Annotated in this window: 57 protein-coding genes and 1 riboswitch (1 of these 58 cut by a window edge); of the genes, 46 read left to right on the forward strand and 11 right to left on the reverse strand. The window is 30.6% G+C overall.

The window, feature by feature from the left end; all coding sequences use genetic code 11:
- Positions 1–137: 137 nt before the first annotated feature.
- Genes bsdtw1_RS08050 through bsdtw1_RS08065 form a run of 4 tightly spaced genes read left to right on the forward strand, consistent with a single transcriptional unit; the run spans position 138 to position 2,873 of the window.
- Positions 138–878, forward strand: coding sequence for an energy-coupling factor ABC transporter permease (locus bsdtw1_RS08050; RefSeq protein ID WP_183277072.1), 741 nt, complete (start codon positions 138–140; stop codon positions 876–878).
- Positions 878–1,186 carry an energy-coupling factor ABC transporter substrate-binding protein gene (locus bsdtw1_RS08055; RefSeq protein ID WP_183279759.1) on the forward strand — a complete coding sequence of 103 codons (309 nt, stop codon included), beginning with the start codon at positions 878–880 and terminating at the stop codon, positions 1,184–1,186. Before bsdtw1_RS08050 ends, bsdtw1_RS08055 begins: the two co-directional genes overlap by 1 nt.
- A 2-nt stretch (positions 1,187–1,188) precedes the next feature.
- Complete coding sequence (gene cbiQ, locus bsdtw1_RS08060; RefSeq protein WP_183277073.1) at positions 1,189–1,977, forward strand: cobalt ECF transporter T component CbiQ; 789 nt, start codon at positions 1,189–1,191, stop codon at positions 1,975–1,977.
- A gap of 50 nt (positions 1,978–2,027) precedes the next feature.
- Positions 2,028–2,873, forward strand: coding sequence for an energy-coupling factor ABC transporter ATP-binding protein (locus bsdtw1_RS08065; RefSeq protein ID WP_183277074.1), 846 nt, complete (start codon positions 2,028–2,030; stop codon positions 2,871–2,873).
- 240 nt (positions 2,874–3,113) lie between these two features.
- On the opposite strand, the gene bsdtw1_RS08070 is transcribed toward bsdtw1_RS08065, so the two are convergent.
- Positions 3,114–3,953: a helix-turn-helix domain-containing protein gene (locus tag bsdtw1_RS08070; protein ID WP_183277075.1), complete on the reverse strand. Its 840-nt coding sequence runs from the start codon at positions 3,951–3,953 to the stop codon at positions 3,114–3,116.
- A 149-nt stretch (positions 3,954–4,102) separates the two neighbouring features.
- Here bsdtw1_RS08070 and bsdtw1_RS08075 point away from each other — a divergent pair, with 149 nt between their 5' ends.
- The 7 genes from bsdtw1_RS08075 to bsdtw1_RS08105 all read left to right on the forward strand — a co-directional run bounded on the left by bsdtw1_RS08075 (position 4,103) and on the right by bsdtw1_RS08105 (position 11,027).
- The gene (locus tag bsdtw1_RS08075; RefSeq protein ID WP_183277076.1) at positions 4,103–5,143 is read left to right on the forward strand and encodes an FtsZ/tubulin family protein; all 1,041 of its coding nucleotides are present in this window, start codon (positions 4,103–4,105) and stop codon (positions 5,141–5,143) included.
- A 242-nt stretch (positions 5,144–5,385) separates the two neighbouring features.
- The gene (locus tag bsdtw1_RS08080) at positions 5,386–6,093 is read left to right on the forward strand and encodes a cupin domain-containing protein (RefSeq protein ID WP_183277077.1); all 708 of its coding nucleotides are present in this window, start codon (positions 5,386–5,388) and stop codon (positions 6,091–6,093) included.
- Positions 6,094–6,276: 183 nt separating this feature from the next.
- Positions 6,277–6,388, forward strand: a riboswitch (TPP riboswitch).
- 290 nt (positions 6,389–6,678) lie between these two features.
- On the forward strand, positions 6,679–7,515 hold the full coding sequence (gene thiM / locus bsdtw1_RS08085; RefSeq protein ID WP_183277078.1) for a hydroxyethylthiazole kinase: 837 nt from the start codon (positions 6,679–6,681) through the stop codon (positions 7,513–7,515).
- Entirely contained in the window at positions 7,505–8,125 is a 621-nt protein-coding gene (gene thiE / locus bsdtw1_RS08090) for a thiamine phosphate synthase (RefSeq protein ID WP_183277079.1), read from the forward strand. The genes thiM and thiE overlap by 11 nt, the downstream gene beginning before the upstream one ends.
- A gap of 593 nt (positions 8,126–8,718) precedes the next feature.
- On the forward strand, positions 8,719–9,228 hold the full coding sequence (locus bsdtw1_RS08095; RefSeq protein WP_183277080.1) for an RNA polymerase sigma factor: 510 nt from the start codon (positions 8,719–8,721) through the stop codon (positions 9,226–9,228).
- Entirely contained in the window at positions 9,218–10,225 is a 1,008-nt protein-coding gene (locus tag bsdtw1_RS08100) for an anti sigma factor C-terminal domain-containing protein (protein ID WP_244638130.1), read from the forward strand. The genes bsdtw1_RS08095 and bsdtw1_RS08100 overlap by 11 nt, the downstream gene beginning before the upstream one ends.
- Before the next feature lie 13 nt (positions 10,226–10,238).
- The gene (locus bsdtw1_RS08105) at positions 10,239–11,027 is read left to right on the forward strand and encodes a hypothetical protein (RefSeq protein WP_183277081.1); all 789 of its coding nucleotides are present in this window, start codon (positions 10,239–10,241) and stop codon (positions 11,025–11,027) included.
- Positions 11,028–11,195: 168 nt separating this feature from the next.
- Here bsdtw1_RS08105 and bsdtw1_RS08110 read toward each other — a convergent pair whose 3' ends face one another.
- Positions 11,196–11,735: a TetR/AcrR family transcriptional regulator gene (locus tag bsdtw1_RS08110; RefSeq protein WP_183277082.1), complete on the reverse strand. Its 540-nt coding sequence runs from the start codon at positions 11,733–11,735 to the stop codon at positions 11,196–11,198.
- 119 nt (positions 11,736–11,854) lie between these two features.
- Between bsdtw1_RS08110 and bsdtw1_RS08115 the strand changes: the two genes are divergently transcribed.
- On the forward strand, positions 11,855–12,601 hold the full coding sequence (locus bsdtw1_RS08115) for an EFR1 family ferrodoxin (RefSeq protein WP_183277083.1): 747 nt from the start codon (positions 11,855–11,857) through the stop codon (positions 12,599–12,601).
- 160 nt (positions 12,602–12,761) lie between these two features.
- Here bsdtw1_RS08115 and bsdtw1_RS08120 read toward each other — a convergent pair whose 3' ends face one another.
- A complete protein-coding gene (locus bsdtw1_RS08120; RefSeq protein ID WP_183277084.1) occupies positions 12,762–13,154 on the reverse strand; it encodes a winged helix-turn-helix transcriptional regulator in 393 nt (130 codons plus the stop codon).
- Between the two features lie 128 nt (positions 13,155–13,282).
- Between bsdtw1_RS08120 and bsdtw1_RS08125 the strand changes: the two genes are divergently transcribed.
- Entirely contained in the window at positions 13,283–13,684 is a 402-nt protein-coding gene (locus bsdtw1_RS08125; protein WP_183277085.1) for a pyridoxamine 5'-phosphate oxidase family protein, read from the forward strand.
- A gap of 173 nt (positions 13,685–13,857) precedes the next feature.
- Here the strand turns inward: bsdtw1_RS08125 and bsdtw1_RS08130 are convergent, their stop codons facing one another.
- Positions 13,858–14,562, reverse strand: coding sequence for an FTR1 family protein (locus tag bsdtw1_RS08130; protein ID WP_183277086.1), 705 nt, complete (start codon positions 14,560–14,562; stop codon positions 13,858–13,860).
- A 366-nt stretch (positions 14,563–14,928) separates the two neighbouring features.
- Between bsdtw1_RS08130 and bsdtw1_RS08135 the strand changes: the two genes are divergently transcribed.
- Entirely contained in the window at positions 14,929–16,284 is a 1,356-nt protein-coding gene (locus bsdtw1_RS08135; protein ID WP_183277087.1) for a tetratricopeptide repeat protein, read from the forward strand.
- A gap of 93 nt (positions 16,285–16,377) precedes the next feature.
- Here bsdtw1_RS08135 and bsdtw1_RS08140 read toward each other — a convergent pair whose 3' ends face one another.
- A complete protein-coding gene (locus bsdtw1_RS08140) occupies positions 16,378–17,076 on the reverse strand; it encodes a hypothetical protein (RefSeq protein WP_183277088.1) in 699 nt (232 codons plus the stop codon).
- A gap of 326 nt (positions 17,077–17,402) precedes the next feature.
- Between bsdtw1_RS08140 and bsdtw1_RS08145 the strand changes: the two genes are divergently transcribed.
- From bsdtw1_RS08145 to bsdtw1_RS08175, 7 genes are all read left to right on the forward strand, one after another.
- On the forward strand, positions 17,403–18,128 hold the full coding sequence (locus bsdtw1_RS08145; protein WP_183277089.1) for a FadR/GntR family transcriptional regulator: 726 nt from the start codon (positions 17,403–17,405) through the stop codon (positions 18,126–18,128).
- 217 nt (positions 18,129–18,345) lie between these two features.
- Positions 18,346–20,061, forward strand: a complete 1,716-nt coding sequence (gene ilvD / locus bsdtw1_RS08150) for a dihydroxy-acid dehydratase (RefSeq protein ID WP_183277090.1) — start codon at positions 18,346–18,348, stop codon at positions 20,059–20,061.
- Positions 20,062–20,371: 310 nt separating this feature from the next.
- Positions 20,372–21,016, forward strand: a complete 645-nt coding sequence (locus bsdtw1_RS08155) for a bifunctional 4-hydroxy-2-oxoglutarate aldolase/2-dehydro-3-deoxy-phosphogluconate aldolase (protein ID WP_183277091.1) — start codon at positions 20,372–20,374, stop codon at positions 21,014–21,016.
- A 4-nt stretch (positions 21,017–21,020) separates the two neighbouring features.
- Positions 21,021–22,025 carry a sugar kinase gene (locus bsdtw1_RS08160; protein WP_183277092.1) on the forward strand — a complete coding sequence of 335 codons (1,005 nt, stop codon included), beginning with the start codon at positions 21,021–21,023 and terminating at the stop codon, positions 22,023–22,025.
- Between the two features lie 429 nt (positions 22,026–22,454).
- The gene (locus bsdtw1_RS08165; RefSeq protein WP_183277093.1) at positions 22,455–23,357 is read left to right on the forward strand and encodes a glycyl-radical enzyme activating protein; all 903 of its coding nucleotides are present in this window, start codon (positions 22,455–22,457) and stop codon (positions 23,355–23,357) included.
- Positions 23,358–23,362: 5 nt separating this feature from the next.
- Positions 23,363–25,768, forward strand: coding sequence for a glycyl radical protein (locus tag bsdtw1_RS08170; protein WP_183277094.1), 2,406 nt, complete (start codon positions 23,363–23,365; stop codon positions 25,766–25,768).
- A 269-nt stretch (positions 25,769–26,037) separates the two neighbouring features.
- Entirely contained in the window at positions 26,038–26,715 is a 678-nt protein-coding gene (locus tag bsdtw1_RS08175) for a fructose-6-phosphate aldolase (protein ID WP_183277095.1), read from the forward strand.
- A 137-nt stretch (positions 26,716–26,852) separates the two neighbouring features.
- Here bsdtw1_RS08175 and bsdtw1_RS08180 read toward each other — a convergent pair whose 3' ends face one another.
- The gene (locus bsdtw1_RS08180; RefSeq protein WP_183277096.1) at positions 26,853–27,917 is read right to left on the reverse strand and encodes an oxidoreductase; all 1,065 of its coding nucleotides are present in this window, start codon (positions 27,915–27,917) and stop codon (positions 26,853–26,855) included.
- 128 nt (positions 27,918–28,045) lie between these two features.
- Between bsdtw1_RS08180 and bsdtw1_RS08185 the strand changes: the two genes are divergently transcribed.
- Positions 28,046–28,435 carry a winged helix-turn-helix transcriptional regulator gene (locus bsdtw1_RS08185; protein ID WP_183277097.1) on the forward strand — a complete coding sequence of 130 codons (390 nt, stop codon included), beginning with the start codon at positions 28,046–28,048 and terminating at the stop codon, positions 28,433–28,435.
- A 48-nt stretch (positions 28,436–28,483) separates the two neighbouring features.
- On the opposite strand, the gene bsdtw1_RS08190 is transcribed toward bsdtw1_RS08185, so the two are convergent.
- Positions 28,484–29,335, reverse strand: a complete 852-nt coding sequence (locus bsdtw1_RS08190) for a CPBP family intramembrane glutamic endopeptidase (RefSeq protein WP_183277098.1) — start codon at positions 29,333–29,335, stop codon at positions 28,484–28,486.
- 790 nt (positions 29,336–30,125) lie between these two features.
- Here bsdtw1_RS08190 and bsdtw1_RS08195 point away from each other — a divergent pair.
- The 4 genes from bsdtw1_RS08195 to bsdtw1_RS08210 all read left to right on the forward strand — a co-directional run bounded on the left by bsdtw1_RS08195 (position 30,126) and on the right by bsdtw1_RS08210 (position 32,956).
- Positions 30,126–30,824 (forward strand): flavodoxin family protein, encoded by a 699-nt coding sequence (locus bsdtw1_RS08195; RefSeq protein WP_183277099.1) that lies wholly within the window; start codon positions 30,126–30,128, stop codon positions 30,822–30,824.
- Positions 30,825–30,853: 29 nt separating this feature from the next.
- Complete coding sequence (locus bsdtw1_RS08200; protein ID WP_183277100.1) at positions 30,854–31,282, forward strand: pyridoxamine 5'-phosphate oxidase family protein; 429 nt, start codon at positions 30,854–30,856, stop codon at positions 31,280–31,282.
- Positions 31,283–31,361: 79 nt separating this feature from the next.
- Entirely contained in the window at positions 31,362–31,787 is a 426-nt protein-coding gene (locus bsdtw1_RS08205; RefSeq protein WP_183277101.1) for a hypothetical protein, read from the forward strand.
- Between the two features lie 635 nt (positions 31,788–32,422).
- Positions 32,423–32,956 (forward strand): GNAT family N-acetyltransferase, encoded by a 534-nt coding sequence (locus bsdtw1_RS08210; RefSeq protein WP_183277102.1) that lies wholly within the window; start codon positions 32,423–32,425, stop codon positions 32,954–32,956.
- Between the two features lie 389 nt (positions 32,957–33,345).
- On the opposite strand, the gene bsdtw1_RS08215 is transcribed toward bsdtw1_RS08210, so the two are convergent.
- On the reverse strand, positions 33,346–33,627 hold the full coding sequence (locus bsdtw1_RS08215) for a YmaF family protein (protein ID WP_183277103.1): 282 nt from the start codon (positions 33,625–33,627) through the stop codon (positions 33,346–33,348).
- Positions 33,628–33,888: 261 nt separating this feature from the next.
- On the opposite strand from bsdtw1_RS08215, the gene bsdtw1_RS08220 reads away from it, so the two are divergent.
- From bsdtw1_RS08220 to bsdtw1_RS08260, 9 genes are all read left to right on the forward strand, one after another.
- Complete coding sequence (locus bsdtw1_RS08220; RefSeq protein ID WP_183277104.1) at positions 33,889–34,086, forward strand: transcription initiation factor TFIIIB; 198 nt, start codon at positions 33,889–33,891, stop codon at positions 34,084–34,086.
- A 45-nt stretch (positions 34,087–34,131) separates the two neighbouring features.
- Complete coding sequence (locus bsdtw1_RS08225; RefSeq protein ID WP_183277105.1) at positions 34,132–35,205, forward strand: tetratricopeptide repeat protein; 1,074 nt, start codon at positions 34,132–34,134, stop codon at positions 35,203–35,205.
- A 244-nt stretch (positions 35,206–35,449) separates the two neighbouring features.
- Complete coding sequence (locus bsdtw1_RS08230; RefSeq protein ID WP_183277106.1) at positions 35,450–36,514, forward strand: ROK family protein; 1,065 nt, start codon at positions 35,450–35,452, stop codon at positions 36,512–36,514.
- 155 nt (positions 36,515–36,669) lie between these two features.
- Complete coding sequence (locus tag bsdtw1_RS08235) at positions 36,670–37,707, forward strand: S66 family peptidase (RefSeq protein ID WP_183279761.1); 1,038 nt, start codon at positions 36,670–36,672, stop codon at positions 37,705–37,707.
- Positions 37,708–37,772: 65 nt separating this feature from the next.
- Positions 37,773–38,672 (forward strand): acetamidase/formamidase family protein, encoded by a 900-nt coding sequence (locus bsdtw1_RS08240; RefSeq protein ID WP_183277107.1) that lies wholly within the window; start codon positions 37,773–37,775, stop codon positions 38,670–38,672.
- Positions 38,673–39,021: 349 nt separating this feature from the next.
- Positions 39,022–39,789 (forward strand): prolipoprotein diacylglyceryl transferase, encoded by a 768-nt coding sequence (locus tag bsdtw1_RS08245; RefSeq protein WP_183277108.1) that lies wholly within the window; start codon positions 39,022–39,024, stop codon positions 39,787–39,789.
- A 204-nt stretch (positions 39,790–39,993) separates the two neighbouring features.
- Positions 39,994–40,920: a serine hydrolase domain-containing protein gene (locus bsdtw1_RS08250; RefSeq protein ID WP_183277109.1), complete on the forward strand. Its 927-nt coding sequence runs from the start codon at positions 39,994–39,996 to the stop codon at positions 40,918–40,920.
- Between the two features lie 44 nt (positions 40,921–40,964).
- Positions 40,965–41,552, forward strand: a complete 588-nt coding sequence (locus tag bsdtw1_RS08255) for a hypothetical protein (RefSeq protein WP_183277110.1) — start codon at positions 40,965–40,967, stop codon at positions 41,550–41,552.
- Between the two features lie 68 nt (positions 41,553–41,620).
- Entirely contained in the window at positions 41,621–42,067 is a 447-nt protein-coding gene (locus tag bsdtw1_RS08260) for a GNAT family N-acetyltransferase (protein ID WP_183277111.1), read from the forward strand.
- Between the two features lie 154 nt (positions 42,068–42,221).
- Here the strand turns inward: bsdtw1_RS08260 and bsdtw1_RS08265 are convergent, their stop codons facing one another.
- Positions 42,222–42,701 carry an NUDIX domain-containing protein gene (locus tag bsdtw1_RS08265; protein WP_183277112.1) on the reverse strand — a complete coding sequence of 160 codons (480 nt, stop codon included), beginning with the start codon at positions 42,699–42,701 and terminating at the stop codon, positions 42,222–42,224.
- A gap of 499 nt (positions 42,702–43,200) precedes the next feature.
- On the opposite strand from bsdtw1_RS08265, the gene bsdtw1_RS08270 reads away from it, so the two are divergent.
- The 6 genes from bsdtw1_RS08270 to bsdtw1_RS08295 all read left to right on the forward strand — a co-directional run bounded on the left by bsdtw1_RS08270 (position 43,201) and on the right by bsdtw1_RS08295 (position 48,621).
- Positions 43,201–43,467: a CD3324 family protein gene (locus bsdtw1_RS08270; protein ID WP_183277113.1), complete on the forward strand. Its 267-nt coding sequence runs from the start codon at positions 43,201–43,203 to the stop codon at positions 43,465–43,467.
- A gap of 173 nt (positions 43,468–43,640) precedes the next feature.
- Complete coding sequence (locus bsdtw1_RS08275; protein WP_183277114.1) at positions 43,641–44,495, forward strand: Hsp33 family molecular chaperone HslO; 855 nt, start codon at positions 43,641–43,643, stop codon at positions 44,493–44,495.
- Between the two features lie 51 nt (positions 44,496–44,546).
- Positions 44,547–45,278: a MerR family transcriptional regulator gene (locus bsdtw1_RS08280; protein WP_183277115.1), complete on the forward strand. Its 732-nt coding sequence runs from the start codon at positions 44,547–44,549 to the stop codon at positions 45,276–45,278.
- 110 nt (positions 45,279–45,388) lie between these two features.
- On the forward strand, positions 45,389–45,649 hold the full coding sequence (locus bsdtw1_RS08285) for a YkuS family protein (protein ID WP_183277116.1): 261 nt from the start codon (positions 45,389–45,391) through the stop codon (positions 45,647–45,649).
- 291 nt (positions 45,650–45,940) lie between these two features.
- Positions 45,941–47,221, forward strand: a complete 1,281-nt coding sequence (locus bsdtw1_RS08290) for an MFS transporter (RefSeq protein ID WP_183277117.1) — start codon at positions 45,941–45,943, stop codon at positions 47,219–47,221.
- Positions 47,222–47,244: 23 nt separating this feature from the next.
- Complete coding sequence (locus bsdtw1_RS08295) at positions 47,245–48,621, forward strand: bifunctional metallophosphatase/5'-nucleotidase (protein ID WP_183277118.1); 1,377 nt, start codon at positions 47,245–47,247, stop codon at positions 48,619–48,621.
- A gap of 173 nt (positions 48,622–48,794) precedes the next feature.
- Here bsdtw1_RS08295 and bsdtw1_RS08300 read toward each other — a convergent pair whose 3' ends face one another.
- Together bsdtw1_RS08300 and bsdtw1_RS08305 are read right to left on the reverse strand one after the other, a co-directional pair.
- Positions 48,795–49,424: a hypothetical protein gene (locus bsdtw1_RS08300; protein WP_183277119.1), complete on the reverse strand. Its 630-nt coding sequence runs from the start codon at positions 49,422–49,424 to the stop codon at positions 48,795–48,797.
- 274 nt (positions 49,425–49,698) lie between these two features.
- Positions 49,699–50,436, reverse strand: coding sequence for an AraC family transcriptional regulator (locus bsdtw1_RS08305; protein ID WP_183277120.1), 738 nt, complete (start codon positions 50,434–50,436; stop codon positions 49,699–49,701).
- A gap of 375 nt (positions 50,437–50,811) precedes the next feature.
- Between bsdtw1_RS08305 and bsdtw1_RS08310 the strand changes: the two genes are divergently transcribed.
- From bsdtw1_RS08310 to bsdtw1_RS08330, 5 genes are all read left to right on the forward strand, one after another.
- A complete protein-coding gene (locus bsdtw1_RS08310) occupies positions 50,812–52,080 on the forward strand; it encodes an ABC transporter substrate-binding protein (protein ID WP_183277121.1) in 1,269 nt (422 codons plus the stop codon).
- 254 nt (positions 52,081–52,334) lie between these two features.
- Entirely contained in the window at positions 52,335–53,213 is an 879-nt protein-coding gene (locus tag bsdtw1_RS08315) for a carbohydrate ABC transporter permease (RefSeq protein ID WP_183277122.1), read from the forward strand.
- On the forward strand, positions 53,213–54,058 hold the full coding sequence (locus bsdtw1_RS08320) for a carbohydrate ABC transporter permease (protein ID WP_183279762.1): 846 nt from the start codon (positions 53,213–53,215) through the stop codon (positions 54,056–54,058). The genes bsdtw1_RS08315 and bsdtw1_RS08320 overlap by 1 nt, the downstream gene beginning before the upstream one ends.
- 94 nt (positions 54,059–54,152) lie before the next feature.
- On the forward strand, positions 54,153–56,432 hold the full coding sequence (locus bsdtw1_RS08325; RefSeq protein WP_183277123.1) for a glycoside hydrolase family 65 protein: 2,280 nt from the start codon (positions 54,153–54,155) through the stop codon (positions 56,430–56,432).
- Between the two features lie 508 nt (positions 56,433–56,940).
- On the forward strand, positions 56,941–57,671 hold the 5' portion of the coding sequence (locus bsdtw1_RS08330; protein ID WP_183277124.1) for a BglG family transcription antiterminator. It continues 1,348 nt past the right edge of the window; the window shows 731 of its 2,079 coding nt (coding positions 1–731); the start codon lies at positions 56,941–56,943; the stop codon falls past the right edge of the window.

The raw sequence follows: 57,671 nt of genomic DNA on the forward strand, positions 1-57,671 counted from the left end.
AAGTATGTTTTGTTACTATGTCCTTTTAACATTTTAGTTAAGAGGACTTTTTTACTGTTTAGAAGACTATAGAATTTTAGTACAAGAACAAAGTGGTTTTAAACAAACATTAAAGTCTATAAAATAGGAGTGTTTATATGAAAAAGAAATATCAAATTGCATTAGGTATTTTTATTGCGTTATTATTTATCCCTAGAACAGCATATGCAATGCATATAATGGAGGGATTCTTACCAGCAAAATGGTGTATTGCTTGGGGAGTTTTAGCAATTCCATTTGTAGTGGTTGGCTTTTTTACAATAAGAGAAAAAGTAAATGAAAATCCTAGAACTAAAATGCTTATAGCTATGGTAGGAGCTTTTGCCTTTGTATTGTCAGCGTTAAAAATACCTTCAGTTACTGGGAGTTGTTCACATCCTACAGGTGTGGGACTAGGCGCCATACTTTTTGGACCAACTATAATGAGTGCTTTAGGAGTAATTGTGTTAATATTTCAGGCTTTGCTTTTAGCGCATGGAGGAATTACAACCTTAGGTGCTAATACTTTTTCTATGGCTATAGCAGGACCTTTTGTTTCATATTTTTTGTACAAGATTTTGAAGACACTTAAAGTTTCACAAAGCATATCTGTATTTTTATCTGCAATGATTGGAGATTTAATGACATATGTTATAACAGCAATACAGCTTTCATTGGCTTTTCCGGATCAAAGTGGTGGAGTTTTAGCTTCTGCAGCTAAGTTTTTAGGAATCTTTGCGGTTACTCAAATTCCTCTTGCAATAAGTGAAGGGATATTAACAGTAATTATATTTAATTTGTTAAAGAACTATAATAAGCAGGAATTAATAGAACTTAAAGTAATATCGAAGGAGGAATAATAGCTGTGAAGTTGAAAAATAAGAGTCTTCTAATAAAAAATTTTATATTAGCTTTGCTAGTTATAATAATAGCTGTGGCTCCACTTGTATTTATTAAAAATGGTGAATTTTCTGGTTCTGATGATCAAGCAAAAAAGGCTATAACAGACATAAATAAGGAATATAAACCTTGGTTTTCACCTATATGGCAACCACCTAGTGGGGAAATAGAAAGCTTACTTTTTGCATTACAAGCTGCAATAGGGACAGGTATTGTATGTTATTATTTTGGATACCAAAAGGGAAAGTCTAGAAAGGCAGAGAAATAAATATGTTTTCGATTGATAAATTAGCATATATATCTGAACTAAGAAGGGTAAATCCAACGGAAAAATTTATTTTTGCTATCTTTACTATGTTTATTTGTATTGCTTTAAATAGTACTGTAATTTCAGTGATAGTATTACTTCTCATGTCAGGAATAACTGTTTTTAAAGGAAAAATTCCCTTAGGAACTTACGTGAAATTAATGTCATTACCACTATCATTCTTGATAGTTGGAATAATCACTATAGCGATAAATATAGTTCATAGTGCTGATAACTTAATATTTGGATTTAATATATTAAACATTAAGCTAGGGTGTACTTCAGAGAGTTTTGAGACAGCTACGAGTCTGTTTTTTAAGTCTTTGGCATCAGTTTCATGCTTATACTTTCTAACACTGAGTACGCCATTGTTTGAGGTTTTATCTGTACTAAAAAAACTAAGAGTACCAAAATTATTTGTTGAATTAATGGGGCTTATATATAGATTTATTTTTGTATTGTTAGACACGGTAAATATGATATATACATCTCAAAATTCAAGGCTTGGGTATTCAACACTTAGACTTAGCTACAATTCATTAGCTAAATTAATCTCATCCTTATTTATAAGTTCCTATAAGCGATCACAGGACATTTACACAGCTATGGAATCAAGATGCTATGACGGTGATATAGACTTGCTTGAAGAAAACTATCCAAGTTTATTTAAAAATATCTTACTAATTGCTTTTACGGAAGCAGCCTTATTAATTATAGCTTTTAGTGAATATCTTATCAGGGGGAAGATATAAGGTTTAACACTTTAACTTAGGATTACATTTAAATTATTGGAGGAAATATAGTGAGTGAATACATACTTGAAACTAAAAATTTAAGCTTTAAATATCAGGATGGGACTAAGGCTTTGAATAATATAAATTTAAAAATAGAAAAAGGAAAGAAAATATCTTTTCTAGGTGTCAATGGTTCAGGTAAGTCCACATTGTTTTTGAATTTTAATGGTGTATTAAAGCCCACGGAAGGAAAGTTAATATACGACAAAAAAGAGGTTAAATATAACAGAAATTCCTTGATGGAACTAAGAAAAAATGTAGGAATTGTGTTTCAAGATCCTGAGAATCAACTTTTTTCAGCAAATGTATATCAAGAAGTTTCCTTTGGCGCTATGAACTTAAAACTTGATACAGTAGAAGTAAAGAGTAGAGTGGATAAAGCTCTAAAAAATGTTGAGCTGTATAGTTATAAGGATAAGGCTGTTCATTTTCTAAGCTATGGGCAGAAAAAAAGGGTATCCATTGCAGATATACTTGTGATGGAGCCAGAAATAATAGTTTTTGATGAACCAACTTCAAGCCTTGACCCTAAACATTCAAAACAGATTGTGAAAATATTTGATGAATTAAACGAAAGAGGAATAACAGTTATTTTATCTACTCATGATGTGGAACTTGCATATACTTGGTCAGATTATATTTTTGTAATGAAGGATGGAGAGATAGTCAAAGAAGGCAATCCAACTGAGATTTTCTCAGATGATAATTTAATTGATGAATGTTATTTGGAAAAGCCAATGATTTTCGAAATTTATCAAAATTTATGCAAGACAGGACAGGTGAATTCTACCGAAGACATACCTAGAAATAAGCAGGAACTTTATAAATTAATAAGTTCCATAGGACAAAAATAGAAAAACGATGAAAAGTAAATATAAGATTTACGGTGCAACCATCAAATTAGCTCCTACTAAAGATATTAAAGAGTTCCTAACTCAACTATTAATTTATACATGCCCAAAAATCCCCAGAAGCCGGGATTTTCAAACAAGTATAAATTAAGTTTCGATATATGAACTCTTTAGTAGTAGCTAATTCTAATTTTGTTAAGCTTATATTTTTTAAACATGAGTATTAAATTATTTTTTAAGATTTCATTTAGCTTTAATTGATTGAAGTAATTTTCCTAAAAAACCAGTTTCATTATTAGTACTCATTTCAATTTCATATTGAGTATAGTAGGCATCTTGCATTACTCGTTTGAAATCTTTTACTTCTTTTATTAAACTCTCATTACCATCCGAAGAGGACTTGGAGAATTTATCAAAGTTGCTTTGCAAATGAAGTTTTAACTCATTATTTTTAAGGTGAATTTTTTCAGAAATAACATCTGAAATATTTGTCAGAAGATTGTCGTGTAACCCTTTGTTAATTTCATTAAAATCTTCGAGTTTTGAGTGAAGATATTGTTCAATCTGCGTTTGAAGGGTTTGTTTAAATTCATTAAGACTTTTATTTTGGGCCTCGATGATTGATGAAGTAATATTTTGAAGTATTAGTGAATTGGCATTTTGTATATCTTTAATGAATTCAGTCTTAAAATTATCAAGTTGAATTTGTTGCTCTTGCTTAATTGATACAATAAGATCTTCTACTGATAAGAGATTACTTTCTGAATACTCAACTTCAGTTTCATCTAAAGGTAGCTTACTATAATAATCTTCAATTTCTTTAAGAGTCATACCTCTATTCTTAAGTTTTATGAGTAGCTCTAATTTGTCAACATCTTTATTGGTATAGCGTAATTCTTTATGAACTATTTCTATTTTAAGAAGATCATCAAATATATTTGTATAATATTTAATATTGCTAATGTCTTCTTTTAACAAATCAGCAACCTGATCAATAGAATAGTATAATATTTCGCCTCTTTTTTTATTTTGAATTTTATAATCAATTTTTTGTCCATCTATATATTTATCTTTATTATCCATAATAATCAATCCCCCTTATTATTTTTCGAGCACATGACTGATAAGCTTAAGTGAAAATTATAATTATTTTAAAAAAATAATTAAATATGTAATGTTGGAGTGATTTTCTCCGATAATATATGTATAGAACATGGTAAGGGAGAGTTATTATGGAAAAAGGAAAAATGTTATTAGTGTCATTAGGACAAGGTGCAGGAAATATAGTTGATGGATTGTTAAGTAGGAATTCTAGATATAATGGATTGTTTTTAAATAGCAGCTTGTTTGATGTTAAGCCATTAAAAAATGCTGATATGGCAAAGAACGTATATGTTTATCCAGGAACCGATGGTTCAGGAAGAGATAGAAATAAATCAAAGGAAATGATTAAAGATAATATTAATCCAATAGGAACACTACTAAGTAAGTATCCTCTGACAGAAGTAGTTGTAGTATTTACTACAATGGCTGGGGGAACAGGTTCTGGTGCAATAAAAACCTTTATACAAATAGCGAAAAAGGTATTACCAAATGCTAAAGTGAATGTAGTAGCAATCTTACCTAGCTTAAAGGAAGATGAGTTAGCATTTAAAAACACTATAGAATGTTGGAATGACATAAATAGTATAATGGATTTGATAAATGACGTTAAGTTTGTAGATAACAATAAGAGAAATACATATAAAGAAATTAATAATGAAGTTATTGAAAGTTTAGATTTATCATACAACATAATAGGTATTCATGCTGATGGAAGTATAGACAACAAAGATTCCTTTAGGATAAATACTGCAGAGGGATCTGGGTTAGTATTAAAACTATATGATGGTTTGAAGGATGCTAAAACTGCTGTTGATTTAGCTATACAAAATAGCGTATTTGTTCAACCAGATACGTATGACTGTGATTACCTAGGAATCAACCTGAAAATTGACGGATACGATCCGTATGAAGTTTCTAAATTATTTGAAGTTTACAGAAGCACATATATAACGTACAATAACAAGAATAACATAATAGTACTTGGAGGCTGTGAAACTCCAACAGAATCAATAAAATTAATAAAGATGGCTTTAGAAGATAAGAACAAAAGAAAACTTACAAGAAATAGAAAAAGAAGTGTTATCATTGATTTGGATACAGATAGTGAAGAAAACAAAGAAGAAATTGATGGCCTTAGCGATTTGTTTGAGGATAATTATGCTTTTTAAAAAGAGCTTGGAAATTTTAGTAATAGAATAGTTGAATTATAAAATAAGAAGAATCCTACGACGTTTGGGTTCTTCTTTTTATTACATAGGATAGAATTTTAGTGACAACAAAATTTATTAATTTTAAGTATAATAAAGCCTATTAAAGGTTTTATAAAAACTTTTATTTGAAGTGTATACATGCACATATTCAGAATTATAACATAATATAATTCTGTAAAATTATATAAAGAAGGAATAACATGTATAATAATTATTGGGGTTACCCAAATCCTTATTTTAATAACATGGCCATGTATAATCCATACAATATGTACTATGGCTATTACATTTATCCTTTTAATCATCTCTATAATACACCAATGTATCATCATCAACATTATAATCAATACCAAAATCAGTACCATAATCCATACCATAATCAGGAGAATAGAGATTTTGATTCATATTATGTTCCTTTCAATGATGAAGAGGTATATGGATTTAGAGCTGATGCACCACAACCAACTGCTGTTGGCGGTGGAAGTCCAGTTACCCTAAAAGACTATGGTCCACAACCTTATACTGTTAATATTAATGAAGCCACAAAACAGAATAATACTTTCCGTACTGCTCTGTGGACAGGTAGACATCTTCAAGTTACTTTAATGAGCATTGATATCGGAGATAGTATAGGACTTGAAATTCACCCTAATGTTGATCAATTTTTAAGAATTGAACAAGGACAAGGGATTGTTAGGATGGGAAAAACTAAAGAGAAAATGGATTTTCAAGCAAATGTGGCAGATGAATTTGCAATCATGGTTCCAGCTGGTACATGGCATAATGTAATTAATACAGGGAATGTACCTCTTAAACTATATTCCATTTATGCACCTCCTCAACATCCACATGGCACTGTTCATGTTACAAAAGCAAATGCAGAAGCTGCTGAAGCAAAGAAACGTTAATTAGTAATAATAATCTTAATGTTTTCATCAATTACTTGAAGGAAATATATTGATATGTTATGATGATTTTATAAAACTTAATAAATACTTAGAGATATATTACTTTCATTGGAGTTTAATTTTTGAAAGAGTATGACATAAAACTACGTGCTTTGAAAATGATTTTCCGATTGAAGTAGTACATCCTTAACACAGGGGTGTTGGATTTGGCCAACTGAGATTAAGAACCGCAATTCTTTGACCCTAAAACCTGAACTGGGTAATGCCAGCGTAGGAAGTTGTTTATTTGAAATGTTAATTTAAGCACAAATCCTATGGGTTTGTGCTTTTTTACTGTATAGGAAATTATAGAACCTTAAAGCTAGCTAAACCTATAGCTTTCAATGATCTTGTAATTTTTTATGGCTATACAATAAAAATTAAAACTTATTCGTCTGCCAGGTTTTTCTCATATATATTCTGGAAGGCAGATGCATAAGAAACTGTAAATGCATTGATTTTGGACAAGTATAAGGGCTAATGTAAAGAAGTCCTAGATGAATAATTGCTAAATAAAATAATATTAACCTGGAGGTAGATTAACAAATGGGAATAAATAAAAAGGTTTCAGAAGCATTAAACAACGTAAGGGAGAAAACTCCTTTAGTACATCATATAACAAACTATGTAACTGTAAATGATTGTGCTAATATAACTTTAGCAATAGGTGGATCACCAGTAATGGCTGATGATATCAACGAAGTACGTGACATGGTATCACTTGCTTCAGCTTTCGTTATAAATATTGGAACTTTAAATAGCAGAACTGTGGAAGCAATGCTTGAAGGCGGAAAAAGAGCTAACGAGTTAAATATTCCTGTTGTCTTAGATCCAGTTGGTGCTGGTGCAACAGCTTATAGAACAGAAGTAGCAAAGAGAATATTAAATGAAGTAAAGTTATCAGTTGTAAGAGGAAACCTTTCAGAAATAAAGACTTTATACGGTATAGAAACTCAAACTAAAGGAGTAGACTCAGGAGAAACTATAGACGAAAATGCTGATGAGTTTACAATAGCAAAAGAAGTGGCGAAAAACTTTGCAAAGAAGTTAAATACAGTAGTTGCAATAACTGGAGCAGTGGATATCATAACAGATGGAAATACACTATATACAGCACATAATGGACATAAGATTATGGCTAAAATTACAGGGACTGGTTGTATGTGTACGTCACTAATTGGTTCATACTTGGGGGCAACAGACAGTGCTCTTATAGCAGCTCTTGCAGGTATTACTTCTATGAGCATTGCAGGAGAAGTAGCATACGAAAATCTAGATAAGAATAATGAAAGTACGGGTACATTAAAATCAAGAATAATAGATGGCATATACAATCTAAATGAGGATGTAATAATTGAAAGAGGAAGAATAAATGAAGAGTAATATAGATTACAAGCTTTATCTAGTTACGGATAGAGGAATATTAAAAGGAAGAGATATAGCTGTTGCTGTTGAAGATGCAATAAGGGGTGGCGCAACTCTAGTTCAGCTTAGAGAGAAAGATATAACTACTTCTGATTTTTATAAGGTAGCCTTAAAGGTTAAAGAAGTTACAAGCAGTTACGGGGTCCCTCTTATAATAAATGATAGAATCGATATTGCATTAGCAGTTGACGCTGAAGGAATTCATGTAGGACAAAGTGATATGCCTTGTGAAGTAGTGAGAAAAATAGTTGGAAAGGATAAGATAGTTGGTGTGTCTACTTCAACTATTGAAGAAGCTAAAAAGGCGGAAAAAGATGGAGCTGATTACATAGGTGTAGGAGCTGTATTTCCAACAAGTTCAAAGGATGATGCAAAGTCAGTATCTATAGAATTACTTAAAGCAATAAAGGAAAGTGTATCTATTCCGGTTGTAGCTATTGGAGGTATTTCATCAAAAAATGTAGCACTTCTTAAACCTGCAAATATCGAAGGGGTAGCTGTAATATCGGATATTTTAGGTAAAGATGAAATAACTTTAGCTGCGAAGGAATTGAAGGAATTGATATAACTTTGGCTTGTTTGTAAGCTTATTAATAAATAAAGAGTTGCTGTTTAAGGAAAAGTGTATATAATCCTCAATGTATGGATATATTTTCCAGGAAATAGTGAGCGAAAATCAATTAAATTAGAAGGATAATAAGGAAATATAATTTTTATTTCTTTATTATCCTTTTTTCGGTATAAGAAAATATAGAATTTTCAAGCTAGCAAAAATGGGGAGTTTCAATGTTTTTAGGAGCTTTTTATGGCTATACAGTAAAAAAAATAAAACTTATTCGCCTGCCTATTTTCCTCATATACATTCAGAAAGGCAGATGCACAAAAAAACTCGCTGATAAAAGTTCGCTTCAGCAAATTTTTCATGTAAAATAATTGTATACATATTTGAACATAGAACGTCTTAGTAATAGATACCTAAATTAAAACCATAAGGGTGAGTTGTAAAAATCTAACTTTTTATAAGATTATTGTTTGTATTTGGGTATAAGTATTACTTAATGAAGCGCTTCAAATTAAAGGAAATAAAATTATGGCTATATTTAGACAGGGTGATAATTTTAAATTTTACCGAAAATATTTACTTTATAGAGGGAGGAAAGAATGAGCTATGGATTAATTAACGAGATGTTTGAGCAAAAAATGAAGCTCATTCATAAGTATTTGATAAAGCTGGGTTGCAGCCAAGACAATGCTGAAGATATAGTACAAGATACCTTCTATAAAGCACTAAAGTACATTGATGGAATACAATCTGATAAGATGTCTTCATGGCTTTTTAAGGTTGCAATTAATAAATATTATGATTTGTGTAGGAAGAACAATAGACATATTCATATGAGCATAGACGAAGATATTTTTAAAGAAACCTTACATGACAGCAAACTAGTTGAGGACTTTATATTAGATTTAGAACAAAAGGAAGAAATTCTTAAAGCTTTAAATTCTATTAGTGATATTCATAAAAATCTATTGGTGTTTAAGTATGAAATGGGATTATCTTATAGAGAAATCGCAGAGCTTTTGGACATAAATGAGAATACTGTTAAGACTTATTTGTTTAGAGCCAGAGAGCAGTTTAAAAAGGTTTGGAGGGATAGATTTGAAAAGTGATGATGAAAAATTAAAAGAGTTATTTGGAGAAAAAGAAAAGCCTGTTTTTAGTAAAGTTATAAAAAAGGCTAAAATTTTTTCTGTATTAAGAACAATTATATTGAGTCTAATGATAGTAATTATTTTAAGTTTTGTAGTACTGATATCTAACGCAAAAATTTTGAATAATATGGGAGAACAGAAACAGATGGATTTGAGCACTTGGTATAATATAAGTATGCCGAATGCTTATATAGGGAATATTCAGTTTGATGATAGGATTTTTACAGGGGAAATAGATTTTGTAAGATATAGATTCTTAGGTAATAAACCTATAACCGATGGAAGCTATAAGGAGGGATATGGATTTCCTTTAATTAATGGAATATATGGTGATTTAGGATTTACCTTGTTTGGTGGTAGTAATATAAATGAAATGACAAGTTATAACAAAGCTGGAAAGCGCATTATGAAATTTTATCATCCTTCTGTAAAATATGATAATTATATAAATAATTTAGATGTTATCGATAAGATTGGTGCAAATAAGCTAGCAGAGATGTCATTATCTTTTGATAAAGCATATACCATAGACGAAGTAAGACAAATGCTTCCTAAGGAAATTACTTTAAATTGGTATTGGGTAGATACTTATAATGAAAAGGATCTAAGTATGACAGGTATGTCTGATAAAAATGAAAAGAGCAATAAAGATAGCGTAGTTTTTGAAGAAAATTATGTGTATGGTATAAAAGCTTTAGACTTACTAGGAAATAAGATTGACAATCCAGAAGAAATGTTCATTGGTGCAATTACTATGGGAAGTAAAGATAAAATGGTCGCGTCAATATATAAAAATATATTTAACAAATTGAGCCAAGGTAAAGGCGAGGTTAAAAAAGATGATCTAAAGATAATAGGAGTAGTTGTAAGTGGAGATATAGATTCTCTAAAGAAGTTGAAAAATCAAAATTATATAAAAGCGGCTACTTTAGGGGCCGTTGCAGATAAATATTAAAGGGGGGATATCGGTGAAAACATATTTCAAACTTGAACTAAAAAAAGCAATATTTTCGTGGAGAACTATGCTTTCGATACTAATAGTTCTAACAAGTTTAGCTATACCATTTTTGGAAGAACTAAGGTTTCCTTATCCAGGTTTAGATGGAGTAGATTATTATATAAGAATATCCTACTTTTCATATATAGGTTATATAGGACCTGTAGTAACAGCGTTAATTTATTCAACCTCTATAATCAGAGATAAAGATAAAGGTTTTATAAATAAGCTTATGGAAATTATAGATCTAAAAACATATTACAAGGTCAAAGTAGCAGTGAATAGTTTGGTAACCTTTATTGTATTTGCGGTATGTCACGGGTTTATGATAGTGTGGCTTATTATAATGCATGGAGTAAAGGCTCCATCAGCCGAAAGATTAAATAGTGGAGCATTTACAAGTCTTTATGATCATTCAAAGATCCTATATATTGTTGTAATACTGCTAATAGTATCTTTATCATCAGTAGCGTTCTCTACTTTCATCTTTGGGATTGCAACTGCTACTGAAAGTAGATTAGCAGCATATATAGTACCTACCTTTTATGTAATATTAACAGGTGTGTTTTTTTCAGCATTATCATTAAATACTATAATTAATTTTAATATAATATATTTATTTAATTTGATAATCGGTAACGGGGCAAAAGGATATAGTGTAATAATTTATGATCTAGTGCTAACGACGCTTGGAGTAGCACTGCTATATAAATTCGGGTATAAAAAAAGTTTAAGGTTATATGAGGAAAGACAAGTTTAAATATCCTAGATTTATACTATGTTTAACACGGTGACTTAACAATGTATATATTCATAGTAATAAATTATAATATGTAAAAAAAGTCTGTAGAAGCAATGATGGTTCTGCAGACTTTTTTGCATAAGTATGTATCTCTGAAAGTTTTTTAAAGATTTAAGATTGTTAAGCTCAATCATTTATAAACTCAGTCACAATCTTAGCCATATCCTCATCACTTTGCTTCATTCCATCTTTCGTCCATCTAATTAACACATTAAATAGCCCACCTGCCATATATTCAATCCAGAACTTCTGCTTCTCTTCTGGATAGTCCTTATTGCAGTTAACAGATTTGGATAATGCATGAAGGAACTCAATACACTTTTCTAGAAGCATGTTAATCAAATCGGATCGGATAAGATTAGAGATTAATTTTTCATGTTCTCTGAAGTAAGAAAAATACAGACGCATATTTTCATAAAGATCTTCTTTTCCTCTATTTAATATTTCATTAGAGTAATTCATCAGAAGTTCATCGATGTAGGTAATAATTATATCCTCTTTGAAATTATAATTTCTATAAAACGCCATCCTTGATACACCAGCTTTTGAGGTTATCTCGGTGATTGAAATATCTTTAAAATTCTTTTGCTCCATTAAGAACATAAGTGCAGTAAAAATGCTTTCTTTTGTAAGTTGATTTTGTGAATCATTATATTTATTCGCCATAAACATTATCCTCTCTTTTGTAACGTCTAGCCTTTATTCTATTGAAATCATATTTTACTTACATTATACTTTATTTATCTAGATGTTACAAATGAAACATCTGAATAGAGGGGGATATTATGAAAGTATTATATTTTACGGCAACAGGAAACAGCTTATATATTGCAAAGAGCTTTGGCGGAGAACAGTATTCCATCCCTAAGCTAATTAAAGAAGGTAAGTTTGATTTTGAAGATGAAAAGATAGGGATAGTATTTCCAAGTTATAACACTGGAGTTCCGAAGTTAGTTGAGGAATTTTTAGATAAAGTAAAGCTTAATAGTAAATATATTTTTGGTATAGTAACTTATGGAATGTATGCAGGAGCTACTACAAAGCATCTTGTAGAAATAGGAAAAAGAAATGGAATTGAATTTTCTTACGTTAATGAAATAGTTATGGTAGATAATTTTCTTCCAGGCTTTGATATGGATAAACAGTTAGAAAAATTACCTAAGAAGAAAATAGAAGAAAATTTAATTTCAATAGTAAAGGATATTAAAGGAAGTAAAAGGTATTTAAAGAAGCACTCTTTTATTTCTAGTGGTATCAGAGTACTAGGGGAAAAGTTCTTTTCTCATGAAAATTTTCAAGAGAACTTTATTGTAGAAAACAGTTGTAATGGCTGCAAGACCTGTGAAAAGGTATGCCCTGTAAATAACATAAAGGTAGATAAAAATCCAACCTTTATGAATAACTGTCAAAGTTGTTTAGCTTGTACGCAGAACTGTCCTAAGAATGCGATAAGACTTAAAAATGAAAAGAGTAGAACTAGATTTAAAAATGAAAATATTACTTTAAAGGAAATAATAGACGCAAATAATTAGTTTCGAGTGTTTATTCTTACAATATATATAAAACTGCATATTAGCTTAGATAATAATATTAAACGTGGTCAAATAAATGCTTAGAATCGATTGGTTCTAAGCATTTATTTATTGTTGTGAAGTTAAAAAGTTTAATCAACCAATATGTTGAGTGGTATAGTTAATCTGTTTTAAGCATTTCATGGCATTTGCTGCAAGGAAAATTATTTTTTAGGCATACATCAATGTCACAGGAAGAGGTTTTTTTGATATAGCCAACACCCCATTCCATAATTTGAGACATTACTGGGATAAAGCTTACTCCAATTTCGGTCAAAGAATACTCAACCTTTGGAGGTACCTCCCTATATACTTCTCTATTTACAAGTCCATCATGTTCAAGTTCTCTTAATTGTTGAGTGAGAACTCCGCGTGAAATAGATGGCATTAGTCTTTGAAGCTCATTAAACCTGCGAGTTTTATTATGAAGAATCCATAAAATAGATAGCTTCCATTTTCCCATTAACACATTTTGAGTAACATTAACAGGACAAAGTTGCGAAGAGTTATCCATAGAAATTTTATCCTTTCAATAGTCACTTACACATGACTATGTAATATAAAAATGCGTACTTGTATGATGCTTAATTGCACCTTATTATTATACTTATAATAAATAATCAAATCAACGAGGTAATAAAAGTGGAAGAATTATTAAAGCTATTAAAAGAAAATCCAAATGGAGTTCTCGCAACAGTAGATAACGGAAAGCCTAGAGTTAGACCTTTCGGCTTTATCTTAGAGGAAGAAGGAAGGTTCTATTTTTGCACTAACAGTTTGAAAGAAGTTTATAAACAATTAATTAAGGTTCCGTATATTGAGTATGCTGTTACTACAAAGGATATGGTAACTGTAAGAATAAGTGGAGAGATAGAGTTCAGTGATGACATAGCAACAAAAGAAAAAGTTCTAAATATATATGAACCTGTAAAACTCGGTTATAAATCTGCAGATAATCCTATATTCAAAGTATTTTATATGGAACATGAAACTGCAACAATATCAGATTTTTCACGAAAACAACCTAAGAAGATAGAGTTTTAATAGTAAGGCTTGAAGCATAATTAATATTCAACAGTCTAGAGTGCTTTTATATATTGACTTAATATAGGAAATTTCGATTCAATCAATATATACCAAGTAAGGTGTACAATTAAAAAGTCCCGTATTTCTAACCTTTTTAACCAAAATTAAAATATAAAAATACGGGATAAAATTTATTTGATTTTATTAGAATTTAAATACCTTTTCAAATCATTCTTTAGCATTAAGAAGTAGCTAGGTATTGCATATAACAATATACCTATTATGAAAATCTGAGGTACATAAGTGCTAAATAATACCTTTAGTCCATCACCGAAGTAGTAGGCGCCAAGTCCCACTAAAAATAGATTTAGTATATAAAATACTACATTTATATTTAGCTTAGAGAAACCTTTAGCTACTACATAAACGATTAAGGCTGCGCACACTAAACCTAAAAGAGCGGACCCAGAAACTAATAACGGAGAATCTGTTGAACTAGTTAGAATAAATAGAACAGATTCTAAGAATTCTCTGAAAAATGTTATAGCTGCAACAATGAAAACGCCTTTCTTACTTAAAGAAATAAATCGTTGATCTGGAGTAGTAGTTAATGATTTGTTTTTTCTTAAAAGCACCACACTGTATAATACTAATACTGCTAATATTATACCTAGTATACCGTCAAATAACTCTCCGGCAGAGCCTTCTAATAAGGCAGCTTGAGAAAATATTATTGAGCCAAGTATAGTTGCTAGAATAGCTCCAACAGCTCCACCTTGATATACGCTCTTACTCATTTCATACATTTTGTTTTTGTTAAAGTAGATTGCTAGAGGGATAATAACCAAGAAGATTTCAATTCCTTCTCTTAAGCATATTAAAAATGGTGCAAGCATGGCTTTTCACCTCCTACTTGCTAAGTTTAGTTTATATATGTAATGTAATATATGCTAAAAGGGAATAAAGTGTTTCAACATTTATATACAAATTTTAACATATAGTTTTCACAAACTTTTTATTTAAATTAGTATCAAATTAATTTAATTAGCTCGAATTATGAAGATTATATATATGAAGTGAGCAGTTTCTGTAGATTTACATGGAAATATACAATTTAAATAATAAAAGTAAACATGGTATACTGTTTCAAAGACGAATAATGATGACGTATTTAAAGCTACAAATAATGTTTAGAAGTGAACATTTTAACCTAAAATACTTTCAGTATATTCGACAAAGTGGCTGTACAAGCGGAATATGAGGTGGTTTATATTTTAAAAAATTCAATTGCAGCTATATTAATAGTAATTGCTGGTATAGCAATAAGGTTATTAGCGCATCGACTTGACAAGAAACTTTCTTCTGTAATAAGAAGAAAGAAGGTTGCGTGGCTTGAAAAGTTAAAAGAAAGTGGTTCTTATGATGAAATAGCTAATAGATACAGAAAAATGGCAAGTAAACAAAATAAAGAATATGAAAAAAATAATTTAATGGGGCTAGCGGCATTGTATGAACATGACTCAGAAACTGCAATAAAGTATTTTCAAGAAGCTAATCAATTTGCAACAGGAAATTATATCAATATGGTTGAAGGAAATCTAGCTATCGCCTATCTACAAAATAGATGGTATCATGAAGCTCTAGAGATGTTTGATTATCAATGTGAAAATGGTAGTGTTGCCATATTTCCATATATTTTAGCGCTTATAATGAATGATGAAGAAGAGGAAGCAAAGAAGTTTTATAAGTTAAATATCAAAGAATTAAAAGATACAGAAAAGGAATTTATAGATTTAATATTAAGTTTTTCACCAACTAAAAAAGACATATTAGAAAAAGTTAAAAGTAAGTCAGATGATAGTAGGATCTGGATTTATAAACCTGTAATCAAAGATTTAATTTTTAAGTGGAACTTAATAATATTTTATAATTCTACCGAGAGACAGACTATCTTAAAAGAACAGGGGCAGAAACTTCTTTTAGATTTGAAAAAACAACCACAGATATTTAATAGTCCTGAAATAAAGTATATGTGCTCGTTAATATCAAACGTCTTACCAAGAATAAGTACATATGAAGGTAATTCGAGTTTATGGGGGCTAATTGATAACTTGGATTGGTTCTCTTTCAAATTACCCTTGGATGAGGTTATGCAGGAGGAATGTAATTTATTTTGGAGTAGGATTTATTATGTGTTTTCTAGAACAAGTACAGCTGATACATATGACTTTACGAAAAATCAAACTTTTATAAAAGACCAGTTGCCACCTGATGAAAAAGAAGTATTAGATGGTAGCTATAGATGTAGCTTGTTTCTAAGTAGTACCTTACATTTAGTTGTTAGAGTTCTTGAGATAGATGAAGATGGATTTAAATATTTTTATTCAGACATAGTTGATGAAACAACTGCTGAGGAACTTTTAATGGACGTTAAACCTGTGATTAAATTGATTAAGGAGCATCCAGAAACAGAAGAGATCTTAGAACCATTACTATATAGGTTAGTATACAATAGAAATTTAGTAAAAGAGATAGATATAATAAATGTGTTAAATAGGATTCCGAGCAATCTCCATCAGATATTAAATCCAATTAAAGAACGAAGAAGAGGTAATTAGGAAAAAGATAGTAGCTTTCAAATATTTGAAGGCTACTATCTTTTATTTGTGATAACAAATGATTACTATAAACTTAAGGTGAGTAAATTTAAGTTAATACAATATAGAGTAATCCAATTCATATCTATCAGGTGTTATTAGCTGTATTAATTTTTGAGAATCTGGAATGTTCTTTATATCTATATCAGCTACGGTAAGTCCTTTTCTCAATGGTTCTCCGATTACGCAAATTTGATTCTTATAGTATTTTATAGAAATAATATTGAAATCAAAAACAATAAGTCTAACAACATAGGGATAAATAGTAGTAAAAACTTTTTTATTTATAGGTGAAGCGTTACTTAATTTTCCTGGTAAAACTAATTCATTTGGTAGATCAAACCAAACAGATAATCCTCCGGAATAGGTAAAAAGTTTATGCTGCTGATTAGCTAGATTTACTGGCATATAACTCCATCTCCAATATGAACTATGCCACTGCGGAGCATACGCAGGTCGTTGAAAATCTAAATCTTTATATACTGATACGAAAGCTATATCAATGCCATCTTTCAATACTGATGAAATAGGCTCAAGGTTTCCTTTAAATTTGTTCATATCTCTGTCACCAAGTAATTGATATTCATATATAGTCTTTGGTACAATAGGCTCCATCGTCCTCAATTTGTCTTCACAAGTTAAAGGGGAAATTAAATTCTTAGAAAATACAACTCTTGATGGTTCTAAAGTTGTCAAAACTAATAATATGAAGATGCATATTGATGCTTTTTTAATGATATCACCTTCTTTCATTTATAGTATGGCTATTAGAGAGTTCCTGTATCGAAACTTAATTTATACTTGTTCGAAAATCTCGGCTTCTGGGGATTTTCGGGCATGTATAAATTAATAGTTGAGTTAGGAACTCTATAACATAAAAATAAATCTTACGAAAAACTGCTGAATTTTATATAATAAAAGTAGGTGAATTAAGGAATAGATAAAACATATATTTTGACATTTATTATTTAGGATATATTTAATCTCAAACCAGTTCTTTAACAGTGTAATTATTTAATGATATAATCATGGTTGTTAATAAAAAAAATAGTTGTTAATGTAAACATCTAGGAGGAAAAATGGCAGATAGTAAAGATTTGAATAATAATGCAAATACATCATCAAAGTCTTTAGGAGAACAAACATCCGAAAGAATTGTTGAATTAATTATAAATAATGATTGGCAAATTGGAGATAAACTACCCAATGAGTATGAGCTTGCCGATATGCTCAGTGTAGGGAGAAGTACAATAAGAGAAGCTATAAAAGCTTTGGTTTCAAGGAATGTACTAGAGATTCGAAGAGGTGCAGGAACCTTTATTTCTCAAAAGAGTGGTGTAGCCGATGATCCACTTGGTTTAACTTTTGTAAAAGATAAATTTAAGCTGTCTTTAGATTTACTAGAAGTAAGATTTATGATAGAGCCATCTATAGCATCAATTGCAGCAGTAAAAGCTACAGATGAAGAAATAGAACGCATGTCTTTTTTATGCGACGAAATAGAAAAGCTTATAATGAAAAATGAACCATATTTAGATTTAGATGTAGAGTTCCATACTGCAATAGCTAAAAGTAGTAAGAATCAAGTGATAGGAAACCTTATTCCTATCATAAATAGATCAATTATGATGTCTATTGATGTTACGAATCAAAAGCTGAGAACTGAAACTATTGAAACCCATAGAGAGGTTTTAAATGCAATTAAAGCTCATAATTCTAACGATGCACATGATGCTATGCTATTACATCTTGTATATAATCGTAGAAACATCAGAAATATTATTGAAAAACAGAAAAATGAATAATTAATATGATAGATAAGACATATGATCTTTAGTGAGGTCAGATGTCTTTTTATTTTGTGTTTTTACAAGACATCAGACGAATATGGACTAATAATGGTTGTTGATCGCAGTGAAGAAGATTTATAATGCAATATTGACAAATTTATTAGATGTGTTACTATAAATACATCAGATGTATTTATACGGTTTCAAAAAAAATATTAAGGGGAGACTTAGTATGATTAGTCAAGATATAAGAAAAATTGCTCCAGAAATGGATCCTCTTCGTAGAGGAATGGGTTGGACAACAGAAGATTTAGAAAAACCTCAAATTATAATAGAAAGTACTTTTGGTGATAGTCATCCTGGTAGTGCACATCTTTTTGATTTTGTTAGCAAAGCTGCTCAAGGTGTGTCTGAGCTTGGAGGTAAGCCTGCTAGATACTTTGCTACAGATATCTGTGATGGTATGGCTCAAGGGCATGACGGTATAAATTATTCCTTAGCCTCTAGAGATACACTTACAGCACTAATAGAAATTCATGCAAATGCAACTCCATTTGATGCTGGAGTTTTTATATCAAGCTGTGATAAAGCAGTTCCTGCACATCTTATGTCAATAGGAAGAATAAATATTCCTTCTATTATTGTCACTGGCGGTGTAATGGAGGCTGGTCCAGATTTATTGACTTTAGAGCAAATAGGTGCCTACAGTGCAATGTGTAAGCGTGGTGAGATAACAGAAGAAAAACTAACTTACTATAAGGAACATGCATGCCCATCCTGTGGAGCTTGCTCTTTCATGGGAACTGCTGCTACTATGCAAGTTATGGCAGAAGCTTTGGGGTTAATGCTTCCAGGAAGTTCATTAATGCCAGCTACCTGTGAGGATTTAAAGGAGGTTGCTTTAAAAGCAGGAAGACAAGCTGTTGAATTAGCAAAACTAAACCTTAAACCAAAGGATATCGTAACAATTAAGTCCTTTGAAAACGCAATATTAGTACATGCAGCTATATCAGGTTCAACAAACTCATTGTTACACTTACCTGCCATAGCTCATGAATTTGGAATATATATAGATGAAGAAACCTTTGATAGAATTCATAAAAATGCACATTATCTATTAAATATACGTCCAGCCGGAAAATGGCCAGCACAATACTTCTACTATGCTGGTGGAGTGCCTGCAATAATGGAAGAATTAAAACATTTGCTTCATTTAGATGTAATGACGGTTACAGGTAAAACTTTAGGTGAAAACTTAGAAGAACTAAAAACTAATGGTTATTACGAAAAATGCAATGCTTATCTTGAAAAGGTTGGAGTTAAAAAGGAAGATGTCATAAGACCATTCAATAATCCATTCAGCACAAATGGTTCAGTATCAATATTAAAAGGAAACATAGCTCCTGAAGGAGCGGTAGTAAAACATTCTGCAGTTCCAAAGGTAATGCATGAAGCTGTATTAAAGGCAAAACCTTTTGATAGTGAAGAAGAAGCTATAGATGCAATTTTAAAGAAAGTGATTCGTCCAGGGGATGCGGTTTTCATAAGATATGAGGGGCCAAAGGGAAGTGGAATGCCAGAGATGTTCTATACAACAGAGGCTATTTCCTCAGATGAAGAGTTATCTGCAAGTGTAGCTTTAATTACTGATGGTAGATTCTCCGGTGCATCTAAAGGACCTGCTATAGGACATGTTTCTCCAGAAGCAGCTGTTGGAGGACCTATTGCCTTAGTTGAAGAGGATGATTTAATAGAAATAAGCATTCCTAAGAGACTTTTGCAAATTGTTGGTATTAAAGGTACAAGATGCAGCGAAGAAGAAGTTGAAAAAGTACTTGAAGAACGTAGAAAGAACTGGATACCTAGAAAATCAAAATATGAATCAGGAATATTAAAAGTATTTTCAGATAATGCAGTTTCACCAATGAAGGGTGGATACATGAAGTAAAGATGTACCAATTCGAACAGAAATCTATTTTTAAATTCTATTACGAAGTGGTTCATCTATAGATAAACCAGTTCCAAATACAATCTATATTTGATAATCCTATTACCATTAATAGTTAGCAGAAATATCACTTAGTTTTATTAGATAGAACTGGATTATCTATTCCGCTGAACTGATAAACTACTTCAGTCATTAAACTCCAAATAAAGATTTCGATGGTTCTACGAATCTTTATTTGGATAAATTCTAATATGAAGCAGTTTATCTATATATACAGTAAAAATACTTAATATAAGTTGGAGTTGAAGATATGATTAAGATAAAAGTATTAAAAGCATTAGAGAAGTGTGGAGTTGTTGCAGTTGTTCGAGGAAATACGAAAGAAGTTGGAGTAAATATATCGGAAGCTTGTATAAAAGGAAACGTTAAAGCTATAGAAGTAACGTATACCAATAAATTTGCTAATGATATCATAAAAGAGTTATCGGATAAGTATGAAAATGATGATGAAGTAGTAGTAGGTGCTGGAACGGTTTTAGATCCAGAAACAGCTAGACTTGCAATTTTATCAGGAGCAAAATACATTGTGTCTCCATCCTTTAGTGAAGAAACAGCAAGACTTTGCAACAGATATAAGGTACCATATATACCAGGAGTTATGACAATAAATGAAATAGTTAAAGCTCATGAAATTGGTGTGGATGTAGTAAAGGTATTCCCTGGTAATGCCTTTGGACCATCATATATAGGCGCTATAAAAGGACCACTTCCATATGCAAACATCATGGTAACTGGTGGAGTAAATTTAGAAAACATAGATGTATGGAAGAAAGCCGGTGTTGATTTAGTTGGTATCGGTGGAGAGTTAAACAAGCTTGGTGAAGACGGTAAGTTTGATGAAATAACAGAGCTTTGCAGTAGATATGTTGAAAAGTTTAATGAGGTGAGAGGGTAGTCTTATGAGAGTAGCTGGTTTTGGAGAGATAATGCTGAGATTATCTACAAATAAGGGTATGATGATTACAAATTCTAGTTCCTTCAATGCTCATTACGGTGGAGGAGAAGCAAATGTACTAATTTCACTTTCTAAACTTGGTGTAGATTCAAGATATATATCTAAAGTTTCAGATGATTCTATAGGTGATGCTATCATAAATTATCTAAATAGTCATAGAGTTGAAACGAATTTTGTTTCTAAGGGAAAAGATAGAACAGGTATATATTTTTTAGAAGTAGGAAGTGGAAACAGAAGCTCAAAGGTTATATATGATCGTAGTAATTCAGCTTTTAGTAATATAAAGTTTGGAGAAATAGATATTAAAGCAGCATTAAAAGATGTGGATGTATTTCATTTTTCAGGGATAACCTTAGCTCTTTCAGAAGAAATAAGAAAGTTAACCATGGAAATACTAAAACACTGCAAGGAAAATAATATATTAGTAAGCTATGATTCTAATTATAGGGCTAAGCTTTGGAGTTTAGAAGAAGCTAGTAAAGCAACCTTTGAGGTATTGCCTTATGTAAATATATTGTCTGCTGGAATATTAGATGCAGAAAATATTTTGAAAATGAACTGTGAATACAAAGATAAATATGAAAAATTAAAGTACTACTATGATGAAATAACTGAGAGATATACAAATATAAAACATATCTTCTCTTCAGTTAGAGAAATGAAGTCGGTGTCAGTTAATACATTACAATGCAATTACTATACTAATAAAATGCTTAATTCATCAAAAGTGTATTCTATAGATGATATAGTAGATAGAGTTGGTGGTGGAGATGCATTAACTGCTGGTATGCTTTACTGCATATTAAATAATAAAACACCAGAGTATACAGCAGAATTTGCTACCTGTGCTTCAGTTTTGAAACATAGCATACATGGTGATGCCAATCTGGTCTCAAGGATAGATATAGAAGGATTAATGGACAAGGGAATAAGTAGAATAGATCGTTAGTTAATTTAGTGGAGGTAAGAATGAGATTTAACATTCTTACATCAATTTTTAAGTTATACATGCAAAATAATTATAATAAACCATCATGATTTGTCAATTATGATGGTTTATTTTTTTATTTATATACTGATATTTTTAAACAAATGGATTTATCATATTATAATAAGTAACGCTAAGTAATAACAAATAATAATGAATTGATAAATATATAGAGTTATATTAGTAAAGAAAACGATTAATAATCACTGTAAAGTAAATTCTTTAGAAAAGTATTATTGACTATTATATTGTAATGATATAAAATAAAATCAAACAATAACAAATAATAATAAATGATAATAGATTAATAACTAGTTGGAGAAATAATTTTAAGACAGTGTGGTTAACTATGTTTTTACCAAAAGATCAGTGAGAGGGGGACTTACTACTATGATAAAAACAACCGTGTGTGAAATCGAACATTATGCAGTTCATGATGGCCCAGGAATTAGAACTGTTGTGTTTTTAAAAGGATGTCCACTGAAATGCTTGTGGTGCAGCAATCCTGAGACTCAAAGAAGAGAAAATGAACTTTACTATAATAATTCAACTTGTGCTTTGTGTAAAAAATGTATACATGCCTGTGAATATAATGCTTTAAGTTCTAATGATCAAGGCATAGTAATTGATAGGAATAAATGTATAGCTTGTGGAAAGTGTACAGATGCGTGTCCTACAAATTCTCTTAGACTTGTGGGGAAAAACATGGAAGTAGAAGAAGTGTTTAAGGAAGTATCAAAGGATGTTTTGTTTTATAGACAATCTGGTGGAGGCGTAACAGTGTCTGGTGGAGAAGTTCTCATGAATGCTGATTTTGCAATTGAGCTGTTTAAGCTTTGCAAAGATGAATGTATACACACTGCTATAGAAACTACCGGTTATGGAAGCTTTGAAAAACTTAAGGAATTAAGTGACTACACTGATCTTATTCTATTTGATGTAAAACATGCAAATGACGAAATTCATAAAGAGCTTACGGGAGTTGGAAATGCTTTAATACAAGAAAACTTAAGTAAATTATCAAAGCAGGGGAAAGAAATCATAATTAGAATACCTTTAATTCCAGGGCTTAATGATGATGAGGACAATATTAAAAATACTATTAACATAGCTAAAGCTAACGGCATTAAGGAAATTCATATTCTTCCATATCACACCTTAGGATTAGATAAATATAGAAAACTTAAAAAAGACTATAAATTAACTGCTATAAAAAAGCATGAACCTGGGTATTTAGAAAGTTTAAAGAAGCTTGTAGAAAATTCATCAATAAAATGTATTATAGGGGGATAACATTTATGAAAAATTTTGTAGTTCAAAGTGAAAGAATTAAGAAGCTTAGAGAATCAGTACTTTCTCAAACACCAAGTGTATGTATAGAAAGAGCAAGGTATATAACTGAAGCATATAAGGAAAACGAGGCACAGCCTGTTTATATAAAGAGAGCTAAAGCAGTAGAAAAGATTTTAGAAAACATGAGCATTTATATTAAAGCTGGTGAGCTTGTAGTAGGAAATCAGGCTTGTGAAGAAAGAACTGCTCCTGTATTTCCAGAGTATGCAGTAGATTGGATAGAAAAGGAGCTTTTAGAAAAAGGTAATTTTAATAAAAGAGATGGGGACAACTTCTATCTTCCAGAAAAGCATAAAGACGAACTTTTAGAAATAACAAAGTACTGGAAGGGCAAGACTTTAAAAGATAAATGTATGGCAGTAGTACCTGAAGAGGTTAAGACTGGTTTTGAAGTTAAGGTTATACATGGAGAAGGAAATATGACTTCAGGTGATGGACACATTGTTCCAGACTTTGAAAAAGCTATTAAGCTTGGTCTTAATGGAATTATAAAAGAAGCAGAAGAAAGACTAAAGAGAATAGATATAAGTGAAAATGATGCTTTAAGAGAAAAAGCATTTCTTGAATCTATAATTATAACAAATAAAAGTGTAATAGCCTTTGGAAAAAGATATGCTGAGCTTGCAAAACAGTTAAGCTTAACAGAGGAAAATGAAAGCAGAAAGGCAGAGCTTTTAAAAATTGCTGAAGTATGTGAAAGAGTACCTGCTGAGCCTCCAACAAATTTCTATGAAGCGGTTCAAATGGTATGGTTTGTTCATTTGGCTATTCAGATAGAAAGTAATGGACATTCTGCATCCTTAGGGAGAACTGATCAGTATCTTTATGCTTTCTATAAAAATGATATAGCTGATGGAACTATTACAAGAGATTTTGCTAAAGAATTATTACAATGTTTATGGATAAAGCTTTATTCTATATTAAAGATAAGATCAACTTCACACTCAGGTTATGGTGCTGGCTATCCGACCTACCAAAACGTTACTATAGGTGGCTCAAATGCTGATTATTCTGATGCAGTAAATGATTTAAGCTTTTTAATTCTTGAAAGTGTTGGGGAAGCAAAGCTTACTCAGCCAAACCTTTCAGCAAGAGTTCACAATAATACTTCTGAAAAATTCATAAGACAATGTGCGGAAGTTGTTGCTACTGGTTTTGGTATGCCTGCTCTTCATAACGATGAGATAATAATTCCGGCACTTCTTGCAAAAGGTGTAGAGTACAAGGATGCCTTTAACTATACAATGGTTGGATGCGTGGAAGTAGCTGTACCAGGAAAATGGGGCTATAGATGTACTGGAATGACCTTCTTAAATTTAATTAAAGCCTTTGAGCTTACTTTAAATGATGGCCATGATAAGAGAACTGGACATACTATGCTTTCTGGTAATGGATCATTAAAAGATTTTAAGACTTATGAGGACTTATGGAAAGCATGGGAGAAAAATATTGAATACTATACAAAGTTATCTATTGTTTCAGATAAAGTTGCAGATACTAATCTTCTAGAATTCCCTGATATACTATGTTCATCTTTAATTGATGATTGTATTGAGAGGTGCAAAACAGCAAAAGAGGGTGGAGCTGTTTATGATATAGTAGCTGGTCTTCAAGTTGGACTTGCAAATGCAGCTAACAGTTTTGCAGCTTTGAAAAAGGCAGTTTATGAAGATAAGCTTCTTACACTAGAACAGATTATTGAAGTGTTAGATAACGACTTCGAAGGTGAAGAAGGAGAAAGAATCAGAAGGCTTTTAGAGAATATAGCTAAGTATGGTAATGATGAAGATTATACAGATAATATAGCTGTAGATGTGTATAATACTTATATTAAAGAAATTACTAAGTACAAAAATACTAGATTTGGTAAAGGACCAATAGGTGGTAATTATGGATTATCAACTTCAGGAATTTCATCAAATGTTCCAATGGGATGTGTAACAGGAGCAACTCCAGATGGAAGAAAAGCATGGACACCAGCAGCAGAAGGATGTTCTCCAGTTCAAGGCACAGACTTTAAGGGACCAACTGCAGTACTAAAGACTGTATCAAAGCTTCCTAATATATTAATGACTGGTGGACAATTATTAAATGTAAAGTTCTCGCCAGATTTAATAAATAACGAAGTAGGCTTCCAAAAATTCGTTATGTTAATAAAGAGTTTTATAGCCATAAAAGGCTGGCATATACAGTTTAATATAATCTCTGTTGAAACCTTAAAGAAAGCTAAAGAAAACCCAGAAGAATATAGAGATATCATTGTAAGAGTAGCCGGATATTGTGCACAATTTGTAACCTTGGACCCAACTACTCAAGATGATATAATAAGTAGGACAGAACAAAAATTTTGATGCAATTTAAAATTAAGGTGTTTATACATCCGGTACTTTGATGAGCTACGTAAAGAATTAATATGATTTTCTCCAATTCCATAGCTAAAACTGTATAACTCACTACGTTCGAACAATACAGTTTATTAACGCTATTCCATTTCCGAAAATCATTTAATTCTAGCTTACTCGCTCAAATAAGTACCTCCTGAACAAACACCTTAATTTCGGAAAATATTCACTTAAAATATTTAAGTAACATCAAATAAATTTAACGGAGGAATAAGAATATGAAATTCATAATAGACTTTGCAAACTTAGATCAAATTAAGGAAATGTATGAGTATTATCCATTAGAAGGGGTTACAACTAATCCTTCAATATTAGCAAAGGAAGGCAAAAATCCTTACGAAGTATTAAAGGCAATTAGAGAATTTATTGGAACAGAGGCAGAGCTACATGTTCAAGTAGTTTCTTTAAATGCAGAAGGAATGATTGAAGAGGCACATAGAATTCAAAAAGAATTAGGTGCTAACACTTATGTAAAGATACCAGTATCAAGAGAAGGCTTAAAGGCAATAAAAGCTCTTGCAGTTGAAGGAGCTAATATAACAGCAACAGCTATCTACACACAAATGCAGGCTTACCTTGCAGGTAAAGCAGGTGCTCACTACGCTGCTCCTTATGTAAACAGAATTGATAACTTAGGTGCAGATGGAGTAAAGGTTGCAAAAGATATTCATGATATATTTAAGAAAAATGGCTTAAAGACAGAAGTTCTTGCAGCAAGCTTCAAAAATTCTCAACAAGTTTTAGAACTTGCAAGATATGGAGTTGGAGCAGCAACAGTTGCACCAGATGTTATTGAAGGCTTAGTAAAATTAGACTCTGTGACTGCTGCAGTAGCTGCATTTACAAAAGACTTTGAAGGGTTATGCGGTGAAGGAAAGACAATGGTTGACTGTTAATAGCTTTTGCATACCTTTGGTGATTAAAGGTTAAGAGGAAATCAATATAGTTGATAACAAAAAGCCCTTAAGAATAAATTTATATATTAAAATCCACCTGTCAAGTATTCGTGAAGACAGGTGGATTTTTTCAACTATTAAGAGCTTTGTTCTTTATTTCTATCGAATAAAACTTTTCCAGGACAAACTTGAGATTGGCCAAAATACTTGCATTTTGCACAGCTTAAACAAGCTCCAGTATCTTTTCCTTCTTTAGCATCATTTGCCCAATTAGGGTTTATAAGGACACCTCTACCGATATCTATTATGTCTACCTTTGTTTCATTTAATATTGCTTCAGCTATGGCAGGAGATTTAATGCTGTTAACTGCGAATACTGGAACTGCAACCACTTCTTTTATTTTTTCTGCGGCAAATACAGTATGAGCGTATTTATATCCTTCAGCTATATTTACAATCTGCTCGCTTGCAAAACCAAAAGAAACATCAAGGAAGTCTATTCCGTTAGCATCTAGAATTTTAGCGTAATGTAGTCCATCTTCTAGAGCTGGTTCGAAACCGGCTAAACGAATTCCAACAACAAATTCATGTGGAGTAACCTTTCTAATTCCATTTATAATTTCTAGTACAAATTTTTCAGGATTGATGCCATATTCATCAGTTCTCTTATTTACATTTTTATTTAAGAATTGGCTTATTAAATAGCCATGACAACCATGAAGTTCGATACCATCGTATCCAGCTTTATAAGCTCTTGCAGCAGCTTCAATAAAATCCTTTTGAATAGATTTTATATCTTCTATAGTCATTTCACGGCCAATAACAGTTCTAAAAGGTCCCTTATATTCATAAGCACTTGGACAAATTGGGTTTTCTGATATTGAAGTAACTCCTGCATGATGAATTTGGATAAATATTTTACTTCCTTCTTCATGAACTGCATTAACAATTTCTTTTAGTCCTTCAATTTGCTCATCTTTCCATATTCCAAGTTGTTTTTCCATTAGTCTTCCATCTATGTTGACACAAGTAGCTTCTTGAATTATTAATCCTGCGCCACCTTTAGCTAATTCTCTATAGCGCTCTATATTTCCTGATGTTACATATCCATCTTCTGCTAGTCCAATAACCATTGGAGGAACAGCAATACGATTCTTTAGTTTTACGTCCTTAATACTAAACTCTGAGAATAACTTAGTCATTAATCAACACTCCTATTTAACTATTCATTTACTGTTAATATATTATTTGATATGCTACTATTATAATTTACTAAGGAACAAAATAACAAGTACGCACATTTTTGTGCCTTAAGCCTGGAGGGATAACTATGAAGAATTGTTTTAAAGAAGTATCAGTTACAGATCATGAGGAATGTCCAGTTATTCAAGCACTTGAAATCATAGGGGGAAAATGGAGATTACCTATAATATGGATGATTTCTGCTGAAAAAAGTATTAGATATAATGAGCTTAAGCGAAAAATACCTGGAATCACAAATATTATGCTCACTCGTTCATTGCAAGCTTTAGAAGAATATGGGTTGGTAAAAAGAGTGGAATATAACAAAATCCCCCCACACGTAGAATACTCCTTAACGGAAGCCTGCTATGAACTTTTACCTGCTTTAACAATTATAAATCAGTGGGGAAAAAAGATGTTGCCAATATTTAATAAAGGTAGTGAGTGTAAGAATATATCAGCAAGTAGTAGTAAATAAACTAAGATATATTAAAATTCTGGGTTGCGTTTAAGCACGTTATTGAAATTAAAAATGGCGTAATTTCGAAGATTTTTTAGAATGCTTTCTGTCTTTAAGAAATAAAATAAGAAGTAATAGTGAGTATGTTATTGAAACTAATATAAAAAGGTATTGTGTTAAATAATCTATACTAAATTTTGAACTGATTTCGAAAGTAAAAACACTGGGCTGACTTTTTGGACCTATAAGATTCATAAAAAAGTCAGTTGCAAAGTGTAGCCCAATTGACATATATAAGGATTTGGTTTTTATATAAAGATACCCTAAAGTAATACCTCCAAGAAGTACAGAAGACAATTGGTAAAGGCTGTTATACCTAGTGCAATGAAAAACCATGAAGATTAAAGAACTTACTATAAGACCGAACATTTTTCCCTTATATCTTCCTAGATAATTAAGTAAAACTCCTCTGAAAAGCACTTCTTCGCATACTGAGGCAAAGAATGCTCTAATAAACATGCTTACTACGAAAAATAAAACTATTTTTGAATCATAGTATTTGAAACTGGTGCCCTGAAAAAATGCAATTCTACTTAAAAATATCCATAAGTAAATTAGTAAAGTTCCAATAAATCCTATGGTTACTCCTTTAAAAATAGATTTACCAATAGCTTTATCTTTATTGAGCCCTATTGAACTAAAGAGAGTACCTTTACTATGCTTTCTAATAATTATAAGCTGAACAATGAAGATTGTAGCTTCTAAAAGTACATTTCCTAATAAACTATCATTAAGTATATTTAAGCCAATACTTCTCATTGATGATAGCACTAGCTGTAAAGCGATTATAGCTATAATTGTAAGTACTAATGATTTTATGACAATACTCAAATTTTGATTAACTTGTGTCTTCTTCATCTCTACTACCTTTCTAAAAAACTAAATTGTTTTAAATAAAAATGATGCATTGAAATGTGAAAAAAATTACTAGATTATCTATACGCTGCATCACTTAATAACCACTTAATTTAAATAATATGATCGAACACAGACAGTAATTATAATTTTTTATAATTAAAACTTTTTATAATTAAATAAATATAAAAATTTATAGGAAAAATGCAGGTTTGAAGATTGTTGAGTAAATTAAAGCTTAAATAGATGTTAGTCTTAATTATAATATTAGATTAGCAAAATTAACTACAAATGAATGATGAAATGACTAATTATATATCTAAGTTAGTTACTTTAAACTTTTTAAACATAAATTGATAATTATTTCAATAATATGGTGAATATTCCTATGGTTGGTGTGTTATAATTCTTATATATTATATCAGAGCATTATGTTAGCTTTTAATTTTAGGTGGTGTTTTAGTGAGATGTTTTTGTGAAAATGAAAGTTTTGAGTTAAAACTTGAGGCAGATTTAGTCCCAGATCCATTATGGTATTAAGATTGTTAAATTACCACATAATACAGTGGTATTCTGAAAGAAGTTTATAAAATAATATAAACTAAAATTAGTTATAGTATAAAAACTTTATAGATAAACCACTTCGTAATAGAATTTATATTTTTTAATTCTCTCACCAAAACCCATGAGAGTTTTAATAATAGACTTCGGATCGAACTGGTTCATCTTTATATAAATCCCTTAGATAAGATAGAAATACATACAAAATAAAATAAAAGTAGGGGATAGTATTATGAAGATTGTAGTTTTGCACGGGCAGATGCACAAAGGCAGCACGTATAACATCACAAAACTTTTTTTAGACAAATTTTCTGATAAGAACCCTGAGATAACAGAATTTTTTATGCCAAAACATACACCAGGCTTCTGCGTAGGTTGTTTTAATTGTTTTACCAAAGGTGAGGATGCATGCCCTCATGCTGACAAGGTACAACCTGTTGTAAAGATAATGGAAGAAGCAGATTTGATAATTTTAGAATCACCTTGTTATGTATTTGGGATGAGTGGTCAACTTAAAACTTTCTTAGACCATATGGGATATCGATGGATGCCTCACCGTCCACATGAAAAAATGTTTAGTAAAATTGGACTGGTTATTTCAACAGCAGCAGGTGCCGGTGCAAAGAAGGTTACAAAAGATCTAAAAAATAATCTATTTTATTGGGGAGTACCTAAGACCTATTGTTATGCCAATAACGTTGGCGCTTCGAGCTGGGAAACTGTAAAACCAGAAAAAAAGAGACAAATAGAAAGTGAAGTAACAAAGTTAGTTGAAAAGATATCACGAGAAGTTTGCAATGTAAGGCCAGGAATTAAGACAAAGGCCATGTTTAGAATAATGAAGCTGAGCCAAAAGTCAAATGATTGGAATGCTACTGATAAAGAGTATTGGATAAAAAAAGGTTGGCTTAATGGAAAGAAGCCTTGGTAAAAATACATGGATTAAAAGGAGATTTGGTAATGATAGATGAGCAGGTTATCTTTGAAAGTAAAGAATTAGTTGATAACTCGAAAATTGTAATGGTTGGAACTAATGGGGAAAGTGCTTATCCAAATATAAAGGCTATGATGAGGCTAGAACATGATGGTTTAAAGAAATTTTGGCTCAGTACAAATACATCAACAAAAAGAGTTAAGCTTTTAAAAGAAGATGGTAAAGCTTGCTTATATTTTGTAGATGAAAATAAGTTCGCAGGATTAATGTTAATAGGTAATATCGAGATAGTAGAGGATAGAAAATATAAAGAATTGTTATGGAACGATGGTTGCGAAATTTACTATCCACTAGGTATAGATGATCCTGATTATACAGTGTTGTGCTTTACAACTGAGTCGGGTAATTATTATCGTCATTTAAAAAATGTAACCTTCAAAGTAGAAGAAATATAATGAGGCTAAATAATAACTAAAAAAATATAGTAGTGATTGAGTATTCAGAACATAACTATAAATAAAAGAGGGGCTAAGAATGAAAAAGAATAATTGGGGAGCATATTTTTTGTATGCAGTAGTATTTTTTTGCTACATTGTACTAAGCAATAAGTTATTAATATCTTTTAATAAAGAGAAGCAAATGACGTTTCAAATCATGCCATTAATTTTATGGTCGATGTTTATTTTTATCCTATTAGGTTTATTACTTGGATTAGAAAAGCTTATATTAGAAAGGAAAAAAGACGGAAATTGGAAAATTAATTTGCCTAAACTTATTTTTTTGGGTATACCATTTCTTTATCTTTCTTTAGGCGTACTTATATACTATTCATCTTTAATCCCACAAGTTTTATCTTACCCAATACAATTCTTTTTGCAGGATAATATTAATTTCTTTTCAATTTTTCAAGTGATTTTAGGTTATGTAATTAGTTCGAGTTTTATTAAGGTCGAAGACTAAGCAAATTTAATTTGAAAAAAAATTTGTGCAGCGATAAATAGGAAATTAATATTATGAACAGATACTGTAAGGTTCAGAGATGAATCTTACAGTATTTTTTATGTTGAAAGACAAAAGTACTTAGACAATAAAATTATTGTAAAGTTACTATTTAAACTACTTGTACTATAGGGTTCCATTACGAAAACTTAAGTTATGCATGTTCGAAAAACATGCACCTATATTCTATAGACATGCATAACTTAATAGTTGAAGTTGGACCCTAGATAGATCAGCTCTAAATAAGATCAAACTAAGTAATTTAGAGTTAACAGTATAAGCAAATAAATTTGTATAGTAGAACAGGAATATCTATTCCGCTTAAGCACATAAACTACTTCAATCCTTAGACTCAAAATAAAGATTTCGATGATTCTACGAATCTTTATTTTGATAAGTTTCAATAAAAAGTAGTTTATCTATAAATGATAGTTGAAAACTCAATCATGATTTAGAAAATTATATGAAAATAGATATAAGGATATCAAGTTTATGGAAATTATTGGTATGAAGTGATATAATTGTAAGCAACAAATAGGAATATAAAGTGCCATGTAGTAATACAGTAGTACATGGTATGTATTGGAGGGGTAATATTGTCAGAGCCTTTAAAAGAAAATCAAAACCTTGTGATTAGAAGAGCACTTACTGAAGATGCAGTAGAGTTAAATGAATTTTACAGAAACATAATTTTAGAAACTGATCATTTCGGTTATGAAGTTGACGAGTTTCATATTACTGATGAACAACAAGAACATACGATAAATATGTTTATTCAAGCAGATAATGCAATCTTACTTGTCGCAACCTTAAATGATAAAATTGTAGGAAATTTATCTTTTAGAGCTGGTACTTCAAAGAAGTTTCAGCATGTTGGTGAATTTGGTGTACAAGTGTTGAAGGATTATTGGAACTTAGGAATTGGGAAAGAACTTGTACAATGCTTGATAAATTGGGCAAAAAAAAATGAAACGATTTATAAAATAAGTTTAAGGGTAAGAGCGGATAATAAAAATGCAATACATTTGTATAAAACATTAGGATTCATGGAAGAAGGTATTTTAAAGGGGGAAATGATGTGCAATGGAACCCTTCATGATTTAATATATATGGGGATTGTGGTAGATTAAGCGTGTACTTAAACCTCCATGGGTCACTTTAAATAGCTGCGTAGATTACACTTGTTAATATCTCTCATTTTAGTTGGAATTATATTTGTATTTTTTTAATGGGAAAAAGCCTTAGGTTAATTTGTTCAGAATTTATATTTAGAAATAACTATAAGAATGATCTTGGAATTCAGTGCAATAACAATAGAAGTAATTAAAGATTTAAAACACCGCACTTTTCAAATTTGAATTTTGCGGTGTTTTGTTGTACATTATCATTCCTGGAATTTTCGATTTCCATATAAATTATTAGATGTTATAAGTAATTAGGAAATTGAAATTTTTGTATTATTGTTTTGATATAGTCTAGTTGATTAGAATAATAGTTATATTTAAGGGGGGCAAACATTTTAGTATGGATATTTACTTGTTGTGTCACTAATGGAATGATAATGTTCTTCAGAGATATACGTTATTCCAGAAATATAATGAATATGTCCTCCAGGAACTTGATAAGCTGGGCTTGTTTCAATGATGTAGTAGTGCCTATGCCCATCTTCATAAGCTGTGTATCCAGCTATATGATGCACATGAGGTACTCCAGTTGGAGCTGGTGAAGTTTCTCCCTTATAATCATGGCTATGGCCGTCATTAATAGATGTCATTCCTGAGTAAAAATGGGTATGATACATTTTTATACTCCTTAAACAAATATTATATTTATAGTATATAGAACATATTATTTAAATGTTACTTCAACGATTTTTTAATTGAAGAGTTAATATAATAACTTGATATAATAAAGTTATTTATAGTTTATGAGGAATGTGTTTATTAAGATATAATGCTATTCTGTGAAAACAAGACTATAAAAAGAAAAAAATATATAATACAATAGTAATGAAAATGAAAAGTTTTATTACCACTACGTACAAAATTGGAGGAAGAATCATATGAGCGATAGAAACGAATGTCCTGTTTGTGGTAGCAAGGAAATTGGTAAAGGGATATTAGGAGGAAATGATGTAGGTGCAAGAGTTATGCCTATAGGAAAAATTTTCACAATGGGCTCTGAGATAATTGTAATAATGTGTACTGATTGTGGACATGTTTTGTCAATGAAAGTATTAGAACCTAAAAAATTTAAGTAGATAAAATGTAGATTATTCTTAAATATGATGAACAGGGAGAACTTCATGAAAAAGAAGAAGATTAAAATTATTGTAGCTTCACTGATCCTATTAGCTTTAGCTATTCCTACTTCTGTATACGGATACAGTTATCATTCCTATGATGTAAATTTAAAAAATGCAGAGACATTATTAGCTGATGAAAAATATGATGAGTCAGCGAAAGCTTTTCTAAATTTAAAAGCAAGTAAATTCTCTAATCGCGATGCTTCACTTATTGATACAAAGGTTAAATTAATTTCAGAATTAAAACAATCAAAAGAGGTTTTTAACTCTGCTGAAAAGCTTTTAGATGAAAATAAGTATATAGAAGCTATTAATAGCTTAAAAAATGTAAAACAAATAGATAAAAGTAGATATGATAAAGCGCAAGAAAAAATTAAAGAAGTCACTAATCTTTACATAACGGACAATATAGCTAAAGCTAAAGCAGAAGCAGATAACAAGCATTATGAAAGTGCTATTGCATTTCTTGATACAGTATTAAAGTTTGACCAGAAAAATGAAGTAGCAAATAATTTAAAAGTTACTTATAACAAAGAACTTCAAAGTATAAAAGAAGTAGAAGCTAGTAAACAAGCTATAGATCAGGCTTCACAAATACAGCAAGGTAGTACAAAAGAAAGCAATGGCACGAAAAGCAGTTCGGTTAATTCTACAGCTTCAAATAAAAGTTCATCAAGCAGTAATGCTAATAATACCGCTACCTCAAAACCAACCAATAACACTACAACTGCAACAGATAAGTCAGGATATACTGTAACATATAATGACAGTTGGTTTAGAGTACATTTAAATTCAGGGGTTGCAACTCCTGAAGGTTTTGGAATTCAGGTTATTCAAGCTGGCTCACAACCTGGAGGTATATACTACAATTTTCTAGGAAACAATGTAAAATATCAAATAACTTTTCATCTGCCAAAAGGTGATTTTAAAGTTAGTGATGTATCATCAAATGATTTTCATTTAATTCCATCAGATATAGCTGGTTTGACTAAGAATCAGATTTTAAGTGGTGATATAACTGCTGTTTATAAGGGAAAGACATACACTGGATCTTTTTCCAGGGTTATTAATTAATATACACATGAATCATAAATTTAAAAACTGAAAGCTAATACTTAATACCGAGCCACCCAGAAATGGAGGCTACGGTATTTTTTTGCGTTGAAGAAAGTAATTTCAGCGATCTTTTTATAAAAATTCTTACCACATAAATTTAAAACAATATTATTAAAGCTAATTGAAATAGAATAGAAAAAGGTTTACACTTATATCAGATACTTTTATAAGTATCTGATATAAGTGTAATGGAGATGAATTTATGGGGAATATTTCAGGTAAGCCAACTACAATGAAAGAAATTAATATAGGATTAATTAAGAAAGCTCTTAAAAAAACAGGAGCAGCAACTAGAGCCGAGCTATCAGAAAGTACTGGAATAAGTCAAACTACAGTGAGATCATTATTAGAAGAATTACTTGATAGTAATGAAGTAATTAAACTGGGATTAGATAAATCCAGTGGAGGAAGAAGAGCTGAAAGATACGCCTTAAATTTAGATGAAAGTTTAGTATTATCTTTTTATATTCGAGATAAACATATTGACTACGTTGTATCAAATACATCTCGCGAAATTATAAAAGATGAATACATCGAGATAGAAAGTAATAATTATCTTTTTGAGATCGAAAAAATTATCGAGAACATTATAAATGAAGGTATAGCTATTAAGGCAATTGGAATTGCTGTGCCTGGAGTAGTAGATTTAGATAAGCGAAAGTATTTTTATGGGAAGAAACTATCAGGCTGGGAGGAAAGTAATATTGGAGAATATATTGAGGATAAATATAATATTCCTGTAGTACTTGAAAATGACTTGAATGCAATAGCATATGGGTATGGAGTTCAGCTTATTGATAAACTTCATGTAGATGATTTAGATATCTTAAATATGATATATATACATTTCACCAATGCAGGTGTAGGATCTGGAATTATCGTAAATGGTGAACTTGTGCACGGTGGTAATAATTTTGCTGGTGAATTAGGATTTATTCCTATAGGTAATGATGGACAATATCTTCAATCACTAATTGAAAGCAACCCAGAAGAAGTTAAATATGTAGATGCTATTTCTAGATTAATTGCAACCGTAAACTGTGTTATAAACCCAGATATAGTAGTTATAGGTGGAGAAGACTTTAGAAGTAATCTTACGAGTTTAATAATAGAGAATAGTAAAAAGTATATTGCCAATAATATAATCCCTGAAATTTTTTTAGCAGAAAATAGTAGAAGAGACTGCATTGTTGGCATAGTCGAGCTTACTATAAAACTTATGTATTCAGGTATTAGTTTGATTGATAATGGGAGAAATAATAGATAGAAGTTCATTTATAGGTAAAGTAATCAAAAACGTTTATGGTAATATCCTCTAAAGATAAAGTTTTGATATTTACTGATATGGTTATTGTGATATAATTTTATATATTTTTACATATTAGGACGTATTAAAAGAAGTTTTATATTATGTGAGGTAATATTATGAATTTGATGAAACCAAAAAGGTTAAAACGTGGAGATAAAGTAGCTACAGTGAGCCTATCTTGGGGTGGTGCTGGTGATGAAGATTTACTTTGGAGATACAATCTAGGTAAAAGGAGACTACAAGAACATTTTGGCTTAGAAGTTGTAGAAATGCCAAACACTTTAAAAGGGTCAGATTATTTATACAATCATCCAGAAAAGCGTGCAGAAGATTTAATGATGGCTTTCTCTGACTCTTCAATAAAAGCGATTTTCTCCTGTATCGGTGGAGAAGAAAGTATACGATTGTTACCATATATCGATTTTGATATTATAAGAGATAACCCTAAAATATTTATTGGATATTCTGATTCAACTATCACTCATTTTATGTGTCTTAAAGCAAATCTATCAAGTTTCTATGGTGTATCTGTTCTTGCAGAGTTAGCTGAGAATATCAAGATATTTGATTATACTGCCTACTGGTTAGAGAAGGTTCTTTTTGATGCTTCTGCCATTGGTTTAATATCACCTGCTAGTGAATGGACAGGAGAAAGAGTGAGATGGCTTGAAAGCAACTCCAAGGTTGAAAAGAAGATGTTTAAGAATCATGGTTATGAGTTTTTACAAGGTACAGGAGTGACCCAAGGAAGATTAATTGGAGGCTGTATTGAAGTTATGGAAATGATGAAAGGTACTACTTTATGGCCACCTCTTGAAATGTTTGAAGATAGTATTTTATTCTTTGAAACTTCAGAAGATATGCCTGATCCATCTTATTTTGGATACTGGCTAAGAAACTATGGTAGCCAAGGCATATTTCAGAAGGTTAAGGGAATTATCTTTGGTAAGCCATATCAAGAAAAATATTATAATGAATACAAGGCTTCAATAATTAAAATAATTTCAGAATTAGACCTCCGTGATTTACCAATTGTTTATAATATGTCTTTTGGACATAATGAACCAATGATGTGCTTGCCTTACGGCGCAATGGCACAGATCGATTGTGATAAAAAAGAATTTAGTATACTTGAATCTGGCGTAGTTTAAGGTCTTAAAAGAAGAAACGTAAACTTTAAAAATATGTCTTTTAGTGACTTCAAGAGGAGAATATTATGATTACAATTGAGAGTGAAAATGTAGTATATAAAATGTCAGATAAAAATGATCCAGTAGCTTATTGTCAATCAGGGGATGTAGTTGAGTTTCAAACACTGGATTGTTTTAATAACGAACTACTATCTAAGGAAGCAAAATATGGTGTAGACAACAAATCTTTGGGCAATCCAGCAACTGGTCCACTGTATATAAATGGTGCAATGCCAGGAGATACTTTGAAGGTTGAAATTATAGATATTTTAGTTGGAGCTTTGGGAGTAAATGTTATTGGACCTTTTAGTGGAGGTTTAAAACATAAGCTTACTAAATATGAAACTAAGAGAATTCCTGTTGAAAATGGCATAGCAAAGTTTAATGACTGTTTATCTATGCCTATTGATCCAATGATTGGGGTAATTGGTGTAGCTCCAGCAGGAGAAGAAATCTCAACAATCATTCCAGGAACCCATGGCGGTAATATGGATTGTAGGCAAATTAGAAAAGGCGCAGTTTTATATTTACCTGTACTTGCAGAAGGCGCTCTTCTTGCAATAGGAGATCTTCATGCACTTATGGGAGATGGTGAAATTGGTGGATGTGGTCTTGAGATTGAAGGAACTGTAGTTGTTCGAGTTAGTGTACTCTCTGATAAAAAAAGTGTAGCACCATCAGTATATGTTGATGGAAAGTGGATTACAATTGCTTCTTGTAAAACTTTAGATGAGGCTGCTGATGAAGCTACTGAAATGATGTTAGAGTTTCTAATAAAAGAAACTGGCATGAACGCTTATGATGCTGGCATACTTTTGAGTCTTTGCGGCAATCTAGTGGTTTGTCAGAAGGTTAATCCTAATAAAACTGTGAGAATGGAATTACCTATTAGCGTATTAGCTGATTTGGGATATGTTATTGATTGATGAGGTATATAATAAAATGGATAAATTATTACTTTTTTTATGATATACACCTGTTAGTTTCATCGTATACATTTAGAAAGCAGATGCAGAAAAAAATTCGCTGAAGTAGATTACTTCAGCGAATTTTTATATCTCTAGAAATAAACAAAAGTATGAAGCTTACTAATAAAGTACATAATAGAAAATTATGGTATAATCATATGAAATAACTTAATTATGTGTGCTTTTGTTTTATTTCACATGGTTTATTATCGTAAAGTAAAATATCAACTATGAAGTTTTTCATCAATGTTATTACATAAAATTCACTACACATTAATAATGAGAAAAATATGGAGGGAGAAAAGTTATGTACAACGAGTTAATAAAATTTGGACCAATCACAATTTATGGATATGGTTTGATGATAGGGATTGGGATTTTAGCAGCATATATTGTAACTGATTATAGAGCTAAGAAAATAAATGTAGATAGAGAACCAATCTTTAATATAGCTATTTGGGGTGTGATAGGAGGAATACTTGGAGCAAAACTCTTATATTACGTGACTATAATAAATCAAATTATATCTGCCCCTAAGCTCCTTCTTAATATATCTGATGGATTTGTAGTTTATGGAGGTATAATTGGAGGGATTTTATCAGCATTTATATACTGCAAAAAATCTAAGATGAATTTCTTAAAATATTTTGATTTAATAATACCTTCGGTAGCTTTAGCTCAAGGCTTTGGTAGAATTGGATGCTTCTTAGCTGGATGTTGCTATGGTGAAGAAACTACAAGCAAAATTAATGTGATTTTCAAGCACTCTAATTTTGCTCCAAACAACGTGAGATTAGTTCCTACGCAATTAATATCAAGTGGATTAGACTTTCTTAACTTTGCTGTTCTAATTTTTATAGCAAAATACAAAAAAGCTGATGGAATAGTAGTAGGATGTTATTTGGTTTTTTATAGTGCTGGAAGGTTTATTCTTGAATTTTATAGAGGAGATTTAGTACGTGGAAGTGTTGGAAGTTTATCTACTTCTCAGTTTATTTCTATCTTTATGTTCATTATTGGATTGGGGATTGTATATTCAAGATCATATAAAAAGATAGATGAAGTAGAGAACTAAAAGAAAATCCAGACTTTAGAATGAAGATTAACATGGTTAAAGACTTATCACTTTGCTTAAGTAATATTCTGATTATTAAAAATTGTGGTAAGTGTCTAGCTAAACGACCTTGCTTTACATGAAATCAAACAAGGCTTATTAGTAAAGAGTGAAATATGAAGTAAAAATCATTATGTATATAGAGAAATTAAGTAGGTGAATAAGATGATCAATAATTTATTAGATGACCTCATAGGCTGCGTAAAGAAACAAAATCTTCAGGTACTTAATGTGGTGGTTAGACAAAATGGAGAAGTAATTGCAAAGCATGATTTTGCAGAAGAAAAACCAATTCTCTTATGGTCTGTAAGTAAAACTTTTACTTCTATGGCTGTAGGCATAGCAATCCATGAGGGATACTTTAAAATAAAAGACAAAGTTTTAGACTTCTTTCCTGATGTGCCTTCTAAGTACTTGAGTGAAAATCTTAAAAAATTGACAGTACATGATCTACTTTGTATGGGAGCTGGACATAGAGAATGTCCAATATCCAAGGCAGAAAGAGATGGTAGAGTTATAAATGATATTTGTGAATTATTCTTTGAAGAACCATTTGTATTTGAACCAGGTACTCATTTTACCTATGATAATGCAGCAACGTATATGCTTTCAAAAATTATTAGCATCACCACTGGAGTAAAATTAGATTACTTTTTAAATGAGAAAATATTTAAATATCTAGATATACCTAAGCCAAAATGGGATACATGTCCAAAAGGAATTCCGCTTGGATGCACTGGTTTGTATTTAAATGCAGAACAAATATCAAGATTTGGGCAACTAATTCTTAATAAAGGTGTTTGGAGAGGTGAACAACTTATTCCGTCAAGTTATATAGAACAAGCTACTTCTGTTCAGATTAAAACAGATGATTTTAATGAGTTCTTTGCTACAGCAGATCATCATCAAGGATATGGATATCAAATGTGGATGAACTCATACCCTAATTCATATCGTATGGATGGTTTGTTTGGACAGTATGTTGTAATGATTCCAGATAAGAATGCAGTTGTTGCGTACACCTCTAATGAACCTGAAAACATGACAGGTGTTCTTGAACTTACGTGGAATACACTAGTGGAAAAGCTATAATCAAATTATTTAAGCTTAGTAAATTAGAAATGGAGAAAAATTTAATGAAGAAAAAGATGATTTTATTCACTTTAGTTCTTATACTTGTTATTATATCAGCTTTTTGTATATTAAACTTTAGTAGCACTGCAAGAGACATAAATCATGCAGTAAATAGACCAGGTTCAGTACCAGTAAATATAATTTACGAACAAAAGGGCAGTAAAGGAAGTATGGTATTTTGTATTTCATCAGGAGTTGAAGGGTTATTTACCGCTGCTGTGAAAGAGAATATGTTTGGATATAGACTTGCTTATTGGGTGGCTCAAGGAGATATTAAGATTACAATAGATAAAGTTGGTTTGACTGAATCATATTTCCCTAACATAAACAAAATAACGCCTCCAATGTTTTATGGGATAGTAGGAAACCCAGAGATTAAAAGAGTAAAAATTATTGAAAAGAAAAGAAATATTGAAGCAGAAGCTAAAATTGTAGATGCAAATGGTTATAGACTATGGCTTATTAATATGGAGAACTTTCAAGGTTCACAATTTGATATTATTGGTCTGTCAGATGATGATAAAGAAATAAGTCATAGACATGATAATATATCTCCACTGACTGTAGAACAAAAGCCTACTAAAATGTAATATAAAAGTTTATTTAAAGTGGTTAATTAAATTGAAAACTTGTAAATCATATATGCTTGGAGGATAAAATGATATATCGTAAAGCAAATATAAGTGAAATAGAACAATTAAGTGAGTTGAGAAAGCAACAACTAATTGACGAAGGGATAGAGCCTAATATAGATATTGATGAAGAATTAAAAGTTTTTTTTCATAACAAATTAAATGATGGTTCTTTAATTCAGTGGGTGGTAGAAGATCATGATGAAATCATAGCTACAGCTGCCATTGTATTTTATGAGTTTCCACCTACATATACAAACAAGAGTGGTAAAAAGGGATATGTTACAAATGTATATACTAAAGATAATTATCGAGGTAGAGGAATTGCAACTACTTTACTCAATAAGTTAGTAGAAGAGTCTAAAATGGCTGGAGTTATGAAATTATGGCTCGGTGCTTCAAAGTTAGGCAGACCAGTATATAAAAGGTTTGGATTTAAAGAAAATGATTCATGGTTAGAATTAAATCTATAGTACTTAAGCTTCTTTGATATATCATGATTAATTATGAATTATTCAATTTGTTTGAGATAGAAAAATATTAAAGCAGGTAGTCTAAAATTGAGCTATCTGCTTTATTAAATACAATTTTATAATTTAATATGTAGATATATTTAATATAACGGCATTAGCCATGGTTATATTTAATACGTTCTGCACCTAAAAAGAGAGGAATTTCACTTTTAATCATTTTTTCAATATTGTTATTCAATACAGTAGGCAATAGACGAATTTTACATAAATGGTCTATCTCAACCCACTCACTGCTTATCTGCATATCATCAACTTCTGTTGGTTCTTTTGCAGAAGTATCAGCTAATTCACATAGAAAGATGTGATACATCTTATGAATATATTCTGGATATAATTTTCTTGTTATAGGATTTTCGCAGATCTCTTCACATAATGCTGTAAATCTTTTTGGAATGACAGAATAGCCAGTCTCTTCAAGACATTCTCTAATCACTGCTTCATGTAGTGTCTCATATGTATGTTGCCCTCCACCAGGTAAAGAGTAATATTCTCCGTTATATTCATCAAAACATCTGTTCAATAACACCTTATTATTGTTAATAATAATTGCTTTTGCAGTACTTCTAACACTCATCTTTGACCTCCTATGCATCATCATAATGTTATACTATTTGTTAATTACATATTATACCATAACTGTGTGTATCTACAATGTTAATGGCTTATCATTTATTTTAAATTTTCGCTATGTTTAACAATATTGTTGATATTCAAAATGGTAAATAGCTTAAATTTAGCAGACAAAAAGGTAACCAAAAGATAAGGCAAGAAATAAAAAAACAGGTAGTAAATAGATAAATATGTTATAATTGTAAGTAATAAATCCTTGTTTACCGCTCTTAATGAGCCAGTAATTTATTGAATAAAGCAGATTAATTTTAATGAGAGGTGTTACTATGAATTATAATATAATGTATAAAGAATTACTCAAAATCCTCTGTGCAAAGTCTGTTAGTATGGCTTTTAGCGACGATTTGCACAGAGATAATTTTAAGTCGCTTCTATAAAATAAATTAATGCATACGCAGGCTTTGCTTCCTAAGTTTGATACTAAATTTAAGGAGCTGAGCGATATGAAATATGTAAGAGTTGATAGTGTTTTGCCGGAGGATTTAATTAAGGAGATTCAAAAATATATCCAAGGTGAATATATATACATTCCATCCTGCCCAGAAAGCAGAAAAAAGTGGGGAGAGAAATCTAATAACAGAGATTACCTAAAGAACAGAAACGCTGATATATGCAGAAAGTATATGGAAGGTCAGACTATAAGTAGTTTGGCTGAAGAATTTTACCTTTCTGATAGCAGCATTAAAAAGATTATATATAAAAAAGAATGATAGCTTTAAGCTACTACTCACATGATGGGTGGTAGCTTTTTTGCTTAAAAAAACTCTTGCACCTCACCCTACGTTAGGTTGTATAGTTTGTTTAACAGCTATTAAGACCTTACGTAAGGATAGAAAGTTTTAGTAAATTTAAAATAAATAAGTTGAGAAAGGATTTATTACAAATGAAAGAATACATTGTAAAGACATTAGCATATAACAAGCAAGTTAGAATTCTATTTATAGATAATACTAACATGGTACAAGAAGTCTGTAACAATAAAATTACTAGTAATGTGTTAAAAACTGCACTAGGAAAAACTCTAACAATTACATCCTTAATATCAGGAATTTTAAAAGGCAATCAAAGAATAAGTATAAAAATTAATTTAAGTAATAGAGAGTATAAGATTTTTGCTGATTGTGATTCTTTTGGAAATGTCCGTGGCTTTATTAATGATCAATTGCTAAACAAGTATTTATACAAAGATGATGACAAGTCTATTGAACAATTAATAGGAGATAAGGGATGCATTCAGGTACTTAAGGATTTAGGCATGAATAGCATATTTACTGGTATAACTGATATGCCTTATGGAAATATCGTAGATGATTTTTCCTACTACTTTAATCAAAGTGAGCAAACTGATACATTTTTTTCAGTAAATTTATTATATAATGAAAATAATGAAATCATTTTATCCAGAGGCATAATGGCGCAGCTTCTTCCTGGTGCTTCAGAAGGAATTATTGATGAAATAAAAGAAATTATAGAAGAAAATGAGCAGGTTCTAGTAGAAAAGGACGTAACTCTAAATAAAATCCCACTGCTATTATTTGATGACATTGAAGTTATGGAAGCAAGTGAAGTTAGGTTCTTTTGTGGATGCTGTAAGGAAATGTTCTATCCAATGCTATATTCATTAGATAAGAAAGAAATTATAGATGCAGTTAATCAAGATAAATCCATGGAGATAGTATGCAATGTCTGTGGCAAGAAATACAGCTTTAACTCTGATGAGTTAAAGACTTTGATTTAATATAATAAGTTTCACAATTTTATGTTTAAAAAAGAAAGAGAAGTGATGAAAATGCAGAATAAAAATTGGAAGGTAGGAGATTTATCTAAACTTACTGGTCTTACTATTAGAACTCTCCACCATTATGATGAAATTGGATTACTTTGCCCTAGCTTTCGTAATGATGCTGGACATCGTTTTTATTCAGAAGGAGATATAATAAAGCTACATCAAATTATGTCACTTAAACAATTAGAGTTTTCTTTGGATGAAATTAAAGCTTTTCTAGAAAATCCGAAGTATAATCCAATTGATGTAATAGAGATGCAGCTTAAAAGATTAGATGAGGAAATAAGTCTTAAAAAGCAGCTAAGAAGTGATCTTAATGAATTATTAGAGGTATTTAACTCCTGGCAGAGACCTTCCTTAGATCAATTCATAAATTCAATAGAATTAATTAGAAATCAAAAGAAATATTTTACTAAAGAACAACAGATTAAGCTTAAGAAACAATATGATAAGCTAAATCAAAATAATAGTAGCGACATTTTGAACAGTTGGAGTAATATTATAAGTTCTTTTCAAGCTGAGATGGAGAACGGCACACCAATTGATGATTTAAAGGTAATTAAACTTGCAAAGCAGTGGCAAGAAGGAATTAATCTTTTTACTGGAGGAGACTCCGAAATTATAAACTCCGCAGAGCGCTATTATATGGATAATCCACAGGCAGCAAAAGGAAGTGGGATGAGTGGTGAGCTTTATGAGTATATAAAAAAAGCACTGGCAAATATCGAGTCATGAATGAAGTTGTTGAAATAAGTTGTTTATCTATATTTACCAAAATAAACATGTATACTCACATCTTTTAGAGGGGAAAATGAATAAGAAAAATAAAAAAGAGGTGAGAGTATATGAAAAAGATTGGTGTAGAACAAGGTTTATCTATGGTTGCTGATTATTTAAGTGGTCAAGGTTTTTCTGTAGAGATTTTAGGCGGAGATCTTAGGAGTAATGCATCTAAGTGTGAAAGCTTTGATGCAATAGTTACATCAGACTTAAATACAGATATGATGGGATTTAGTGAAACCTCAACAAATGTACCAGTTATTAATGCAAGTGGATTGACACCAGAAGAAATAAAGAAGGCAATTGAGCAGAGAACAACTAAATAATAATTAATAAGTGATTTCTTTAAAGAAATGCTAATTAGGGCTCACCTTTTCATAGTAATCCAGAGTATCAAAGCTAAGGATTGTGTTTGAAGAGATGAGTCTATTTTTACTGTAAAGAAAATATAAAATTTTAACATTGCTAAAACTAGGGATTTCAATAATTGTAGAAGTAAGTCAGCTTTGATATTATAAGCTGGCTGACTTTCCATTATAAAATAACAAAAAGTGTAAAGATAATGAGTTTAGTGTATAATTAAATTGCATGTTAATCAACAAAAGGAGGACGGTTTTTTGGATATAAGAAGACATTTGTCAGTATACAAAGGATTACCTAGGGATATATATGTACTTTTCATTTCAACAGTAATAAATAAAATGGGTAGCTTCATAGTGCCATTAATGACTTTGATTTTAACTGAAAAAATAGGGTTTTCAAAGTATGAAGCTGGACTATTCACCACAATAGCAATATTATCGCAAGCTCCATTTTTAGTAGTAGGCGGTAGTTTAGTAGATAGATTTGGTAGCAAAAGAATAATCGTAATATTTCAATCTTTAGGATCGCTTCTTTACTTAACTTGTGGATTTATGAAACCTACAGTTGCAGTTGCAGTGCTTATTGTAATAGCTTCAAACCTGTATGCACTGGCAACGCCTGCATTTAATGCTATGGTACCATCAATTACCCCAAAAGCATTAATGAAAAATGCTTATTCCTTGATGTACCTAGGATCAAATTTAGGTTTAGCTATAGGACCAATGATAGGTGGTATTCTATTTAGTAAAAACTACTTAAACCTTCTATTTATATTAGATGCAACTACTACAATAATATCAACAATGATGGTTTTCTTTTTTGTTAGAGGTAAGGCTAAACTTAGCATATCATTGGCAAAAGGTGAAACTTCAGGTACAAAAGCTGAGAGTAGTGAGTCTATTTTTTCATTCATTGTTAAGAATCCAGTAATAATTGCATTTTCACTAATTATGTTAGTATATTATTTTTGCTATGTTCAGTGGAACTTCTTACTTCCTTTACAAACAGTAGAGGTATTTGGTAAGGCTGGAGTAAGTGTATTTTCTTCTTTATTTAGTATCAATGCAATAACTGTAATAGTTCTAACACCGATACTAACATCAATCACAGCCAAAACATATCCATTGAAAAGTATGTTTGTAGGTGGCATCCTATACTTTATTGCATTTGGAATGTTTGCTATTAATAGATATATATTAATTTTCGTTGCAGCCATAATTATAATGACAGTTGGTGAAATTTTAATCACTATAAATTCAAATAATTATATAGCACAGCGTACGCCTAAACAGTACCTTGGTAGAGTGAACTCAATGTTTTTTCTTTTCATGGGGGCTGGTTTTGCAACTGGACCGTTAGTAATGGGAAGTGTACTTACCTTTGTTAATTTTCAGTATGCTTGGATCATAGTATCAGCTTTAATGCTGTTTGGTGCCACATTAATGTATTGGCTTAAATTTATAGAAAAAAAATCAGATAAAAAAAGTTTAGAGGATGATTATGACGAATATAATGAAATAGCAAGTAATGATTAAAATTCAGCATTAAGGAGTTTTTTATGAGATTAAATATTTTACATACTAACGATATTCATAGTAATTTTGAGAACTTTTCAAAGATAGCAAATAAGATAAAAGAGCTTAAAGATGAAAATACGATAGTACTAGATGCTGGAGATTTTGCAGATTTTAGGAGTATGGAATTGCAAGGGACAAACGGGATTGCTGCATTAGAATTATTAGAAAGCGCAGGGTATGATGCAATAGCTGTAGGAAATAATGAAACCTTTAACGGGATAGAAACCTTAATAAATATGGCTTCTAACTCTAAAATTCCTTTTTTAAGCTGTAATTTATTTGATTTGAAATTAAATGCAATAAAAGGGGTAAGAAGAAGCTATATATTAAATAAAAATGGATTGAGAATTTTACTTATTGGAACATCTCCTGATATAGGTCCATTTAATGAGCTCGGTGGATATAAACTTAAAGATTATATTGAAGTAATAAAAGAAGAAATAGCCCTTAATTACGGCAAATACGATTTATGTTTAGTACTTTCCCACCTAGGAATGAAAAAAGATAAAGAAATTGCAGAAAAAGTTGATGAAGTTGATGTGATAATAGGTGGACACTTTCATATATTGATGGAGAAGCCTGAAATAGTGAATGGTACAATTATATTTACATCTGGGTGTTATGGGGAAAACCTTGGGGTATTAAGACTAGAAGTAAATAATAACAAAGCTGAAATTATCGAAGGTAAAAATATTAATATTAGTAATTGCGAAAAATGTGATGATATTATTAAGGTTCTAAAGGAAAATAAGGAAAAGGCAATAGACAAATTAAGTGAACCTCTTTACGATCTTGAGCGTGACCTTTGGCATGATGTAGTTGAGGAAAATCCAATGACTAACTTACTAGTTGACGCTTTAGTAGACGTACTAAAGTGTGACGTAGGTATCATAAACAGTGGAGTGATAAACGGTGGGATTAGAAAAGGAAAGGTCACACTTAAGAAACTTCTAGAGATATGCCCTTCACCATTAAATCCAACCAGTTTTCAAATTGAAGGAAAGTATCTGCGTGAAGCTTTACAAAACTCTTTAGATACGGACTATTGTTATGCAAATGGTATGGGGCCAGGCTTTAGAGGGAAATATGTAGGCAGACTACATGTATCTAATGCTATTATAAAACACAACGGTAGAACTATAATTGAAGTATTTATTAATGGAGAAAAACTTGAGGATGATAGGTTATATACCGTTGCTTCATGCGATTATCTTCAAAGAGGAACTGGGTATAGCTCGTTAAGTAATTATAAGAACGAAAAATATAATCATGAATATTTAAGAGAAACCTTAAGAGAATATATAGCGAAAAAAGAGTTTGTTGAAAAAGCCTTTGTGGATAGATGGATTTTGGTATAAATAAAGGTGATAAAGCAAGAATGATAGCTTATGTTTAATTCAAATATCTAACTTACGCATAATGCAAAAAGATAGGATTTAGTTCTAATAATTTTACAATAATTAATAAATAGGACAGCAGGTAGATTTGGTTTAATGTAAATCTACCTACCGTCCTATTATTTTTTTAATTTCTACTTTATATTTTGTTGCTCTTGTATATCTATATCTGTAATCTTAAAAGTTTTGTCTCCTTTAACATTATGTGCAAGAGTTAATTTTACTTTATCAATTTTATTAACTCCATTTTCAGTATAGTTTACAATTATGGTTTGATTGCTACCATAATAGGTTTTAGAACCATCTTTTGAAGTAACGAAAATTCCAATATCAGATTTAGAAATATGATAGTTTATAAGTTTTTCGTTGTAATTTTTCATAGAATTTTTAAAATTGTCAGTTCTATCTCCAAAGGCTGCACCATTATCGAAACCTGAGTATGTACTTAGTTTATCAAAAACTTGATCTACAGTTGACGGTGTACAATTATAAAACCCTTCAATAAAACCTGCAATTACAGGATTAATCATTTCTTGAACCTTGCTATTGTCAGTTAATTCTTGATTTTCTTTATCTGATAAAGCTTGTACACTAGAATCATTAGATAGATTGTTAGAGCTATCTGATTTATTAGTTTGAAGTTGCTTTGGCTTATTTACTTCAACTTTCTTTGATGATTCAGTTTTATTTCTACAACTAAGCAATGTCATTGTGCCCAACGTAACCATTAAAAGTATGTAAGCAAATCTCTTTATAATAACCATCCCCTTAATTAACTGTATATAGTTAAGCTTAAAGAGTGAAACTTATTACAGCAACCATCAATATTTTCCAGTAAGGTACTTTAACAAAGCTCAAATTAATAAGGCTGAAGAGTTAAGATATCTTCAGCCTTACTTTATTATATAGATAAACCAGTTCCAAATACAATCTATATTTGATAATCCTATTACCATTAATAGTTAGCAGAAATATCACTTAGTTTTATTAGATAGAACTGGTTCATCTTTATAAGTATTTGGTTATGAATTTTAAAATTTATAAGCTAACCTTAGAAATTAATGATTGTCTTCTATAATCTTTAGGAGTTACTCCCATATGTTTTTTACAAAAACGAGAAAAATAAGTTATGTGGCTAAAATTAAATATATGACTTATCTCTGTTACGCTCAAGTTAGTATTATTTAAATAAAGCTGTATAGCTGAGATCTTAACTTCGCTAATATACTCAGATAAGGTTTTACCAACTTCTTTTTTAAAAGCCGCTGAAAGATAATTTGGATGTACGTTCACTATAGAAGAAATTTCTTGAAGAGTTAAAGGATTTTCAATATTCTTTTTAATGTATTCAATCACACGATTTATAAGAGGATTGTAGAAGTACTGTTTGTACCTTTTTGAAACATTAATAAAATCGTTTAACATAAAGTACTCTAATTCTTGTAAAGCATTTATATTAGAAGCAGCATCAATTAGATTGATATAGTGATCACTTAATATAAATGCTGTTTCGGTATCCAATCCTGCTTCAATTACGGCTCTAGTGAAGATTGTGCAAGATCCTATAATGGAATATTTAAGAGACGTCAATGGGTGTTTGGATAATTGTGCCCTTTCAAGCGAATTAATTTTTTTTAAGATATTAGTTGCGGCATCGGTATCCAATTGTTGAATACTTTGTACGAGTTTTGATTCAAGTTCATAAGGCGGATGAATATAAGAGGCATATCTATTTTTCGCCATTGTATATTCAATTTTTTTGTATATGCTCTGCATTTTCTGTATCACCTCAAAAAGTAATCTTAATAAAGTGTAAATTTTATTAACATTGTATAAAAAATTATAGTTTTTCTTGTATATAATGTCAATATAATCATTAACAGATTAAGGAAGAAACAGCGCTGATATATGTAAAGGATTCCTTGGTTCTTAAACATAAAATTGTTATGGCTTTATATATAAATCTATAAAGATCATTATAAGAAATTTTAAAACTAGATTTGTATTGAAAAATATTAGTTTATACGGCTTCTATTGTAAACGTTTATAAGAAGCCTATAGCTCAAAACCGATGTCTAAATAATAATTAATATAGTTACTATAAAACTTCTAAACTAATAGAAATTAAATTAGAAAATAGGGGGAAAAAGTATGAAAACAAAAAAATTATTAAGTGTTCTATGTGTGATGGCAGTTGCTTTATCAACAATGGTTGGGTGTGGATCAAATTCTACAGCTACAAGTGCAAAATCAGGTAAGGCAGAAGTTACCTTAATTCAAAACAAGGTTGAAATTCAAACAGAGCTTGAAGCTGCAGCAAAACAATTTAATGAATCTCAAAAGGACGTTGAAGTAAAGATTTTAGGATCTGCTGGAGATAATTTAGTTACTACATTACAATCACAGTTTGCATCAAGCCCTGCAAAAGCACCTACAATCTTTACTTGTGGAAGTGGAAGCGAGTTTGAAAAGTTCTTCAAGTATATGGCACCAATGGATTCAGCTGCATCAGCAAAGATCATAGCTAAAGGACAGGCTGAAGATACAATGAAAGATGGCAAGCTTTATGGACTTCCATTAGCAGTTGAAGGTATTGGACTAGTATATAATAAGCAAATATTTAAAGATGCAGGCGTTGATGCTGCGAGCATCAAGACTATGGATGATTTAACTGCTGCTTGTGAAAAAATTTCAAAAGTTAAGGGTGTTGTAAAGCCACTTGCATTTGCTAAGGAAACTTATTTCCAATTTATGCATCCATTTAACTGGCCTTTTGCAACAATGAATAATTACAAAGATGCTATCACAAAGGTATCTGCTGGACAATTAAATCTTAAGGATATTCCAGAAGTTAAGAAATATGCACAAGATTTAGAAAAGTTAAAACCATACACAAATCTTGCAAAAGATAGTTATGATGATCAAGTTGCTGGTTTTTCACAAGGTAAATATGCAATTATCCATCAAGGTAACTGGTCACAATCAATAATAGATCAATACAAAGTTAGTTTTGATTATGGAATGATGCCAATGCCAGCAAACGGAAATACTTCCCTAGCTGTAGGAAATACTAACTTTTTCCATGTAAATAATGCAGCAACAAAAGAACAGCAAGATGGAGCAATTAAGTTCCTAGATTGGCTATTTACTACTAAAGATGGACAGAAAATTGTTACAGACAAGTTTAAGGTAATACCTGCTTATACTGGCTTTGACACAAGTAATTTAAGTGTTCTATCTAAAGAAGTTTCAAAATACTCTGATGCAGGAAAAACTATACCATGGACATTCAATCTTTACCCTGCAGGTGTTGATAAAGATTGTACAAGTGCAATGGAAAAATTCTATGCTGGTCAAATAAACTCTGATCAATTATTAGATGAAATACAAAAAGTTTGGACAAATGCTGCAAAGAAATAATATAAATAAAGCTAAAAGTATCTGATAAAGGCTTTTAGATATAATCAATATGAGAAATTAAATTGTACTTGCTCGAAAGTCGTGGAAGCTAAAGATTTTCGGGCATGTATAATTTGTTAGTGATGATATATATAGAGATTTTATTAAAAATTTGTTTTTATTCCTCTTGTGGATTTTTAGAGGAAACTTAAAGAAGAAAATACATTCATTAAAGGGTTTTATATAAAATAATAATACGAAATGGAGCGAAAACAATGAATAGAAAGTTTAAGGGCAAAATAACCACAGCATTATTTGTTCTACCGTCATTATTCATATTTGCCAATGTTGTTGTTATCCCTTTTATAATGGGTATAATATATTCATTTACTAACTGGGATGGATTTGCTTTTACTGGTGCTAGTTTTGTAGGGATAAAAAACTATGTTGCAGCATTTGATGATGGTAAATTCGCTGCATCATTTTGGTTAACAACTAAATATGTTATTGCTATGACTATCCTTGTTAACATAGTAGGACTTGCATTGGCAATGTTAGTAACCTCAAAGGTTAAATTTAAAAATTTCTTCAGAGCTGTATACTTTATGCCTAACTTAATCGGAGGGTTAATATTAGGTTTTATATGGAAGTTTGTATTTACAAAATTATTTGAAAGTATAGGACAGATGACTCATACCTCTAAAGTTTTTTTTAACTGGCTTGATAATCCTACAGCAGCCTTTTGGGCTCTGGTAGTTGTAGGAGTATGGCAAATGGCTGGATATGTGATGATAATATATATTGCTTCTATTGAGAGTATATCTGATGAAGTCTTAGAAGCAGCAGATATTGATGGTGCAGGCCCTTGGCATAAATTTAGGAAAGTAGTTCTTCCTTTAATAGCTCCAGCCTTCACAATAAGTTTGTTTGTTACCTTAGCAAATTCCTTTAAGCAATACGATACAAATTTATCTTTAACAAACGGGGGACCTTATGGAACCACCGAACTTATCAGTATGAATATATTTTCAACAGCTTTTGGCTACAACAAGTATGCTCAAGCACAAGCTAAATCTATAATGTTTTTCTTAGTTATAATGGTGATTACTGTTATACAGATTTCTATTACTAAAAAGAAAGAGGTTGAAATGTGATGAAGTCAAAATCTACAACATCTAAGATCATACTTGTACTTGGAATTATTATAACAATCATGACTTTATTTCCTATTTATATTATGATAGTCAATTCCTTTAAAGGAAGAGATCAAATATTTACTGATACACTTGGTTTACCTAAAACTTTTGATTTTTCATATTATCTACAAGCAATTGATAAAATGAATTTTCTACATGCACTATTCAATTCTTTACTGGTAACCGTAATCAGTACAGTATTAATCATAGCTTTATCATCTATGACAGCATGGGTTTTAGTTCGTAGTAAGTCAAAGATTGCAAATATTATACTTTTAGTTTTTGTAGTTACAATGCTTATACCATTTCAATCAGTTATGATTCCATTAATGCAATACATGAGTAAGTGGGAAATTCCTTCTATCCAATTTTCAATGATAAACACCTTTTATGGTTTAATCTTTATGAATATTGGCTTCGGAACAAGTCTAGCGGTTTTTCTATATCATGGTTTTATAAAAGGTGTTCCACTAGCTTTAGAAGAAGCTGCGATGATAGATGGCTGCAATAAATTTCAGTTATTCTGGAGAATTGTTTTTCCAACTTTAAAGCCAATTACGGTAACCGTGGCTATTTTGAATGTAATTAGCTTATGGAACGATTATTTACTGCCATCATTAGTATTAAGAGATCCAGAGCTTAGGACAATTCCTTTATCAACCTTCTATTTCTTTGGAGAATTCACAATTCAATGGAATTTAGCTATGGCTGGACTTGTTCTTACAGTAATTCCAGTAGTTATATTTTATCTGGTATCTCAAAAACACATCATTAAGGGAGTTATGGCTGGTGCCGTAAAATAACACATGTAGCTAATAGTGTACAGTTAAATTTTAATTTTAAGTATAGATGTACATTTTTAAATAAAACAACTAAAACAGAAAGAGAGTATTAAACATGGACAATGAATGGATTATAAGTGACAATAGTTTAGAAGAAAAAGATCTTTTAAAGAATGAAAGTCTTTTCAACGTATCAAATGGCTACTTAGGGGTTAGAGGTAACTTTGAAGAAAAGTACCCTGAAAATTATAAAACCATAAGAGGAACTTATATAAATGCATTTTATGAAGATGCTCCTATTCAGTATGGTGAGAAGGCGTATGCTTTTCCTGAGACAATGCAAAAGATTGTAAATGTCACTGATTCTCAGGATATTGATATAATAATAAACGGTGAAAAGTTTTCTGTATTCCAAGGAACTATTAAAGATTTCAATAGATATGTAGATATAAAAAAAGGATGTTACATAAGGGAAATACAATGGGTTTCACCACTAGGAAAAGAACTTAAGATTAAAATAACAAGAATGGCATCCTTAAAGTATCTAGAACTATTTGTTATTAATTACGAAATTGAAAAAGTAAACTTTGATGAAGATATTATTATAGAATCATCGATAAATGGTGATGTCGCTAACTTTACCGACGAAAATGACCCAAGAGTAGGCACTGATCATGCAAAGATACTGTCTGTAAAATCAATTACAGCAGAAAAAGAAGTTATGCAAATAGTATCTGAAACAGAAAATTCAAAGAATATTGTTGCAATGACTACTAAACATAAATGTGATGCTGAGCATGAAGTAACTGTTGAAAAAACAGATAAAAGCGTTAAAGCAATTATTAAAATTGGTACTGAAAGCAGATTAATAAATTTTACAAAGTATAATGTATATACTGACTCGAGGCGTCATGAAAATGTAGAAAAATGCGGCTTTGAAATAGCTGGAAAACTAAGTTCAATATCTTTTGAAAGCTTACGTGAGAAACAAGAAGAGTATCTAAATAAATTCTGGAGTTTAGCAGATATAGATATTGTTGGTGATGAGAAACTTCACCAAGGACTTAAATATAATTTGTATCAGCTATTGCAAGCAGTAGGGAAAGATGAAAAAAGTAATATTACAGCTAAAGGCTTAAGTGGAGAAGGGTATGAAGGCCATTATTTCTGGGATACTGAAATATATATTCTTCCGTTTTTCACCTTATGTTATCCTGAACTTGCTAAGGGGTTACTAAGATATCGTTATAATATTTTGGATGGAGCCAGAGAAAGAGCTCTTGAAATGGGGCATAAAAAAGGAGCTGCCTATCCTTGGAGAACTATTATAGGTAAGGAGTGTTCTTCTTACTTTCCAGCTGGAACAGCCCAGTATCACATTAACGGAGATATAGCTTATTCCTATGTGCAGTACTATTTAGCAACAGGAGATTTTGATTTTATAAAAGAATTTGGTGCAGAAGTAATTTTTGAGACAGCAAGGATTTGGCTTGAAATTGGTCATTTTGATAAAGGCTTATTTAAAATCGATGCGGTTACTGGGCCTGATGAGTATACAGCCATAGTAAATAATAATTACTATACAAATGTTATGGCTAAATACAACTTGAAATGGGCTGTAAAGTTTTATAATGAATTAAGATGCAAAGATCAGAAGACACTTGAAATTTTAAGTGACAAGATAGGAATTACAGAAGAGGAAGTTAAAAACTTTGAAGATGCTTATACAAATATGTATTTACCATATAATGAAGAGTTAAAAATAAATGCTCAAGACGACACTTTTTTAAGTAAGGCAGTATGGGATTTTGAAAATACACCAAAGGAAAACTATCCATTGCTTCTAAACTATCATCCACTAACAATCTATAGGTATCAAGTTTTAAAGCAGGCAGATACAGTGTTAGCTCATTTTCTAATAGAAGATGAAGCCGACTTTAATACAATCAAAAACTCATATGATTATTATGAAAAAATTACAACTCATGATTCATCCTTATCTTGTGCAGCTTACAGTATTATGGCTTCTAAAGTAGGATACCAAAACTTAGCATATAAATATTTTATTGAAACTGCAAGACTAGATTTAGATGATACACATGGAAATACAAAAGATGGTATACACACTGCCAATATGGGGGGAACCTGGATGGCTATAGTGTATGGGTTTGCTGGATTAAGAATAAAAGAAGATTATATTTCATTATCCCCAAAGTTACCTGAGATTTGGAATGAGCTAAGTTTTGGATTTTCATATAAGGGTAATCATATTAAAGTTTATATGAAAAAAGACAAAACAGAGATAATAAGTGAAGGTAAATCTTTAATTGTTTTAAAATTAAATAAAACATTATATGAAATTACAGGGAGTAAAAAGATCGAGATATTAAATTAACATGATGAACCGAGCAAAGATGTTAAAAGCATTTAAGCTCGGTTCGATTTTTTACTGTAAATAAAGATTCTTTACATAAATAAATTGATTATAAATCTATGGACCAGTTGTTAGACTTGTTAAGCCTCTGCTGGTTCTTTATTTTTAAATCAATAAGCTCCATTGATGAATGTATTTTTAATATCTGCTAAAGCACATTATTGAAATCAAGTGGTTATATATACTATGCTTTAATTACTTACGCAAATAATTTCTTAAACATAGCCTGTTTTTAAGAGTTTATAATTTTTTCTAGATATGAAAATTTAATAAATAATAAGAAAACTAACATTAAAAATAATATAATAAAAATATATAGTCCAGAAATTAGTAAAGATAATTACAGAACTTACACTGAATTGTTGTTGAAAATAAGATAACCGTGAATTAGAATTGTAAGCGTATTCAGTATATTAAGATGTTAGCAATAATATAAATAATCATTAAAAAGTAATGGAGGTTCATTACTATGGATAAGGAAATTGTAATAATTCTTAAACTTTTACTTGAAAGAACTTTAATTACTACTAAAGAATTAATGGATGAGACAGGCTTATCTATAAGACAAATCACATATAGAATCAGTAAAATTAATGATTTATTAAAGTCTCAGAAAGTACCTCCTATCTCTTTAAGATATAACAAGGATTTGATACTTAAATCAGAAACAAGAGATGCAATCCTTGAAATAATTCAGCAACATGATTCGGAAAAAGCTTTCTATCTAAAAAAAGATGAGAGACTTGCTTTTATGTATTTAACTCTATTTATAAATTTAGAATACCTTTCATTAAATCATTTTATTGATGCAATGAAAGTAAGTAGATCAAGCATACTTATGGATTTTAAAGATTTAGGTGAGATCTTAAAAGAAAATGGAGTGTATATTAAAAATAATCGAACTAATGGATATTATTTAATAGGTTCTGAGATGGAAATAAGAAGACTTATGATAAAAATTGTTATAAATACATTATCTATAAACAGAGATTGCAAGATTTTTAATCTATTTATTAAAGAATATAAATTGGATAACTTTCAGAAATCAAAAGAGATAATATCTAATCTAGCGTTAAAGCATAATATTAAATTTGTAGAAGACAGGCTTCTTGAGTTTATTTATATCTTCACTTTCTTGAAAGCTAGGATGATTTCAAAGAAAAAAAGTGAATATGAAGTATCTAAGATACCTAATATTTC

Source organism: Clostridium fungisolvens (genome assembly GCF_014193895.1).
Taxonomy (GTDB): Bacteria; Bacillota; Clostridia; order Clostridiales; family Clostridiaceae; genus Clostridium_AR; species Clostridium_AR fungisolvens.

What these genes read in the sequence shown, in the direction of transcription:
- bsdtw1_RS08200 (WP_183277100.1), top strand. Translation starts at nt 30,854, where the DNA reads ATGATAGATGAGCAGGTTATCTTTGAAAGTAAAGAATTAGTTGATAAC.
- bsdtw1_RS08285 (WP_183277116.1), top strand. Translation starts at nt 45,389, where the DNA reads ATGAAAAAGATTGGTGTAGAACAAGGTTTATCTATGGTTGCTGATTAT.
- bsdtw1_RS08225 (WP_183277105.1), top strand. Translation starts at nt 34,132, where the DNA reads ATGAAAAAGAAGAAGATTAAAATTATTGTAGCTTCACTGATCCTATTA.
- bsdtw1_RS08315 (WP_183277122.1), top strand. Translation starts at nt 52,335, where the DNA reads ATGAATAGAAAGTTTAAGGGCAAAATAACCACAGCATTATTTGTTCTA.
- bsdtw1_RS08280 (WP_183277115.1), top strand. Translation starts at nt 44,547, where the DNA reads ATGCAGAATAAAAATTGGAAGGTAGGAGATTTATCTAAACTTACTGGT.
- bsdtw1_RS08190 (WP_183277098.1), bottom strand. Translation starts at nt 29,335, where the DNA reads ATGAAGAAGACACAAGTTAATCAAAATTTGAGTATTGTCATAAAATCA.
- bsdtw1_RS08070 (WP_183277075.1), bottom strand. Translation starts at nt 3,953, where the DNA reads ATGGATAATAAAGATAAATATATAGATGGACAAAAAATTGATTATAAA.
- thiE (WP_183277079.1), top strand. Translation starts at nt 7,505, where the DNA reads ATGAAGAGTAATATAGATTACAAGCTTTATCTAGTTACGGATAGAGGA.
- bsdtw1_RS08245 (WP_183277108.1), top strand. Translation starts at nt 39,022, where the DNA reads ATGTACAACGAGTTAATAAAATTTGGACCAATCACAATTTATGGATAT.
- bsdtw1_RS08050 (WP_183277072.1), top strand. Translation starts at nt 138, where the DNA reads ATGAAAAAGAAATATCAAATTGCATTAGGTATTTTTATTGCGTTATTA.
- bsdtw1_RS08215 (WP_183277103.1), bottom strand. Translation starts at nt 33,627, where the DNA reads ATGTATCATACCCATTTTTACTCAGGAATGACATCTATTAATGACGGC.
- bsdtw1_RS08165 (WP_183277093.1), top strand. Translation starts at nt 22,455, where the DNA reads ATGATAAAAACAACCGTGTGTGAAATCGAACATTATGCAGTTCATGAT.
- bsdtw1_RS08140 (WP_183277088.1), bottom strand. Translation starts at nt 17,076, where the DNA reads ATGAAAGAAGGTGATATCATTAAAAAAGCATCAATATGCATCTTCATA.
- bsdtw1_RS08265 (WP_183277112.1), bottom strand. Translation starts at nt 42,701, where the DNA reads ATGAGTGTTAGAAGTACTGCAAAAGCAATTATTATTAACAATAATAAG.
- bsdtw1_RS08250 (WP_183277109.1), top strand. Translation starts at nt 39,994, where the DNA reads ATGATCAATAATTTATTAGATGACCTCATAGGCTGCGTAAAGAAACAA.
- bsdtw1_RS08160 (WP_183277092.1), top strand. Translation starts at nt 21,021, where the DNA reads ATGAGAGTAGCTGGTTTTGGAGAGATAATGCTGAGATTATCTACAAAT.
- thiM (WP_183277078.1), top strand. Translation starts at nt 6,679, where the DNA reads ATGGGAATAAATAAAAAGGTTTCAGAAGCATTAAACAACGTAAGGGAG.
- bsdtw1_RS08130 (WP_183277086.1), bottom strand. Translation starts at nt 14,562, where the DNA reads ATGCTTGCACCATTTTTAATATGCTTAAGAGAAGGAATTGAAATCTTC.
- bsdtw1_RS08310 (WP_183277121.1), top strand. Translation starts at nt 50,812, where the DNA reads ATGAAAACAAAAAAATTATTAAGTGTTCTATGTGTGATGGCAGTTGCT.
- bsdtw1_RS08080 (WP_183277077.1), top strand. Translation starts at nt 5,386, where the DNA reads ATGTATAATAATTATTGGGGTTACCCAAATCCTTATTTTAATAACATG.
- ilvD (WP_183277090.1), top strand. Translation starts at nt 18,346, where the DNA reads ATGATTAGTCAAGATATAAGAAAAATTGCTCCAGAAATGGATCCTCTT.
- bsdtw1_RS08325 (WP_183277123.1), top strand. Translation starts at nt 54,153, where the DNA reads ATGGACAATGAATGGATTATAAGTGACAATAGTTTAGAAGAAAAAGAT.
- bsdtw1_RS08075 (WP_183277076.1), top strand. Translation starts at nt 4,103, where the DNA reads ATGGAAAAAGGAAAAATGTTATTAGTGTCATTAGGACAAGGTGCAGGA.
- bsdtw1_RS08205 (WP_183277101.1), top strand. Translation starts at nt 31,362, where the DNA reads ATGAAAAAGAATAATTGGGGAGCATATTTTTTGTATGCAGTAGTATTT.
- bsdtw1_RS08175 (WP_183277095.1), top strand. Translation starts at nt 26,038, where the DNA reads ATGAAATTCATAATAGACTTTGCAAACTTAGATCAAATTAAGGAAATG.
- bsdtw1_RS08180 (WP_183277096.1), bottom strand. Translation starts at nt 27,917, where the DNA reads ATGACTAAGTTATTCTCAGAGTTTAGTATTAAGGACGTAAAACTAAAG.
- bsdtw1_RS08145 (WP_183277089.1), top strand. Translation starts at nt 17,403, where the DNA reads ATGGCAGATAGTAAAGATTTGAATAATAATGCAAATACATCATCAAAG.
- bsdtw1_RS08120 (WP_183277084.1), bottom strand. Translation starts at nt 13,154, where the DNA reads ATGGATAACTCTTCGCAACTTTGTCCTGTTAATGTTACTCAAAATGTG.
- bsdtw1_RS08155 (WP_183277091.1), top strand. Translation starts at nt 20,372, where the DNA reads ATGATTAAGATAAAAGTATTAAAAGCATTAGAGAAGTGTGGAGTTGTT.
- bsdtw1_RS08195 (WP_183277099.1), top strand. Translation starts at nt 30,126, where the DNA reads ATGAAGATTGTAGTTTTGCACGGGCAGATGCACAAAGGCAGCACGTAT.
- bsdtw1_RS08230 (WP_183277106.1), top strand. Translation starts at nt 35,450, where the DNA reads ATGGGGAATATTTCAGGTAAGCCAACTACAATGAAAGAAATTAATATA.
- bsdtw1_RS08320 (WP_183279762.1), top strand. Translation starts at nt 53,213, where the DNA reads ATGAAGTCAAAATCTACAACATCTAAGATCATACTTGTACTTGGAATT.
- bsdtw1_RS08240 (WP_183277107.1), top strand. Translation starts at nt 37,773, where the DNA reads ATGATTACAATTGAGAGTGAAAATGTAGTATATAAAATGTCAGATAAA.
- bsdtw1_RS08270 (WP_183277113.1), top strand. Translation starts at nt 43,201, where the DNA reads ATGAAATATGTAAGAGTTGATAGTGTTTTGCCGGAGGATTTAATTAAG.
- bsdtw1_RS08185 (WP_183277097.1), top strand. Translation starts at nt 28,046, where the DNA reads ATGAAGAATTGTTTTAAAGAAGTATCAGTTACAGATCATGAGGAATGT.
- bsdtw1_RS08295 (WP_183277118.1), top strand. Translation starts at nt 47,245, where the DNA reads ATGAGATTAAATATTTTACATACTAACGATATTCATAGTAATTTTGAG.
- bsdtw1_RS08170 (WP_183277094.1), top strand. Translation starts at nt 23,363, where the DNA reads ATGAAAAATTTTGTAGTTCAAAGTGAAAGAATTAAGAAGCTTAGAGAA.
- bsdtw1_RS08300 (WP_183277119.1), bottom strand. Translation starts at nt 49,424, where the DNA reads ATGGTTATTATAAAGAGATTTGCTTACATACTTTTAATGGTTACGTTG.
- bsdtw1_RS08220 (WP_183277104.1), top strand. Translation starts at nt 33,889, where the DNA reads ATGAGCGATAGAAACGAATGTCCTGTTTGTGGTAGCAAGGAAATTGGT.
- bsdtw1_RS08305 (WP_183277120.1), bottom strand. Translation starts at nt 50,436, where the DNA reads ATGCAGAGCATATACAAAAAAATTGAATATACAATGGCGAAAAATAGA.
- bsdtw1_RS08095 (WP_183277080.1), top strand. Translation starts at nt 8,719, where the DNA reads ATGAGCTATGGATTAATTAACGAGATGTTTGAGCAAAAAATGAAGCTC.
- bsdtw1_RS08115 (WP_183277083.1), top strand. Translation starts at nt 11,855, where the DNA reads ATGAAAGTATTATATTTTACGGCAACAGGAAACAGCTTATATATTGCA.
- bsdtw1_RS08110 (WP_183277082.1), bottom strand. Translation starts at nt 11,735, where the DNA reads ATGGCGAATAAATATAATGATTCACAAAATCAACTTACAAAAGAAAGC.
- cbiQ (WP_183277073.1), top strand. Translation starts at nt 1,189, where the DNA reads ATGTTTTCGATTGATAAATTAGCATATATATCTGAACTAAGAAGGGTA.
- bsdtw1_RS08275 (WP_183277114.1), top strand. Translation starts at nt 43,641, where the DNA reads ATGAAAGAATACATTGTAAAGACATTAGCATATAACAAGCAAGTTAGA.
- bsdtw1_RS08255 (WP_183277110.1), top strand. Translation starts at nt 40,965, where the DNA reads ATGAAGAAAAAGATGATTTTATTCACTTTAGTTCTTATACTTGTTATT.
- bsdtw1_RS08260 (WP_183277111.1), top strand. Translation starts at nt 41,621, where the DNA reads ATGATATATCGTAAAGCAAATATAAGTGAAATAGAACAATTAAGTGAG.